We start from the raw sequence: 57,671 nt of genomic DNA on the forward strand, positions 1-57,671 counted from the left end.
TGGCCTGGCTGCATCGCCCGGCCACGCCGATGGAAGGCCGCCTGGTGCTGCTGGTCGACGACATCCTCGACGAAGGCCATACGCTCAAGGCCGTCATGAACTGGTGCGAGGACCAGGGCGCGCGCGAGATCCGCGTGGCGGTGCTGGCCGAGAAGGTGCACGACCGCTGCGTCGAGGGCGTCGAGGCCGATTACGTCGGCGTCGAGGTGCCGGATCGTTACGTCTTCGGCTATGGGATGGATTACAACGAGCAGGGGCGGAATTTGCCCGGGATCTATGCGCTGGGGGAGTAGGGGCTGACGCGCTCTTCAGGTTTCGGGCCGCGATTGACTAGCAGGGTGCGCGGGATTCGTTGAGGTTGCGGCTCGCGCAGGCAGAGGTCCGCGGGGCCAGTCATTTGAGTTGAGTCAGGTCCTTGCTGGGGCTTAATCAGATTCGCTTTTGAAGAGCGTTTCGCCTTCGGCGAGTTACTTTCTTTGTCTTGCCAAAGAAAGTAACCAAAGAAAGGCGTTTCCCCGACGGAGCAAACCTGCCAGCTGAATCGTCGCGGGGATTTTCCGACTCGCCATCCTGGCTCGGTCGGAAAACGGCGGCCATCCATGGCCGCCGCCCGTTGGGTCTGGAGACAGAAGTCCGGTTCGCCATCACCCCAGAGCGAAAAGCGAGTGCCACGGTCCCGATCTTGAACTGTTGTTGACCTAGTTCGTGCTCTTTGCCGTTGCCTTGGCTTTGGACTGGGGCTGGGACTGGGACTGGGACTTGGTTTTGGTTTTGGTCTTGGTCTTCACAGATGAAGAACTGTGACGAGATTTGGAGACCCGGAGGGCAGCGCGCATGGATGCGCGCTGTTTTTCGATCAGGGCATGGATGCCCTGTCGAAAAATCCCCGCAACAACGAAACCATTAGTTTGCTTCGTCGGGGAAGGCCCTTTTCTTTGGTTCGTTTCTTTTGGGCCAGCAAAAGAAATGAACTCGCCGAAGGCGAAACGCTTTGCTAGTCAGAGGCATCGCGACAGCGCACGCAGTTGGTCGCAAGCAACCACCGCAAGCAATCACCCCTTTGCGCCCACCCCACCCAAGCGATAGCGTGGCTCCCCATGCCAGCCGACACCCGCCCCCCCGCCATCGCCCTGATGGGTCCCACCGCGTCGGGCAAGACCGCGCTGGCCGTGGCGTGGGCCAGGCGGTTCGACGGGGAGATCGTCAGCGTCGATTCGGCGCTGGTTTACCGGGGCCTCGACATCGGTTCGGCCAAGCCCGATGCCGACGAACGCGGGGGCGTGCCGCACCACATGATCGATGTCCGCGACCCGTGGCAGGCCTGTTCGGCGGCGGAGTTCGCCAGCGAGGCCCGCGCCGCGGTCGACGGCATCCTCGCGCGCGGCCGCTTGCCCATCCTCGCCGGCGGTACCGGGCTGTACTTCCGCGCGCTGCTGCAGGGGCTGGCACCGATGCCCGACGCCGATCCCGAAATCCGCGCGGCGATCACCGCCGAGGCCGGGGCGCGCGGGTGGCCGGCATTGCATGCCGAGCTCGCGCGCGTGGACCCCGTCGCCGCGGCGCGCATCCACGCCACCGACCCGCAGCGCATCCAGCGCGCGCTGGAGGTCTACCGCCTGAGCGGTCGTCCGATCAGCCACTGGCAGCGGCACGCCGTGCCGGCGGACGCCTTCCCCTGTCGCGTCCTCAAGCATGTCGTCGCGCCGCTCGACCGCGCGGTGCTGCACGCGCGGATCGAACGCCGCTTCGACGCCATGCTCGCCGGCGGCTTCCTCGACGAGGTCCGCCGCCTGCGCGCGCTCCCGCAGCTCAAGGCACATCCGTCGCCGACGGAACTGCCTGCGATCCGCGCCGTCGGTTACCGCCAGGCGTGGGAGCACCTGGACGGCGCCGTGTCGCCAGAAGAATTCCGCGATCGCGCCATCTTCGCCACGCGCCAGCTCGCCAAGCGCCAGCTGACCTGGCTGCGCGGGCAGCTCGACGCGCGCTGGTTCGATCCCTCGACCGACGACGCGCGGCTGGACCGCGCCCTGGCGCTGTTCCTCGGCAATCCTGCCGGCTGAGCGGACGCGATGCGCAAAGCGCCACGGCCCGCACGCTCCCGGGCTGCCGCAGTTGTGTAAGATCGGGGCGTCGCCGCCGGGGAAGGGCGCGCGACGCGACGGGGTCCGTGCGAGGTCCGCCACCAAGGGCAATGCGCCCGCGGGGCAATTGGATCGCAGCGCATCGCCCGGGCCCGTCCTCCACCACAACAACAAACAAGTTGGGGAAACACCATGTCCAAGGGACAGTCCTTGCAGGATCCTTTCCTGAACGCGCTGCGGCGCGAGCGCGTGCCGGTCTCGATCTACCTGGTCAACGGCATCAAGTTGCAGGGCACGGTCGAGTCCTTCGACCAGTTCGTCATCCTGCTGCGCAACACCGTCAGCCAGATGGTCTACAAGCACGCGATCTCCACTGTGGTGCCCGCCCGCAACGTGCGCGTGGGGCCCGGCGGCGGCTACGTCCAGCCGACCGAGGGCGCCAGCGCCGGCAACGATGCCGACGGCGGCGACGCCGACGACGACGACCAGGACTAGGGGCCGGTAGCGAACCCCCCGGGCGAGACCCGCGCCGCGGGGCTTGCATTGCCGGGATTCGCCGCCATTTCAGGGGCCATGACCCGATCCCCGCTCCCCGCGCCAGGCGCCCGCGCCGGTGTTTGAACGTTCCCGCAAGGGCGAGAACGCCCTGTTGATCCAGCCGCACGCCGGTGGCCCGGTGGACGAGGGCGCGCTGGAGGAATTCTCCGACCTGGCGCGCTCGGCCGGCGCGGCCATCGCCACGGTGCTCACCGCGCGCATCGACAAGCCCAATGCCGCCACCCTGATCGGCAAGGGCAAGCTGGAGGAGGTCCGCGCTGCGGCGGACGCCACGGACGCCGACCTGATCCTGGTCAACCATCCGCTCTCGCCCAGCCAGGAACGCAACCTGGAGAAGGTGCTGGAGCGTCGCGTGGTCGACCGCACCGGCCTGATCCTGGACATCTTCTCGCAGCGCGCGCGCAGCCACGAAGGCAAGTTGCAGGTCGAGCTCGCCCAGCTGCGGCACATGGCCACGCGCCTGGTCCGCGGCTGGACCCACCTGGAGCGCCAGCGTGGTGGCGCCATCGGCCTGCGCGGCCCCGGCGAGACCCAGCTCGAGACCGACCGACGCCTGCTGCAGAAGCGCGTCGAGGCCCTGACCAAGCGCCTGGACAAGGTCGAGGTGCAACACGCCCAGCAGCGCCGCGCCCGCGTGCGCAGCGCGGTGCCGCGCGTCGCCCTGGTCGGCTATACCAACGCCGGCAAGTCGACCCTGTTCAACACGCTCACCGGCGCCGAGGCCTATGCCGACGACCGCCTGTTCGCCACCCTCGATCCCACCGTGCGCCGGCTTGAACTGGCGAGCGGGCCGATCGTGCTGGCCGATACGGTCGGCTTCGTGCGCGACCTGCCGCACGAACTCGTCGCCGCCTTCCGCTCCACGCTCAGCGAGGCGCGCGAAGCCGACCTGCTGCTGCACGTGATCGACGCCGCCGACCCGCAGCGCGCCGAACGCATCGAGCAGGTCGACGCCGTGCTGGCCGACATCGGCGCCGACGAGATCCCCCAGCTGCTGGTCTACAACAAGCTCGACCGCGTCGAAGGCGCCCAGCCGCGCCACGAGCAGCCCGGCGGCGACGACCCCGACGCCATTGCCCGCGAACGCGTCTGGATCTCCGCCCGCGACGGCACCGGCCTGGACCTGCTGCGCAATGTCCTGGCCACCCGGCTGGGCCTGCGCCGCGTGCAGGCCGAACTGCGCCTGCCGACATCGGCCGGCCGCCTGCGCGCGCGCTTGCACCAGCTCGACGCGGTGCGCGAGGAGTCGCAAGACGAGGACGGCTGGCGGATGGACATCGACCTCGCCCTCGCCGACGCCGCCCGCCTGGCCGCCCAGGACGACGGCGCCCCGATCCGCGCGTTGCTGCCGGAACCCGTGGACATCGACTGACCCGAGCCCCTCTCCCACGTGCGGGACAGGAGCCTCTCTCCATCGTGCGCGACACGAGCCCCTCTCCCGCGTGCGGGAGAGGGGTTGGGGTGAGGGCGCTTTCCGTCACGCACCCGCAAAGCCAACATCGACCCGCCACCGCAACCGGAGCGTTGCTTCCTGCGCCCGGGCCCCCACCTTGTAAACTGTGCGTCCGCCGTGCCCCCCGGGGCCCGCGACCCTCGCGTCAGATCCACCGCCCCCACTGGAGCAGGCATGGCCTGGAACATCCCCGGCAAGAAATCCAACGGCAACGGCTCCGGCCAGCCCCCGAAGAACCCCTGGCCGCCCCCGCGTCGTGACGGCGGGCGGCGTGGCGGCGGCGGTGGCGCCTTCGATGGCATCGCCGACACCCTGCGCAACCTCTTCGGCGGTGGCGGCGGCGGCCCGCTGCGCTGGATCGCGGTCCTGCTGGTGGTCTGGCTGGTGTTCAACGTCTTCGTGCTGATCGGCGAGCAGCAGCGCGGCGTGGTCCTGCGCTTCGGCCAGTACGCGCGCACCATGCAGCCGGGCCCGCACTTCAAGCTGCCCTGGCCGCTGGAGCGGGTGATCAAGGTCGACGCCACCAGCGTGCGCACCTTCAGCAACACCGTGCCGGTGCTGACCCGCGACGAGAACATCGTCATCGTCTCGTTCAACGTGCAGTACCGCGTCGGCGACCCCGAGCAGTTCCTGTTCGGCACCCGCGACGCCGACGAGGTGCTGCAGCAGACCGCCCTGTCCACCGTGCGCGAGCAGATCGGCCGCTCGACCCTGGACACCGCGCTCAACGCCCGCGGCCCGTTGTCGGTCGCCGCCAAGACCGCGCTGCAGGCCTCGCTGGAGGCCTATCGCACCGGCCTGGTGGTCACCGAGCTCAACCTGCAGGACGCGCGCCCGCCGGAGGAGGTCAAGCCGGCCTTCGACGACGTCAACAGCGCCCAGCAGACCAACGAGCGGCTGGTCAACGAGGCCCGTGCCTACGCGGCCAAGATCGTGCCCGAGGCCCGCGGCGCCGCCGCCCGCGCGCGCACCACCGCCGACGGCTACAAGGCCGCGTCGGTCGCCCGCGCCACCGGTGACGCCACCCGCTTCAACCTGCTGCTCGACGCCTACCGCAACGCGCCCGACGTCACCCGCAAGCGCCTGTGGCTGGAGACCGTCGAAGACGTGCTGGCCGAGAACCGCAAGGTCGTCGGTGGCGACGGCCGACAGCTGATCTACGTGCCCATGCAGGGCGGGCAGGGCGGCGCGATGCCCTCGCCGATGTTGACCCCCGAGGTGATGGGCGCGGTGCAGGCCACCGAGGACCCGGCCCCCGCCCGCAACACCCCGCGCCCGACCCGTGACGGAGCCCGCCGATGAGACTCAACCTGCTCGCCCCCCTGGTCGCCGTGGTGCTGGTCATCCTGCTCGGCTCGGTCTACGTCGTGCGCGAGGGCCAGACCGGCCTGGTGCTCAACCTCGGCCGCATCGCCCGCACCAACATCGGCCCCGGACTGCACTTCAAGATCCCGCTGATCGAGAGCGCGCGCGTGTTCGACAAGCGCTTCACCGCCAACGCCTTCTCGCCGGAGCGCTACCTGACCTCCGAGCGCAAGGACGTCAGCGTCGACTTCGTCGCCATCGGCTACATCGAGGACGTCACCGCGTTCTACCGCGCCACCGGCGGCGACGAGTCCCTGGCCACCGACCGCCTGGCGCCGATCATCAAGGATTCCCTGCGCAACGAGATCAACTCGCGCACGCTGACCAAGCTGGTCTCGGGCAACCGCAACGAGATGATCGAAGGGCAGCTGGCCGGCATCAACGAAGGCGCCTCGACCCTGGGCGTGCAGATCGTCGACATCCGCTTCAAGCAGATCGAGCTGCCCACCGACAGCGAGGTCATCAGCCAGGTCTACGACCGCATGCGCGCCGAGCGCCACCAGGTGGCCAGCCGGCTGCGCGCCGAGGGCGAGGAGCAGGCGCGGATCATCCGCGCCGAGGCCGACCGCGAGCAGACGGTGCTGATCGCCGAGGCCGAGCGCGACGCGCAGAAGCTGCGCGGCGAAGGCGACGCCGAGGCCGCGCGCATCTACGGCGACGCCGCCCAGCGCGACCCCGCGTTCTACGCCTTCCAGCGCAGCCTCGAGGCCTACCGCAAGACCTTCGCCGACGGCGACGCGGTGGTGGTGCTGGAGCGCAACGACCCCTTCCTGCAATACCTGCGCAGCGACCGTTGAGCAGGGCCGGGGGGTCCCGCGGGATGGGCGTGATGGCGGGGGCAGGGGCGTGAACGACCTCTGGGCCGCCCTGTGCCTGGTCGCCGTGCTCGAGGGCCTGTTCCTGTTCGCGGTGCCCGGCGCGTGGAAGCGCGCCGTGGCGCAAATGCTGGAGATGCCCGACCGCCAGGTCCGCGTGATCGGCGCCATCGTCCTCGGCCTGGGCCTGGTCTCGCTGTATTTCGTGCGCAGCTGAAGCCCGCCTGCGATCCGGTCGCGGCCACTGGCCGCGACCCCCCGAAACCCGGATAATGCACAAAAGCCGGATGGGCCCACCCGCACGCGGGGGGACCACCGGCTTTTTCCGTGACTGCGCCCCGGGCGCGCGCCACGGACGCCCACGGGCCCGGCAGCGGGTGCGGGGCGGCCCCCAACAACAACGCGGGAGTCGGTGATGGGTCAGTCAGTGGTGGTGCTTGGCGCGCAATGGGGCGACGAGGGCAAGGGCAAGATCGTCGACCTGCTGACGACCGACATCGGCGGCGTCGTCCGCTTCCAGGGCGGCCACAACGCCGGCCATACCCTGGTCATCAACGGCAAGAAGACCGTGCTGCACCTGATCCCGTCCGGCATCCTGCGCGAAGGCGCGCTGTGCCTGATCGGCAACGGCGTGGTCCTGCACCCCGGCGCCCTGCAGAAGGAAATCGGCGAGCTCGAGGCCACCGGCGTCGAGGTGCGTTCGCGGCTCAAGATCAGCCCGGCGACGCCGGTGATCATGCCGTACCACGTCGCCCTGGACCAGGCGCGCGAGAAGGCCGCCGGCGGCAAGGCCATCGGCACCACCGGGCGCGGCATCGGCCCGGCCTACGAGGACAAGGTCGCCCGCCGCGGCGTGCGCGTGGCCGACCTGTGCTACCCCAACGAGCTGGCCGAGAAGCTGCGCGGGGTGATGGAGTACCACAACTTCGTGCTGACCAAGTTCCTCGGCGGCGAGGCAGTCGACTACCAGCAGACCCTCGACGAGGCGTTGGCCTTCGGCGAATACATCGACCCGATGAAGTCCGACGTCGCCGGCATCCTCCATGAGCTGCGCAAGCAGGGCAAACGCGTGCTGTTCGAAGGCGCGCAGGGCTCCCTGCTCGACATCGACCACGGCACCTATCCCTACGTCACCTCCAGCAACACCACCATCGGCGGCGCCCTGGCCGGCGCCGGCGTGGGCGCGGACGCGATCGACTACGTGCTCGGCATCGCCAAGGCCTACGCCACCCGCGTCGGCGGCGGCCCGTTCCCCACCGAGCTGCACGACGACATCGGCCAGGCCCTGCGCGACAAGGGCCAGGAATACGGCGCCACCACCGGCCGCCCCCGCCGTTGCGGCTGGATGGACATCGTCGCGCTCAAGCGCGCCGTCGCCATCAACGGCATCTCCGGCCTGTGCATCACCAAGCTCGACGTGCTCGACGGCATGGACACGCTGAAGATCTGCATCGCCTACGAGTACCGCGGCAAGCGCACCGAATACGCGCCGCTGGACGCCGCCGGCTGGGACGAATGCACCCCCGTGTACCTGGAGTTCCCCGGCTGGGACGAGAACACGCACGGCATCACCGAGTGGGACAAACTCCCCGCCGCCGCCCGCGCCTACCTCCGCGCCCTCGAAGAACTCGCCGGCTGCCCCCTGGCCATCGTCAGCACCGGCCCCGACCGCGACGCCAACATCGTCCTGCGGGATCCCTGGGCCTGAAGCCTGAGTCTGTCGCTTGAACCCCTCTCCCGCTCGCGGGGTGAGGGCGCATGGCTTGCGCGCCACTGGCGCGCATGCGCCCGAACGCCTGCGCCGCTGGCGCAGGCCGGGGCGCGGAGCGGGGGCAGGGGTGAGGGCAGCCCGCACACCCGGAAGATGGCGCGCTGCCCCGCATCCCGCGCCAGCCCCCTCTCGACACCCTCCAAGCGCCACGCATCCCCCTTCCCACGACTCGCAACACCTCCCCAGCAACACGCAACCCCTCCACCGTGACACGCGACCCTCCGCCAGCGACACGAAAGTCCCCGCAACCCGCACGCGACACCTCCAGGGCGACAACCGACTCCCGGAAACCCCCACGCATGCCCCCGCGCACCCCACGCGAGTCCCCCACGACCCCATGCATGCCCCCGCCCCGGACTCCGGACAAACAAAAAGCCGCATCGCTGCGGCTTTCTGCTTAACGATTGGCGAAAAAAGCGGCATTCACCGCTTCGCCGCCGGCATGGGTGGCCCCGGCTCAGCCGCCAGCCCACCCCGCGCCGGCACCCATCACGCCGCGACCCGCGCCACCAGCCGCGGCCCCTTGGCGAAGCGCGAGCCCAGCTCCTTGCGCAGCGCCTCCAGGCCCTGGTTCTTGCCCGACACCTTGAGCAGGCCGTAGCCCTCCAGCGCCAGGCTCATCACGTCGCTGCCCAGCGCCGCCTCCGAATCCACCGCCCGCTCGGTCAGCCGCTGCAGCCGCAGCAGGCGCGGGCGCAGCCGGTCGATCGCCAGCAGGTCGGCCTGCCCCTCGGCCAGCTTCAGGCTGGCCGGCACGATCTGCGGGTTCTGCGCCAGCACCCCCAGCGTCTGCCGGCAGAACGCCTCGGACTTCTGCCCCATCCGCGCCATCCGCCGGCGCTCCACGCCATTCAATGCCACCAGCCCCGCCAACTGCGTTTCCAGCGCCGTCAGCGCCGCATCGATCGCCGTCAACTGCGCATCGCTCAGGGTCATCGACACCATGTTCTTGCTCACGTCATGCTCCATGCATGGATCGGCGGGGAAGCGCAGGCAGGCTGCCAGCGGGGTCCGCGCCGTGCCCGACCCTCGGGTCGGAGCGGGGGTACTTTGCCGGGTCAGGTAGGTGAACAGGCTCGGGAATCCGCGCGTCGCGATGTAGGAAAAATCCGATTCGAAGGCGGCGCGTGGCCGGCGGGTAATTTCCTGCCCGGTGACACCCGCATTCCGCGTCCAGTGCCGGTCTCCATCCCTGAGACGCTGCGGGGGTAGGGTGTGCTTGGAGGCTCCCATGCCCACCGAGCAACGCCGGTTCCACCCAGTCGACGAGACCTGCGACGGCCAGTGCACCCGGACCGCGATCGCGTTGTGCCTGGACTCGCCGGTCGCCTGGTCGATGACGCCCGCGCAGATCGCGGTGTTCCAGCAGCTCTGCAGCCTGCAGATCGAAGCCGGCGGCCCGCATTCCCTGTTGCCCAACGTCATCGCCGAACTGCTGGCCCTGGCCCGGCGCCCTTGGTGGGACGCGGGCGTGGCGGGCCTGCCCGACGAGCGACCCGCGCCCATGGCGTGACTGCGCGGACCCGTCGCGCACCGCCCCGGCGCCACATCAAACAAGACCATGCCCCCACGCGCCAGCCCATCCCGCCCGGTGGGCCGGCGCGCCGGGTGCCGACTATGATGACCAACCAGGGGGAACACCGATGACCGTACTGACCGACCGCGTCACCCGGGCCGTGGACTACGCCCGCATCGCCCACGCCGCCCAGGTGCGCAAGGGCAGCCAGATCCCGTACCTCTACCACCTGCTCGGCGTCGCCAGCCTGGTGCTGGAGTTCGGCGGCAATGAGGACCAGGCTATCGCCGGCCTGCTGCACGACGCCGTCGAGGATTGCGGCGCGGCCCATGAAGCCCTCATCCGCGCCCAGTTTGGTGACGCCGTCGCCGACATCGTCATGGATTGCACCGACGGCACCGCCGAGGGCAAGGCGAGCCACGCCGATGCCGAGGCCAAGCGGCGCGACTGGACGGCGCGCAAGCAGGCCTACCTAACGCACTTGGCCCAAGCCTCCAACGACACGCTGCTGGTCTCGGCCTCCGACAAGCTGCACAACGCGCGGGCCATCGTGCAGGACCTCGAGGACCCAAACGTGGGGCAGGCGGTGTTCGACCGATTCAAGGCTGGTCGCGACGGTACCCTTGGTTACTACGAGTCGCTGGTTCGCATCTTCCTCGCGCGCGGCGTGAAGGTGGCCCCGGTACTGGATGCAATGGTGAATCGGATGCATGAGCTCGCGGGCGCTGCCACCCGTCAACCGCTGGCGGCGACTTAGCAGCGCCGTGTTGCAGCGTCCGGTCAGTGATGTAATCCCACAAGCGCATACCTCGCCGGATGCGCCTGCAAGGGGAGGCATGACGTATTCTTTCCGGACGGCGCGGGCACCTTGGGGGCGGCCCGTGGCACAAGGAGGCGCATCGTGCAATTGACGCCGGAACAGCGGGCAAGGGAATGCATCGATTCGCTGCTGACTGCCGCAGGGTGGGCGGTCCAGTCGATGGACGATTTCAATCGCAATGCGGCCGAAGGGGTCGCCGTGCGCGAGTTCCACACCACCGCAGGCCCCTGCGACTACCTCCTGTTCGTGCGAGGGATGGCCTGCGGCGTCATTGAAGCGAAGAGGCTCGGCAAGACGCTGAGCGGCGTCGCCGAGCAGGCGTCGCGCTACCTGGCAGCGTTGCCGGACCACGTCAAGTGCTGGGATGGCGGTCTCCGGTTTGATTACGAATCCACAGGGGAGGAAACCTATTTCCGTGACAACGCCGATCCGACAGCCCGGTCACGGCGCGTGTTTGCCTTTCATCAGCCCGCCACGCTGCGATCTTGGCTGGAAGAGAACCCGACGTTCCGCGCGCGCTTGCGCCAGATGCCGCCGCTGGACCCAGCTGGCCTGCGCGATTGTCAGGTCGACGCCATCATCGGCCTGGAAGCCTCACTGGCCAAGGACAAACCCCGCGCGCTGATCCAGATGGCCACTGGTGCGGGCAAGACCTTCACTGCCTGCACCTTCAGTTGGCGGCTGCTCAAGCACGCCAGGGCCCGCCGCATCCTGTTTCTGGTCGACCGCAACAACCTCGGTGACCAGACCCTCAAGGAGTACCAGAACTACGATCCGCCTGGCTCCGGTCGCAAGTTCGTACAGACCTACATCGTCCAGCACCTGCACGGCAATCGCATCGACCCCGACGCCAAGGTGGTGATCACCACCATCCAGCGCCTCTACGCCATGCTGCGTGGCGAAGAATTGGACGAGTCGAACGAGGAGCGCTCTGCCTTCGAGACCTGGAGCAATGAGGATGGCGAACTGCGCCCCGTTGCCTATAACCCCGCCATTCCCATCGAGACCTTCGATGTCATCGTCACCGACGAGTGTCACCGATCGATCTATGGCCTGTGGCGACAGGTCCTGCAGTACTTTGACGCCCACCTGATCGGTCTCACCGCCACGCCCAGCAAGCACACGCTGGGATTCTTCAACAGCAACCTCGTCGCCGAGTATCCCTACGAGCAATCGGTCGTGGATGGCGTCAACGTAGGCTTTGAGGTCTTCCGTATCCGCACCCGCGTTGGCGACGAGGGTGGCGTAGTGGATGCCAATTTCCACGTGCCCGTACGCGACCGACGAACGCGTGCAATCCGCTACAAGCAAATCGATGAAGACCTGCCCTATACCCGGCAGGAGCTGGATAGCTCGGTCACGGTGCCGAACCAGATCCGCGCCGTGCTGCGCTGCTACAAGGACAATCTCTTCACCGAGCTGTTCCCCGGTCGCACCGGTCAGTGGGTGCCCAAGACCCTGATCTTCGCTAAGGACGACAACCACGCCGAGGAGATTGTGCACGCCGTGCGCGAGGTCTTCGACGCGGGCAATGACTTCGCGAAGAAGATCACCTACCAGACCAGCGAGAAGCCCAAGGAATTGATCGCTGCCTTCCGTGTCGACCCCTTCCCGCGCATCGCTGTCACCGTCGACATGATCGCTACCGGCACCGACATCAAGCCGGTCGAATGCCTGATCTTCATGCGCGACGTGAAGTCCGAAGGGTATTACGAGCAGATGAAGGGCCGCGGCGTGCGCAGCGTCAAGGACGCCGACCTCAGGCAGGTCACGCCCGACGCGCAGACCAAGACGCGCTTCGTGCTGATCGATGCCGTCGGCGTCACCGAGGGCAAGAAGAGCATCAGTCAGCCGCTGGAACGAAAGCGCACGCTGGCCTTCGACAAGCTCATCGACCAGATCGCCCAGGGTCGGCGCGACGAGGACGCCATCTCCAGCCTCGCCGCCCGCCTCGCGGCGCTGGACCGGCAGATCGACGACGAAGATCGCCAGCGCATCGCCAACGCGGCGCAGGGCACCTCGCTCAAGGCGCTGGCGAGCCGTCTGCTGAAGGCCATTAGCCCGGACATCATCGAGGCCGAGCTGATCGAGCGTCATGGCAGCGCCGAGGCTGCCACCCCCGAGCAAGTCAAAGCCGTAGAGACGGAACTACGGGACGACGCCTGCCAACCACTGGACAGCGCCGAGCTGCGCAACCTGATCAAGGCGATCAAGAAGAAGACCGACATCGTTATCGATGAGCTGACCACGGACGAAGTCACCACCGCTGGCTACGACCTCAAGCAGGCTGAAAAGCGCACCACGACCTTCCGCGAGTTCATCGAGGCGAACAAGAACGAGCTGCTGGCGCTACAAATCCTTTACAGCCAGCCTTACCCGAAGCGCCGCCTTACCTATCAGAGCATCAAGGAGCTGGCTTCAAGCTTGGCCGACCCACCGCACCACCTCACCACGGCGGATGTCTGGCAAGCCTACAAGCGGCTGGAGGCGTCGCTCGTGCGCGGCGCCCCCAGCGACAAGGTGCTCACCGATATCATTTCGCTGGTGCGCTTCGCCACCGGCCAGGCTGATGTGCTGGAGCCCTATGCGGCCCGCGTCGAGCAGAAATTCAACCTGTGGATCGGCCGCCAGAAGAAGGCGGGCCGCGACTTCAACGAGGATCAGATGAACTGGCTACGTGCCATCAAGGAATATCTCGCCGCCAATGTGGAGATCGGGCCCGCCGACCTAATGCGCGATCACCCGTTCACGGAGTGGGGTGGTGTGGTGGCTGCGCGCAAGCTGTTCGGGAATGAGTTGAACGGGATGTTGGATGATCTGACGGAGGCGCTGGCGGCATGACGGATGAACTGCCGCCCGGATGGGAGCTAGCGACCGTTGGTGATGTGGCTCATTTTGTCCGAGGCGTTACCTATTCGAAAGAACACGCAAAGAAGGCCCCGGCGCCAGGTTTGGTGGGCATACTGCGCGCGACCAACATCGGTGATGGATTGAACTTCGACGATCTTGTTTTCGTCCCCGAACGTTTCGTTTCCGATGAGCAGATAGTGCGCGATGGCGACGTTGTGCTCGCGATGTCGAGTGGCAGCAAGAGTGTTGTCGGCAAGGCCGCAATCGCCAGATCGCCCCAGCGTTGCGGTTTCGGTGCGTTCTGTGGGGTCATCCGCCCATCCCAGGCAATCGTTCCGTCGCTGCTCGCCTATTACTTCCAAACCAAGGCGTACCGCAATGCGGTTTCGGAAGTGTCGAAGGGCTCGAACATCAACAATCTGAAAGCGGGGCATATCCTGGAGCGTCCGCTGCCTATTCCGCCGGCAGGAGAACAGCAGCGCATCGCGTCCAAAATCGACGAACTCTTCAGCCGCATCGACGAAGGCGAGCGTGCGCTGGAGCGGGTTTCGATACTGGTGGAACGCTACCGCCAGGCCGTCCTCAAGGCCGCCGTCACCGGCGAACTCACGCGCGCGTGGCGCGAGAAGAACAAGGACACGCTGGAATCCGGCGTGGCCCTGCTCGCCCGCATCCTCACCGCCCGCCGCGAAGCCTGGGAAAAGGCCGAGCTGGAGAAGATGAAGGCCAAGGGCATAAAGCCTGCCAACGACAAGTGGAAGGAGAAGTACAAGGAACCAGCGGCGCCAGACACGGCGGGCCTGCCCGATTTGGCGCAAGGTTGGACGTGGGCTTCATTGGATCAGATTGCCGCCCCCGAGAAGTACGCAGTTACCGATGGTCCGTTTGGCTCGAACCTGAAAACGGAGCACTACACGGATAGCGGGCCGCGTGTAGTTCGACTTCAGAACATCAAGGACGGCGTCTTCTCCGATGTTCATGCGCATATCTCGCGCGCTCATTTCGACCGGCTAAAGAAGCATCATATCTTTGCTGGAGACCTGTTGATTTCGGCACTGGGCGAATCACTCCCAAGGGTCTGCTTGGTGCCTCCAGACCTTGGGCCAGCGATCGTGAAGGCCGACTGTGTCAGATTTAAGACTAGCCCTCTTGTGGTTTCTGAGTGCGTGATGGCCTTCCTGAACTCCCCGCCATCTCGCAAGAGAACCAAGACCATCATCCATGGCGTGGGGCGCCCTCGGCTCAACCTCAAGGAGATTCGTGCTCTTGTAGTCCCAGTCCCCCCAGAGGCTGAGCAGCAGGCCATTGTGGATCAGATCAGAACTCAAGTCGGATCAGTAGAACAACTTCTCGCAGAGACACTCAGGTTTGCGGCGCAGGTGGCGGCCGTTCGGCAATCGACATTGAGCCAAGCCTTCCGTGGACGACTAGTGTCACAAGATCCGGTCGACGAGCCTGCCTCGCTCCTCCTGGAGCGAATTGCCGCCGAACGCGGCGCAAACACCAGCGCGCCAAAGAGTGGCCGCAAGAAGAAGACCACAGCATGAGCAACGACTACAGCTCCCTCGTTTCCAAGGTTTGGAACTACGCCCACGTCCTGCGCGATCAAGGCATCAGCTACGGCGACTACGTCGAGCAGATCACCTTCCTGCTGTTCCTCAAGATGGACCAGGAGCGCAGCGACCTGCTGGGGGAGGCGTCCATCATTCCGGCCAAGTGGCGCTGGGATAGGCTGGCGCAGCTGTCGGGCGACGACTTGGAACTCCAGTACCGCCATGCGTTGGAGGCGTTGGCCAAGGAAAAGGGCCTGATCGGCACCATCTTCCGCAAGGCGCAGAACAAGCTGACCGATCCGTCCAAACTCAAGCGTGTGGTCTCGCTAATCGATGCGGAGACGTGGATCGGCATCGGCGTAGACGTGAAGGGCTCGATCTACGAAGGTCTGCTGGAGAAGAACGCCGCCGAGGTGAAGTCCGGCGCGGGCCAGTACTTCACGCCGCGCCCGCTGATCGACGCCATGGTCAAAGTCATCGACCCACGCATCGGCGAGACCGTGCACGACCCGGCCTGCGGTACCGGCGGCTTCCTGCTGTCAGCCTACGACCACATGAAGGTGCAGTCGCAGGATCGCGCCCAGCAGCGCAAGCTGCGTGAGCACTCGCTGAGCGGCACCGATATCGTCGACGAGGTCGTGCGCCTGTGCGGCATGAACCTCTATCTGCACGGCATCGGCAACGGTGAATCGCCGATCCGCTCCGGCGACGCGCTGGCCAACGACCCCGGCGAGCGCTACGACGTCATCCTGACCAACCCGCCCTTCGGCAAGAAGAGCAGCTACAAGGTCATCGGCGAAGACGGAGGGGTGAACACCGAACGCGAGGACTACGAGCGCGAAGACTTCAAGTTCACCACGGGCAACAAGCAGCTCAACTTCCTCCAGCACATCATGACGGTGATGGAGTCCACCGGCCGCGCCGGCGTCGTGCTGCCCGACAATGTGCTGTTCGAGGCCGGCAGTGCCGGCGAAGGCATCCGCAAGCGCCTGCTGGAGCAGTTCGACTTCCACACCCTGCTGCGCCTGCCCACCGGCATCTTCTACGCCCAAGGCGTGAAAGCGAACATCCTGTTCTTCGACAAGCATCCACCCCGCGCCGATGGCAAGCCCAACACCAAGGCGCTGTGGATCTATGACCTGCGCACCAACCAACACTTCACCCTGAAGAAGAGCCCTCTGAAGGCAGCCGACCTCGACGACTTCATCGCCTGCTACGCCGCTGGCAACCGCAGCAAGCGCCAGGAAACCGACCGCTTCAAACACTTCGACGTCGCGGATCTACTCAAGCGAGACAAGCTGAACCTAGACATCTTCTGGCTCAAGGACGACAGCCTCGACGACGTCGACAGCCTTCCTCCGCCCGATGTAATTGCGACGGAGATTGTCGATAACCTTCAGGCGGCGTTAGAGGCATTCCAGAGCGTGGCTGATGAACTGGCAGTTGAGCCGGAGGACAAATGATCAGGACGCTTCTGACCAACAGGAATAGCCACGGAGACTTTATTCGACACGCGTTGCTATCGGCGGGAGAGGCGGGCGAGCCCGTTTATATTGCCTCTGCATTTTTTACGGATCATGCGGTGCTGCGCGAGATAGCCTTTAAGAGCAAGCAGGTTCGTTTAGTAGTGCGCCTAGGTTTTCCAACTTCGCCAAAAGCTCTAAAGGAAGCGATGGACGACCGGAACGTGGATGTTCGTTTTTTCACTGACGCGACATTTCACCCCAAGCTGTACGTCTTCGGAAGCCGGGTAGCGTTCGTAGGTTCAGCAAACCTAACCGGGTCGGCCGTTCTATCCAACCAGGAAATCATGGTTGCGATTGATTGCGAGGACCATAGATTCATCGATCTTTCGACGCTTTTCGGCGAGTACTGGAGTCAGGCTTCCGTACTCGATCCGGAAGCGCTCGATAAGTACCGAGCTGTGTATGAAGCGCACAAAAAGTTGGATGACCAGGTGTCGCAGTTTGATCGCGCCGTAGGGGAGTCGCTGGGCAACGTAAGGTTTGAAAACATTGATCGGGGGAGAGTGTCAAAGTCCAAAGAGAACATCTTCGTCGAGGGGTACCGCAAGGTCTACCAAGAAACAGTGTCGGCGTTTCGTGCGATCCGCGAAGAATTCGAAGCAGATGGGAGAAGGAAGGTTGCAGAAGATCGACTGCCGCTCCGGTTGGAAATCGACTCATTTTTCAGCTTCGTCCGCGACCATATCGCTAAGGGGGAAACGTGGGCCGAGAGGCCCGTTGGGTGGAATGCTGACAGACAGGACGAGTTGAGGAAGGCCTTGGATCAGTGGCATGCGACTACTTGGCCCCACCTCGAAACCAGAATCGTAGAGACGAACTACCCGCGGCTATTGAAGGTCTTCGGGGCGCCGAAGACGATCAGGGAAGCTTCGGACGATGCGTTGTTCGACGCGCTCCTGACGCTTCATTCCTTCCACGATAGCCTTCGCTTTCATGCTGGGGGCATACCGGGCCTTCGGAAGGCATTTATTGGCGGTAACGACCCTAGAGTCGTGCGTGAGTGTCTCGCCTATCTCGTTCATGGAGAAGACGAGTTGGTGCAGCGGATGGCGAATGTGTTGTATGGCGCGGTTGAGAAGCCTAGTGCGTTCGGTCAGGCGAATGTGCAGGAACTAATCGGGTGGCACAACAGGGAAGATTTGCCCGTGATCAATGGAAGGACCACAAAGATTCTTCGTTATTTCGGCTTTGCTGTCAGGCAGCTGTAGACCACTCCCGAACGTAACAGGTTTAACTGAACCCAAGCCTCCACCAGCACAATGATGTACCGGCGAGAATGGTGTCAGGGACAATTTCCGAAGCGATGACGGTCGCGGTGCTGGAGCTGTTGGAGCGCGGCGGCGCGACGGTGGTGCAGCGCTGAGCCGAGTGACCCGTAACGGCGAGGGTTGCGCTGCTGACGAGGTTTACCCCCGGCAACACCTCGGGACCCGGCACTGACGTTGCGAAGGCGCCGGATTGTCGGGGGAGGAGGGCGTCTCCCTGCCGCGATGGCGCCATTGCAGCGCTTTCCCCGGGGACTTGAATCTGCCCTAGACTCGCCGATTCGGGCCGGGGGGGTGCGACGATGAGCAGGGACGTTCACGGGGCCGCGCAAGGTCCGCAGCCCGACACGCCGGACCCGGTCGAGATCGCCATGCGCGAGGTCAACGCCGGCGCGCCCGAAGACAGCCTGGCGGCGGCGGTGTTGCGCAGGCACGCGCGCCTGATAGACGCGCAGATCGCGGGCGAGCGGATGGGCCTGGCGCTCAAGGTCCTGACCGCGGCAGTCGGTCTCGTCTTCGCGGTTGCGCTGAAGAAAAAGGGGACGGAGGTAATTAACGTGGCGCGGCCCATTCGTGGCATTTCGCCCTTGGAGATGCCGAGCCCGACCACGTGAAAGCCACGTGAGGCCGTGCGCGAAGGCGACCTTAAACTTTCGCGTCTGACCCAGGGGATTCCAGACGCCATGACCGAAGTCGCCGCCGTCCACACCACCGAGCAGGACGCCGCCGCCGCGGCGCGCGACCTCGGGCAGCAGGTCACCCGGCAGCTCGACGGGGCGCCGGATGCGTTGATCCTGTTCGCGTCCTCGGCCTTCGATTTCTCGGTGCTGCTCGAAGGCCTGCAGGCCGCGTGCAGCCCGGTGTTGCTGGTCGGCTCGTCGTCGGCCGGCGAGTTCACCCACGGCACGGCGGGCACCGGCACGGCCAGCGCGCTGGCGATCCGTTCGCAGCACCTGAAGTTCTCGGTCGGCGTCGGCCACGGCATCAGCCGCGACGGGCGCGCGGCCGCGCGCGAACTGGTGTCCGGCTTCCAGGGCCTGGACGGCGAGCATCCCTACCGCGCGGCGCTGGTGATGAGCGATGCGCTGGCCGGCCACGCCGAGGCGCTGGTGGAGGAGCTGACCCTGCGCACCTCCGGCCGCTACGTGCTGGCCGGCGGCGGCGCCGGCGACGACGCGCGCTTCCTGCGCACCCACGTCTTCCATGGCACCCAGGCGCACACCGACGCCGCGGTGGCGCTGGAGATCCTCAGCGACAAGCCCATCGGCGTGGGCGTGGGCCACGGCTGGCAGCCGGCCAGCGCGCCGCTGCGCGCCACCGAGGTCGACGGCATGCGCCTGGTGGGACTCAACGGCCAGCCGGCGGTGGAGGCCTTCGAGGCGCACGCCCGCGAGCAAGGCCAGGCCTTCGACCACGCCGATCCCTTGCCGTACTTCCTGCACAACATCCTCGGCATCGATACCGGCGAGGGCTATCGCCTGCGGGTGCCGCTGGCGGTGCACGAGGACGGCAGCATCACCTGCGCGGCGGAGATCCCGGAACACGCGCGGGTGCACATCATGAGCAGCTCCAGCGAGTCGGCCGCGCTGGCGGCGGCGCGCGCCACCGAGAGCGCGGTCGCGGCGCTCGACGGCCATGCGCCCGGGGCGGCGATGTTCTTCGACTGCGTGGCCACGCGCCTGCGGCTGGGCGCGCAGTTCGAGTTCGAGCTCGACGAGGTGGTCGAGCGGCTGGGCGACGCGCAGATGGTGGGTTGCAACACCTACGGCCAGATCGCGCGCGCCGAGGGCCAGTTCAGCGGGTTCCACAACTGCACGGCGGTGGTGCTGGTGATCGCCCGCTGACATGGAGGCCACCGCGCCCGTGGATGCGAGCGCCGTCGCCTGGGCCTGCCGCCTGGCGCAGGAGACCGGGCGCGCGCAGGCGTTGGACGCGTTCGCGCGGGAAGCCGGTGCCGAGGGCGGGCTGTTGCTGGCGCGGGATGACGACACCGGGGTGATGTTGCCGGTGCGCGGCGTGCGCCAGACGCTGCCGCGCGGCGAGGGCTGGCGCGGCCTGCTGCAGGCGCTGCGCGACGCAGGCACGCGGCGCTGCGAGGTGGAGGACCTGGCCGGTGGCGGCACGCAACCGGTGCTGGCCCATTCCAACGGGGCGGTGGCCCTGGTGCTGGTCGGCGGCCAGCCCGACCCCGGTGCGTTGGCCCCGCTGGAACCGTTGTGGGAACTGGTTGCGGCCGCGGTGGCGGGCGAGCAGCGCGCGCGCGCGCTGGCCGGGGAATTGCGCACCGCGCGCAGCGAGATGCGCCAGTTCGCCGCCCAGGCCCAGACCCTGGACGAGACCCGGCTGAAGCTCGACGGCACGGTGCGGCAGCTGGGCGAACAGGCGCGCCGCGCCGAAGAGGCCGGGCGCGCCAAGGACGAATTCCTGGCCATGCTCGGCCACGAGCTGCGCAACCCCTTGTCGCCGATCGTGATGACCCTGGAAGTGCTGCGCATGCGCGGCGACTGGCGCCCGGAACTGGACGTGGTGAAGCGCCAGGTCCACCACATGCAGCGCCTGGTGGAGGACCTGCTGGACGTCTCGCGCATCGCGCGCGGCCAGCTCACCCTGGACAGCGCGTTGCTCGACCTGGGCGACGTGCTGGTGCTGGCGCGCGAGGCCGGCCCGCAGTGGTCGCGCAAGCAGCAGCGCCTGCGCTGGAAGGTGCCCGGTTCCGGCCTGCCCGTGCTGGGCGACCGTGCCCGCCTGGTGCAGGTGTTCACCAACCTGCTCGACAACGCCGCCAAGTACAGCGGCGAGGGCGCCGAGATCCGCGTGGAGGCCGAGGCCTTGCAGGACGCGGTGCGCGTGTCCATCCACGACCAGGGCATCGGCCTGGAACCGGAACAGCTGGAGCGGGTGTTCAACATGTTCGAGCAGGGCCACCGCACGCCGTCCGGCGGCACCGGCCTGGGCCTGGGATTGGCGATCGTGCGCAACCTGCTGCGCCAGCATGGCGGGCGGGTCTGGGCCGAGAGCGAGGGGCCGGGGAAGGGCAGCGTGTTCCGCGTGGAATTGCCACTTGCCCCGCGCATCGATGACGACGAAAAGTCCCAGGCGGAGTCCCGGCCCAAGCTCGCCGACGCCCCGGCGCGGGTGCTGGTGGTGGACGACAACGCCGACGCGCTGACCACCACGGCCCTGCTGCTGCGCATGAGCGGTTGCGCCGTGCTGAGCGTGCTCAGCGGGGAGGAAGCGCTGGCGCAGGCCCCCGCGTTCGCGCCCGACGTGGCGGTGCTGGACATCGGCATGCCCGGGATGGACGGGCTGACCCTGGCCCGCCGCCTGCGCGAGGACCTGGGACCGGAGGCGCCACCGCTGGTGGCATTGACCGGATTCGGCCAGCCGTCCGACCGCGAGCGCGCCGAGGCCGCGGGCTTCGATGCATTCCTGGTCAAGCCGGTGAATCCCGCGCACCTGCACGAGACCATCCGCAGCCTGACCGAAAGTGAGGGCGGCGACGGCGACGCGGCCGGGTCGGGCTGACCGGTCGCGCGATCCCCGCTCTCAGTCGCGGCACCTCAAATCTTTTCCTGGGCAGGAGCGTGCCGGCAAGCGTTGGCTGGTCGCTGCGGTCCGCTAGTCGGGCAGCGCCCTGATCGCCTCCACGTGCCGCGGCTCGATCAATCCGCCGGCGTGCAGGTTGTAGTGGACGTCGACCTCCAGGCCTGACTGGTCCAGCCAGTCCAGGAACCACCGCGACAGCGGCACCGATTCGGGCGGGGGCGGGGTGCCGGCATCGACGGCGTAGAGGAAGGCCGTGGTGTAGAGGAAGCGCTGCCGGGGCAGGTAGACGACGGTGAAGCCTTCGGCCTTGGGGTTGCCGGCGGGCAGTTCGATCAGGCGCACTTCCATGCGCTCGTCGGCGATGGTTTTCTCACCGCCGTAGACCTCGACCTTGGGCGTCGGGACCGGCGATCCGGCCAGTGTCGCCAGGCGATGGGGTGCGGCGAGGGCGTGGCGCGCGGCCTGCAGGACGGGTGCGGTGGCCACCAGCGTGGCGCCTTCGCGCACCAGCGGGCGCAGGCCCCCGATGTGGTCGCCGTGGTGGTGGGTCAGGACGAGGTAGCGCACCGGCTTGCCGGGCGCGGCCTGTGCGGCGGCGCGCAGCAGCTTCTCGCCGAGCGCGTCGACGCTGTCGCCGGGCGAGCCCCACAACGGCGGGATCTGCTGGATGTCGTGGAAGCCGGCGGGCGCGTCCACCACCAGCAGGAAGTCGTCGAATTCGATGATCGGGGTGCGGAAGCCCGGGCGCAGGCCCTGGACCATGTGCACGCCAGGCACGACCTGCTCGATGCGCGGCGGCCGCGTGCCGGCGGGAGGCAGGTCGGCGAGGCGGCGCAAGGTGTCCGGCGCAGCGCCGACGTTGGCGCCTTCCGGCGGCAGGAGCGCGGCGGAATCGGTGGCGAAGCGCACCTGCAGCGTCGCCTGCTTCAGTGGGCGCCCGTTGAGCCAGGCAGCGAACGAGGTGGGCACCTGCACCCCGTCGACCTGCCGATAGTCGCCCCAGCGATAGTCGACCTGGCTGTCGCCCAGCACCGGCATCGCGATGACGGCCGACGCCCCGCAGACCAGGTGCGTGCCGCGGTCGAGGTGCACGACCAGGCGCTGGCCGGCGGCGGTGGCGTAGTCGACGGACTCCGCGTCGCAGTCGCGGAAGCGTCGGGCGGGGGCCATGCGCAGCGTGGCGCGTTGCCGCGCGGCGTCGCGAAGCAACAGGTGCGGCAGGTAGCGGCGATAGCGGTCCTTGGCATCGTCGGTGAGGGTGAAGGGGAGGTGGCTGCCGTGGCCGGCGCGCAGGTCGACGAACAAGGGGCCGGCGTCGTGGATCTCGCGTAGCGACTGCCGCGAGCCGGCGTAGTTGTAGGCGTCGACGTCGTAGGCCACGGGGCCGTCGGCGGAGGCGATGCTGATGCGCTCGCGGATCGGCGTCCACTCCGTGGCCTCGAAGCGGCGGCCCTGCACGCGCGTGGCGAGGTCGTAGCGGCCGGTCAGCGTGACTTCGACCTGGCGCGCGAAAACGTCCTCGTGCGCGGCGCCATGCGCCGCCAGGGCACGCGCGACCAGGTCGGCGGCCTGTTGGAACCGGGCGACTTCCTCCGCGGCCCGCACCGCGGGCGTCGTTGCGACGGCAAGCAGGCTGGCGAGCGCGGCGGCGGCAGTCTTGCGATCCATCGTCGTTCTCCTTCCGGGCAATGGCGCGATGCCGCATGGCGCGGGCACACGGCACGGGCCAGTGCAACCGCATCCCTTGCGCCGCGAAAGTGCCGTAAGTCCCGCAGGTGGAACCAGGCAACGGAAGGAACCAGGATGCATGCGGAAGCCTTCACTTCTTCGTTCCGGTTACCCTCCGGATGATCGAGGACGCGATCGGTGCAACCGGCGTTGGCTCGCTTCGCGCATGTGGCTCCATTGCGACCTTGCAAGATCGACCGCATGACGAGGAATATTTCAGCGTCTGCCGCACCTGCGACCTTTCGCTGCTGCGAGGCATCCCTGTCAGTGGTGCATCCTGTTTGCTCGCGCGGGTGAGTCGCGGAAGCTAGCGTCCTGACTGGCCGCAACTTGCGGCCTCCCGCCCCATCCACTTCTGGAGTCGATCATGCGCGCAGCCCCCATCCCGGCCACCATCCTGTGGCTGGCCTGCCTGGCCCAAGCCGCGTGCACGCACGCGCCGCGCGCGGAAGTCGCCGCCGAAGCCGCGCAGGTCCCGGCCCCGACGCCACGCCTCGCGGTGGTGGTCGTCGTCGACCAGATGCGCGCCGACTACCTCACGCGCTATCGCCCCTATTTCACCGGCGGGTTCCAGCGGCTGTTGTCGGAAGGGCGCGACTTCCCGGACGCGTGGGTCGACCACGCCTATACCAACTCCCTGCCGGGGCACACCACGGTCCTGACGGGTGCCTATCCGCGCCGCCACGGCATCGTCGACAACATCTGGCGCGAGATCGGGCCGGCGGGCGTGGAACTGAAGTCGGCGTTCTCGGTAGTCGACCGACGCGACGGTGCGCCGTATGCACTCGATGCGGCCACCTTGCCCGAATGGGTCGTGGCGCAGGACCCGCGGGCGAAGTTCGCGGCGATCGGCTCCAACGATGCGCCGCGCGTGTATGCCGGTCAGCTGCGCGGCCCGGTGTTCTGGTATGCCCGCGACGGGCGGCCCTACATCACCAACGACAACTACGCGCCCGCAGTGCCGGACTGGGTGGTCGCGTTCAACGACGGCCGGGTGCGCGAGCTGGCCGGCACCGACTGGCGCTCGTCGATCCCGGCCGCCCTGGCCGCGCAGCTGCGGCCCGACGATTCGGCGTTCGAGAACGGCGACGGCCAGCGCGCCTTCCCCTACCTGGCGCCGGCGGATGCATCCAAGCGCCTGGCCTGGCTGACGGGGACGCCGGCGGCGGACCAGGCCACGCTCGAACTGGCCGCGCTCGCGACCGAGCGGCTGGAACTCGGCGCGGACGACATCCCCGACGTGCTGGCGATCTCGCTCAATTCGCTCGACGAGATCGGCCACGCCTACGGACCTTTCAGCCACGAGCAGACCGACGCGGTGTTGAAGCTGGACGTGGCGCTGGGACGGTTCATGGCGCGGCTGGACGAACTGGTCGGCGCGGGGCAGTGGGTCATGGCGCTCACCGCCGACCACGGCGTCAACACCACGCCGGAACAGCGACGCCTGGATGGCTCCGACGAAGGCGTGCGCGTCAGCCAGGAGACGGCGCGCGAACTGGCCGAGGCCGCGTATGCGGCGGCGGAGGGCATCGAGGATCCCGTGGCGCGGGCGGCGGCGGCGGCGCGCAGGATCGAACGGTTTCCCTTCATCGAGCGCGCCTACACCGAGCAGGAGGTCAGTGCGTTCGTCCCCGATCCCCGCACCCGCGAAGGCCTGCTGGCGCTGTCCTACCGGCCCGGGCGGATCCCCGAGCATCCTCTCTACATCCGCGACCTCGCCGTGGCGGCGCTGGGCGTGTACGTGTTGCCCAAGCAAGCGGTGATGATGGACTGGGGCACGGCCATCCATGGCTCGCCCTACGAGTACGACCGCCGCGTGCCCCTGGTGGTGTATGGCGCCTCGGTGGCACCCGGCACCAGCGCGCAGCGGGCGGCGACGGTCGACGTCGCGCCGACCCTCGCCGGCCTGATCGGCGTGCGGCCGCGCGATGCGGTCGACGGCAGGGACCTGCTCGAGGCGGACCCGGGCCCCTGAGCAGCCGCGACGCGTGGAGACGGCCGGGGCGCGGGAGGCATCGCGCAGCTGGCCATTCGCGTTCTGCGGCGTGTGCCAGACTCCCGTCGTCTTCCAAACGGGGCACGCCATGAAGTGCTGGGCCGCCGGTCTCGCCACGCTGCTGGTGGCCTGCACGACTGCACCCGCGGTCGTCCCTGTCGCCACGTCTGCGGTAGAAGTCGCGGCTGCATGCAAGCGGGAAGCCGTCGGGAGCGTCCTGGCTGACCGCCTGGCCGCGTTCCAGGCCACGAATCCCGCGCCCGGCTTCAGCGCGGCCGCCATCGTGCCCGGGCTCGGTGCGGAGCCGGTCGAGCGCGCGATCGGCCTGGCCGATCCCGACACGGTGCGCGCATTGCAACCTGCGGACCGCATGCTGGCCGGAAGCGTTGGAAAGACCTTCTATGCGGCGGCGGCCCTGAAGCTGACCGAGCAGGGCCGGCTGTCGCTGGACGCGCCGATCGCGCGCTACCTGCCGGGGCGGATCCCCAACGACGAGGCGGTGACGGTGCGGATGCTGTTGTCGCATCGCAGCGGGTATCCGCCTTACGACGGCGACTTCATGCAGGCGCTGATCGCCGAGCCCTTGCGCGTGCGGACCTTCGACGACTGGGCCGGGCCGGTACGGCGCGCCGACGCGCTGGGCGTGCCGGGTGCGGCGTTCGGGTACAGCGACATCAACTACGTGCTGCTGGCGCAGGTGATCACGGGGGCGGCAGGCGAACCGGCGGAGGCGGTGATCGACCGCGCGTTCCTGCAGCCATTGCGGTTGGCGCGCACGGTCGCGGCCGGCCAGCCGCGCATCGACGGATTGGTGCCGGGCTACGAGGGCGCGCGCCCCTTGTTCGGCGCGGACCGCGTGCTCGACAACGGCGCGTTGCGTTTCAATCCGCAGTTCGAGTCCGGGGGCGGCGGATATGCATCGACGGCCGGCGACATGGCGCGCTGGGTGCATGCGCTGCAGGCCGGGCGTGCATTGTCACCGGCGTCGTGGACGCTGATGTCGACGCCGACCGGCGGCAAGTCCGCGTCGCAGCAGTACGGCCTCGGCATCCACGTCGACCAGACACGGGCCGGGCTGGCTTACGGCCATAGTGGCTACATCCCCGGCTACCTGTCCTTCGTTCGCCATTACGCGGATTCGGGGATCACCCTGGCGTTGCAGACCAACGCCAGCGACGAGGCACGGCTGCCGGACGACCCCTTCCATCTGGTGGATGCCATCGCGGGGACCCTGGCGGTCGCCTGCGCAGCGCCCGCGGGCTGATCCGGATCACGGGCGGCCGGCGCACGTCGCATGACGGCGCGCGGGCTGGGTTCAGCGCCGACGCGCTCGCGCCATGCCCGGACCGAGGACGACGACCTTGCCGACGTGCCGGCCCGTGGCCAGGTGGGCGAAGGCGTCCGCCGCGTGCTCGAAGGCGAACACCCGGTCGATGGCCGGGCGCAGCCGGGCGAGGGCGACGAAGTCGCAGAGGCGTTCGGCCATCGCCCGGCTGCCCACCAGGACGCCGGCGAGGCGCTTGCCGACCAGGGCGAAGGCATCCACGGCGACATCGAAGCCGCCGGCCACGCCGCCGACCAGGGCGATGGTGCCGCCCAGGCGCGTGGCGGCGATCGAACGCGCGATGGTCCCGCTGCCGCCGGTCTCGACCACCAGGTCCACGCCCCGGCCTTCGTGATGGCGGCGCACCGCGTCGTCCCACGCCGGGACCTGCCTGTAGTGGACGGTGGCGTCGGCCCCCAGCGACCGGGCGCGTGCCAGCTTGGCGTCGTCCGAGGACACCAGGGTGACGTGCGCCCCGGCGGCCTTGGCCAGTTGCAGTGCCCAGATGGCCACGCCGCCGGTGCCCAGCACCAGCACGCGCTGGCCGGCGCGCAGGCCGCCGGTTTCGAACAGCGCATGCCAGGCGGTGAGCGCGGCGCAGGGCAGGGTGGCGGCCTCTTCGGGGCACAGGTGCGGGGGTACGGCGACCAGGGCTTGGGCGGGGACGACCAGTTCGCCCTGCAGCACGCCGTCGATGTTGCCGCCCAGCGCTTGCGCGACGTTGGGGGGCTGGGGCGCTCCGTCGATCCAGTCGGGGAAGAACATCGGCATGACCCGGTCGCCGATCCGGAAGCGGGTGACGGCGTCCCCGACCTCGACCACCTCGCCGGCGGCATCGGAGCAGGGCACGCGGAAGTCGCCCGTCCCCATCCTGCCGTCGGCGACCAGCAGGTCGCGATGGTTCAGGGCCACGGCCTCGACGCGCACGCGGACCGAATGCGCGTCGAGCCGGCGTGGCGAGCCCTCGCCCAGGGCGAGGGAGGCGATGCCGCCGCCCCGCCGGACGCGCCAGGCGGGCAAGGGCGCACCGATCGCGCTCATGCCGCGGCCCGCAACAGCCCTTCGGCCTGCAGGGCGGCCTGCACGGCCGGTCGGGCGGCGATCCGCTGCAGGTAGGCAGTGATCGCGGGGTAGCCCGCCATGTCGATCCTGAGCACCGCCGTCCAGCTGAGGATGGCGAAGGCATACGCATCGGCCGCGCTGAAGTCCTTGCCCAGCAGGTAATCCTGCCGGTCGAGATGCGACTCCAGGTCGTCGAAGCGCAGGCGCAACTTGCGCGTCGCCGCGACCACGGTCGAGCGCGCGGTCTCGGGGTGCCAGAGCGGCACGAAGCCCTTGTGCAGCTCGGTGGCGATGAAGGTCAGCCACTGGTGGAAGCGGACCCGCTGCATCGTGCCAGCCGGCGGCGCCAGGCCGGAGGCCGGACGCAGGTCCGCCAGGTAGGGAACCACCGCCGCGGTCTCGGTCAACAACGCATGGTCGTCGAGTTCCAGGGCCGGCACGTAGCCCCGCGGATTGATGTCGTAATAGTCGCTGCCGTCCGCCAGGCGGTGGGTCGTCAGGTCGACCTTGACCAGGTCGAGCGGGATGCCGGCCTCCCTGGCCACGATGTGGGGGGCGAGCGAGCAGGCGCCGGGGGCGAAATAAAGCTTCATCGTCTGGTTCTCCGGAATGAGGGTCAGCGGGACTCGGGACGCACGGCGTACTTGCCGTCGCCGAGGATCAGGTGCAGGACGGACGCGAACACGAGGAACAGGGGGTACTCCCAGCCGCCGTCGGGGTTGCTGAAGACCCAGCCCTTGCCGGCGTGGAACCAGAGCGCCCCCAGCAGGATGGGCAACAGCGCCAGCGACGCCCGGCGGCCGTGCAGGCCGAGCAGGATCAGGGTGCCGCCGAGGGTTTCGGCGAGGATCAGGGGCAGTGCGAGCGCGGAGGGCAGGCCGATCGAGGCCAGCCAGGCCGCTGAGCCAGCGATGCCGTAGGTCATCAGCTTCAGGACCAGGCCGTGCGCCAGCCACATCAGCCCCAGCATCAGGCGCAGCAGCAGGGTGGCGGCGTTGCGGGGCTCGGGCAGGTGCCAGTGGGGAAGAACGTCGGGGGTCAGCATGGGTGCAGTCCTCGTTGGCGAGGTCTGCACTCTAGGATCGGCTGATCTGCAGCGGAAGTTGGAATTCGAGCATAATCGATATGCGAATCTGCAAAGGGGTGCCAACCATGGCCAAGCCGATCCACTGGGACGACCTCCAGTACTTCCTGGCGGTCTGCGAGCACGGCTCGCTCGGCGCGGCGGCGCGGGCGCTCGGCGTGAACCATTCCACGGTGCTGCGGCGCATCGGCAGCCTGGAGGCCACGTTGGGCGTCCGCCTGTTCGACCGGCTGCCGGCCGGGTACACCCTCACCGCCCAGGGCCACGCGCTGGCCTCGGAGATGTCCGGTGTCCCCGAGCAGGTCGACGCGGCGCAACGGCGCGTGGTCGGCGGCGACCTGGAACTCAAGGGCAGCATCCGCCTGACGGCGCCCGACGTCGTGATGCAGAGCATGTTGTTGCCGGCGCTGGCGCGGTTCCGGCGCATGCATCCGCAGCTGGAACTGGAGCTGGTGGTCAACAGTTCGCTGCTCAACCTGACGCGGCGCGAGGCCGATGTCGCGGTGCGCGGATCCAACGAACCGCCACCGACCCTGGTCGGGCGGCGCGTAGGCAAGGTCCGCGTGGGCCTGTATGCGTCCCGCGATTACCTGGACTCGCTGGGCCCGTCGCCGTCGGAGGCCGACTACCAGTGGGTCTGCCTGGACGAAACCTACGCCCACATGGCGTCGGCGAAATGGGTGCGCGAGCATGTCCCCCCGGAGCGCATCGCCTTGAAGGTGAACCACTTGCCGACGCTCGCCGACGCGGTGGCAGCCGGGCTGGGCGTGGGCTGGTTGCTGTGCCCCCTGGGTGAAACGCGCAAGGACCTGGTCTGCCTGCGCGAACCGCTCCCGGAAATGGACACGCAGGTCTGGGTGCTGACCCACCGGGACCTGCGCCGGGTCGCGAGGATCCGGGCACTGACCGACCTGCTGTACGAACACCTGAGCCAGGATCCCCGGCTGGTGCATGCCTGACCAAGGGCACGCAGGCAGACAAGGCGCGGATCGCTGGCGGTTGCGAGCAGGTTGCCGTGCACGCGTGGTGGCCCGCTCCGGTTTCCTTGTCCGCGCGTCGGCTCAACCCCCGTCGCCTGGCTTGCGATCCAGCGGGTGGAATCTACGCCTGCGGGCCAGAAAAGCGTGGGGAGCAATCCCTGCAAGTCACCGCACGTACCGCATCGCCACGTCGCAGCGTTCATAGCGCGCGCCGTATTGCGCCATGATCCCGGCGTCATGCCGGAAGCCGTGCTTCTCGTAGAGGTGGATGGCGGCGGCGCATTTCGAATTGGTCAGCAGGTACAGCGGATCGGCGCCCAGCGACCTGGCGCGCTCGATCACCGCGGCCAGGAGGCATTCGCCGGCTTTCCTGCCGCGGGCCGTTTCGCGCACGCCCATCTTGGTCAGCTCGTAGCTGGTGGGGCCGGTCTTCTGCAGGGCGCAGGTGCCGACGATGCCCAGCCCTTCGGCCTCGACGAACAGGATCCGCCCGCCCGGGTCGATGATGCGCGCGCGCGGTTGCTCCAGGACGTCGCGGTCGGTGTCCTCGAGCCGGAACATCGCGTTGATCCACTCGACATTGATGTCGTGGAAATGCGCGGCGAGGTCGTCGCGGAATTCGTGGATGGCGAGGCCGTGGGTCACGGGGCACCAGGGTGCAGGGCGGGTGTGGAACATGATCGCGCCTGCGCGACGGATTGTCTCGACCGCGTCAACCACGGCGGCGCACGTGTGCTGCACGGCTGCCTTGCCGCGTGGCGAGTGCGCGAAAAAAGACGCGCGTCCCGTTCACGCCGCCTGCCCGCCGCCCCTGTGATCATGGGCAACACCTTCCCATAATGGTGTTGCCGATGACTTCGATCCCACGCGCTCCCCTCGCTCAGGCGTTGGCCTGTCTCCTGCTTCCCGCCGCGCTCGCGTTCGCAAGCGGGCCGGCCGACGCGCAGTCCTCGGGTGCGTCCGGCGCCAAGGCGCAAGAAGACGAGGGCAGTGCGGCCAGGGCAGATGCCGCGGGCAGCACCGCGGCCCAGGATGCCTCCGGATCCGCGAGCTCCGCCGAGGGCGAAGACGATGCTGCAACGTCGGACAGCGACGCATCGGGCGGGAGTGCGTCGGGCACCGAGGCATCGAACGCCAACGCGAACCGCAATGCTGGCGCGGATGCCAATGGCAACAGCAACAGCAACAGCAACGCAAGCAAGGACGCCTCAGCCTCCACCGACCTCGGCGAGGTCGGCGACACCCTGCGCGCGCAAATCCTCCTGGAGCGCGCGCACTTTTCGCCGGGCGTGATCGACGGCCTGATGGGCGGCAACACGCGCCGCGCGCTGCAGGCGTACCAGTCGGCGAAAGGCCTGCCGGTCACCGGCGAGGTGGATTCGGAAACGCTGTCCTCGCTGGGCGGCGCGGACGCCGCGGTGCTCACGCGCCACACGCTGACCGCCGACGACGTGGCCGGGCCGTTCGCCGACACGCCCGAAGGTCCGGAGGCGATGAGCCAGGCCGAGGCGCTGCCGTTCGAATCGGTCGAGGAAAAGGTCGCCGAACGCTTCCACGTCACGCCGGGCTGGCTGCGCGAGCGCAACCCGGACGTCGAGCTGGTGGCCGGGTCGACGATCGTCGTGCCGAAGCTCGACGGCGCCACGGACCTGCCCAAGCCCGCGCGCGTGGTCGTGGATGAGTCCGACAAATCGCTGCTGCTCGAGGACGAGTCGGGCAAGGTGATCGCGCACTTCCCGGTCACCACGGGCAGTGCGCAGTTCCCGCTGCCCATCGGCGAATGGAAGGTGCTTGGCGTCGCCACCGACCCGGTGTGGCACTTCGATCCCGAGCTGATCGCCGGCACCGACGCGGATGCGAAGGAGGCGGAGATCCCGCCCGGCCCGAACAATCCCGTCGGCGTGGTCTGGATCGACCTGAGCAAGGAGCACTACGGCATCCACGGCACGCCCGAGCCGACCAAGATCGGCAAGACCGCGTCCAATGGCTGCATCCGCATGACCAACTGGAGCGCCATGGCGCTGGCCAAGGTCGTGGGGCCCGGCACGCCGGTGGTCATGCGCCACTGACGCCCGGCACCGCCGGCAACGCACCCCGCGACGCATGGGGATGCGTCATGCGATGCTCCGATCCGGTCGAAGGCCGGATGACGCATGCGCTACGTCGGACGCTTGCAGCAGTGGAATGACGACAAGGGCTATGGGTTCGTGGTCCCGCACGAGGGCGGGGCCCGGGCCTTCGTGCATGTCCGGTCGTTCGAGGTCCCGGGACGGCGGCCAGCCGATGGCGACCTGGTGTCCTACGAGGCGCGTGCCGATGCCAAGGGCCGGTTGGCGGCCACGCGTGTGCGATTCGCCGGCCAACGCGTCCCGACGCGGGCCAGGGGTCCGGATCGCGCTCGGCGGCGCGCCGCCAGGCTGCCACGCGCCGGCATCGGGCTGGCCATGCTGGCAACGACCACCTCGGCGATGTTGCTCGGCGTGTTGCCTACGGCCTTGGGGCTCGCCTGGCTGGGAATGAGTGCCGTGTCCTTCTTCGCCTATGGCCTGGACAAGGCCGCGGCCGGGCGCCGGGGCGTGTCGCGTATCCCGGAGGCGACCCTGCACCTGATGGACCTGCTGGGCGGTTGGCCCGGTGCGCTGGTGGCCCAACAACTGGCGCGGCACAAGACGGTGAAGGCGTCGTTCCAGGCCGTGTTCTGGCTCACGGTCGCGGCCAACCTGGGGCTAGCCGCGTGGGCTTGGCATGGCGGTATGGCGGAGGCGATCTCGCGCGGACTGGCCGGCTGAGGCGGCAGCGCCGCCGCCTGCCTGCCAGGGGCTCCCTGCAGACCGGATCCCACCGGCTCAAGTCGGGTGGAATGCAGCCAAAGCCCGGCGGACGTCGCCGGGCCCTGTGAACCCACGCGGTGGCCAGCCGGCCACCAAGCGCACAGCCACGGCGGGCATGGGCTGCGCGCAGCTGGATCGTCCTGCCGGCCCCGCGACTGACTCAGGCCAGCATCCGCACCTTCTTCTCCCGCTCCCACTGCCGCGTCTTCGCCGCGGCGATGAAGCCCTTGGAATCGTCGGCACCGACCACGCCGGCGTCCTTGCCGATGCCGGCGGCCTTGAGCACGGCCTGGGCGCCGGCGTCGGCGGCGATCGCCTTGAGATGGCCATAGGCGTCGCGGACCCAGTCGACGGCCGCGGCTTCCTTCGCCAGCATCTTGCCGGCCTCGTCGGACAGCACGAGCGCGACCGCATCGAACAGCACCGAAGGCGTACCCGCGAGCTGGCCGTCGGCCGGCAGCTGCTTGCCGTCGTCGAGCTTCGCGCCGCCCAGCTTGGGGGCGACGATCTTGACCATCGCGCCGGCGGCTTCGGCGGCCTTGCGCAGCGTCTTGACGGCGGCGGCATCGGAGCCGTCGTGGACCAGGATGCCGACGCTGCGGCCGTGCAAGGTGTCCTTCATCTTGCCGATGATCTGCAGCGCCGGCGACTTCGGCCGATCCTCGGTGGGCACGGCAGCCGCCGGGGCGGGCGGCAGTTTGGTCATGCCGAGGCCGTCGGCGACGCGCCGGGCGAAGTCCTCGTCGATGTGGCGCATGTGGCCGACGATGGCTTCGCGGACGTGCGCGGTCTCGACCTTGGACAGCTCGAACACCAGCGCCGAGGCCATGTGCGCCTGCTCGGGCGCGGTCTGGCTGCGATAGAACTGCCGCGCCTGGCTGTAGTGGTCGGCGAAGCTCTCGGGGCGGATGCGGCCCTTGGCGGCGTCGTCGCCGTCCTGCGCCGCGACCCGCTCGGCGAAGCTGCGGAAGCCGGCGGGCGTGGCGCGCGCCGAGGTCGGGTCCAGCGAGCTCGGCTCGTAGTTCACCCGGCCCTTGGGCACCTGCATCTGCATCTGGCCATCGCGCTGCTGGTTGGCGAACGGGCACTTGGGCGCGTTGATCGGCAGCTGGTGGAAGTTGGGCGTGCCGAGCCGCGACAGCTGGGTATCGAGGTAGGAGAACAGGCGCCCGGCGAGCAGCGGGTCGTTGCTGAAATCGATGCCCGGCACCAGGTGCGAGGGGCAGAACGCGACCTGCTCGGTCTCGGCGAAGAAGTTGTCCGGCCAGCGGTCGAGCACCATCGTGCCGATCACCGTCAGCGGCACCAGCTCCTCGGGGATGAGCTTGGTGGCATCGAGGTGGTCGAACGGGAAGGCGTCGGCTTCCTCCTGCGTGAACAGCTGCACCGCCAGCTCCCACTCCGGGAAGGCGCCGGCCTGGATGGACTCGAACAGGTCGCGACGGTGGAAGTCGTTGTCGGCGCACTGCAGCTTGACCGCCTCGTCCCACACGGTGGACTGCAGGCCCAGTTTTGGCCGCCAATGGAACTTGACGAAGGTGCTCTCGCCCTTGGCATTGATGAGGCGGAAGCTGTGGATGCCGAAGCCCTCCATCATCCGCAGCGAGCGCGGCAGCGTGCGGTCGCTCATCGCCCACATCACCATGTGCATCGCTTCCGGGGTCAGCGAGATGAAGTCCCAGAAGGTGTCGTGCGCGGTGCCGGCCTGCGGGTAGCCGCGGTCGGGCTCCATCTTCACCGCGTGCACCAGGTCCGGGAACTTCATCGCATCCTGGATGAAGAACACCGGGATGTTGTTGCCGACCAGGTCCCAGTTGCCTTCCCTGGTGTAGAGCTTGACCGCGAAGCCGCGCACGTCGCGCGGGGTGTCAACCGAGCCGGCGCCACCGGCCACGGTGGAGAAGCGGGTGAACACCGGGGTCTTTTCGCCGACCTCGGTGAGGACCTTCGCTGTGGTGTACTGCTTCAGCGACTTCGTCAGCTGGAAATAGCCGTGCGCCGCGGAGCCGCGGGCATGGACGATGCGCTCGGGGATGCGCTCGTGGTCGAAGTGGGTGATCTTCTCGCGGAGGATGAAGTCCTCCAGCAAGGTCGGCCCGCGTGGCGTGGCCTTCAGGGAATTCTGGTTGTCCGACAGCGGCACGCCCTGGTTGGTGGTCAGGGTGGCATGGCGGCCTTCCACCATTTGCTGGACTTCGTCGCCGTTGCCTCGCTGGCCGTCCGGACCGCTGCTGCGGCGTGCGCTGGGCTTGGACGTTGAGGAGGACTTGCCGGGACGGGCGGATGGCTGGGCTTTGGTCGGCTTCTTCGCCATGACGGATTTCCTGGGGGCTGGGGAGACGCCAAAGGTGCCGTCCCCCGCGTGACGTTCGTGCCACGGACGCTCGGGGCAAGACGGAACCAGCGGTCGGCGCCAGGTCTATTCCCGGCCGGATGCGATGTCTCGCAGCAGGGCCTGCAGCTGGCCGATGTCCACCGGCTTGGCCAGGTGGTGGTCGAAGCCGGCTTCGGTGCTGCGGGCGATGTCGTGGGTGTCGCTCCAGCCGGTGACCGCGACCAGCACGGGGTTGCCGTAGCGTGCTTCGCCACGGATGCGGCGGGCGACGGTGTAGCCGTCCATCTCGGGCATGCCGATGTCGAGCAGGATCACGTCGGGCTCGAATGCCTCGGTCGCGGCCAGCGCCTCGGCGCCGCCATGGGCGACGCGGGGCACCAGGCCCAGGCTCTGCAGCACCAGGCCCAGGGTCTGCGCGGCATCGACGTTGTCGTCCACGGCGAGCACCCGCAAGCCCCGGGTGCCTGGCGGGGTGGGGATCGGCTCCTGTGCGGATTCCGACGGGGGGTCTGCCTCGGCACCGCTGGCCAATGGCAGCCGCACGGTGAACGTGGCGCCCTGGTCCTCGCCGTCGCTGGCGGCTTCCACGCGGCCGCCGTGCAGCTCGACCAGGGTCCGCACCAGTGCCAGTCCGATCCCGAGCCCTTCGGTAAAGCCATTGGCCGACTCGCGCGGGCCCTGTGCGAACAGGTCGAACACCCGGGGGAGGAGGTCCGGGGCGATGCCGGCGCCGTCGTCGCGGATCTCCACCACCGCCTCATTGCGTTCTCGACGCATGGTCACGGCGATGTGGCCGTTCTCGCTGCCGAACTTGGCCGCGTTGTTGAGCAGGTTGCCGAAGACCTGGGCGATGCGCACGGCGTCGAGGTGGACGGGCAAGGGCTCGTCCGGCCAGTCCACGTCCAGCGAGAGGCCGCCGGCCTCGATGCCGGGCATGGCGATCTCGATGGCCGAGCGCAAGGCGTCGCGCAGGTCGCCGGGCCCCCGGTGCAGCATGATCCTGCCGCGCGACAGGCGCGAGGCCTCGAGCAGGTCGTCGACCAGGCGCACCATGTGGTCCACCTGGCGCCGCATCACGCCCCGCAGCTGCTGCCGGCGCGCGGGGTCGCTGTCGTCGGCGTCGAGCACGTGCAGCGCGTTGCGGATCGGTGCCAACGGATTGCGCAGTTCGTGCGCGAGCATGGCGAGGAACTCGTCCTTCTGTTGCACCGCCCGCACCTGCTGGTCGCGCGCCGCCTCCAGCTGCTGCATCTGCTCCTGGACCTCGTACTGCCGGCGGCGGGCGCGCAGGGCGGCGTCGACCGTGCTGACCAGGGCGGCGACGTGGAGCGGCCGTTCCAGGAGCGTCACGTTGCGCAGCAGGGCGAGTGCGTCGCCGACTTCCAGCGAGTCCGATCCACCACGCGTCAGCAGGAGCACCGGCAGGTCCGACCAGCGGGGTTGCGACTGCAGCGCCCCGGCCAGGGCGGTGTGCCCGCCGTGGGCGCCGAGGCATTCCTCGGAGACCAGCACCGCGCCGGCACCCCGCTCGACCTCGGCCATGAGCTGCGCGGCGGCCGGGCAGGCGCGCGCGCTGATGCCGCTGCGTGCCAGCAGTTCACGGGTCAGGTCGGCGTCGCGGGCGGTGGCCAGCAACAGGACGACCTGGTGGCGCGGATCCGGCGGGGCGGTGGAGGTCACTGCGCCGCCGGGTTGGGCGCCTGGGGATCTGCATGGATCCCCGCACCCGGGGCGCAGCCGTCTTCCTGGGGTACGCCGGTGAGGACGCCACGGAACTGCCGCAGGGGTTCGCCGATGTCCAGGCCCTGATCGGTGATGCGCAGCTCGCGGATGGTGCGCTCGTGGGCCCCGGTGCGGCGCTTGAGCACCGAGATCGCCTGGCGCACTTCGCCGCGGGCCTCGAAGTAGCGGAACAGGATGACGGTGTCGGCCAGGTAGCTGATGTCCAGCGTGGTGGACATCTGGCCGATGAGGCCTTGCTGCGCATTGATCAGGATGGTGACCACGCCGAGCTGGCCGAGATAGGAAAGTAGCTCGTGCAACTGGATCATCACGAAATGCTCTTCCGGCATCGCATTGAAGTAGCCGCTGAGGCTGTCGATCACCACGATGCTCGCCTTGTCGCGCTCCACCGCGTTGCGGATCGCCTCGATGAATTCGCCGGGGGAGAGTTCGGCGGGATCGATGGGCTGCACGGCGACCATGCCGGACTCGATGCAGCCGTCGATGTCCAGGCCCATGCCACGCGAGCGGGTGACCAGGGCGCGGGGACTCTCGTCGAACAGGAACATCGCCGAGCGCTCGCCGCGTTGGGCCGCAGCCACGACGTAGTGCGCCGCAAGCGACGATTTCCCGGTGCCCGCCGCGCCGACCAGCAGGGTGCTGGTGCCGCGGTCCAGGCCCCCGCCGAGCAGCGTGTCCAGAGGCGCCAGGCCGCTGCTCATCGGGACGTTTTCGCCATCGCGGCGGAAGTGCGCGGCGATCAGGCGCGGGAAGACCCGAACGCCGCCGGTCTCGATGATGTAGTCGTGGTTGCCGCTGCGGAACGCACGACCGCGGAACTTGGTCACGCGCAGCCGGCGGCGGTCGCCGCCGTACTCGGGACGCATCTGGTCGAGTTCGAGCGAGCCGTGGACGATGGTGTGCACCGGCAGGCCGTGTTCCACGCCCTGGCGGTCGTCGAGCATGAGCACGGTGGTGCCGCGGCCGGAGAAATACTGCTTGAGCGCCATCACCTGGCGGCGGAACCGCAACATGCTGCCGGCGAGCAGGCGGATCTCAGCCAGCGAGTCGAACACCACGCGCCGGGGCTGCAGCCGCTCGACCTCCTGCAGGATGCGGCCGGTGGTCTGGGCCAGCTCGACCTCGGAGGGATGGAACATCGTGTACTGGGATTGCGGGTCGAGCTGGTCGCCGGCGGGCAGCAGTTCGTGGATGTGGATGCCGTCCAGCGTCCAGCCGTGGGCCTGCGCGGCCTCGCGCAGTTCCGCTTCGGTTTCCGAGAGGGTCACGTACAGGACGGTCTCGCCCTTGGCCACGCCGTCGAGCAGGAACTGCATCGCCATCGTGGTCTTGCCCGACCCGGGGATGCCTTCGATCAGGTACAGGCGGTTGGCGGTGTAACCGCCGTTGAGGACGGTATCGAGGCCCGGAACGCCGCTGCTGATGGTCTCGGGGGCGATGGCGGCTGGGCGGTCGTGCTGGTCGGACATTTGCGTCTTGCCCCATGGGCGTCGCCGGAGCCCGGCACCACCGGCGATGTGACCACACCGTTGGTCATGATCGCGTTCACGCCGTGACGACGTGGCCCCGATGGAACCGGGGTCGGGAGCGGTGACTTTGCGGCGGGACCGGGATGACGTTCTCCGCGATCCGCAGGGCTCGCCGTCCGGCGCTGACATGCCGTTGGTGGGGGTGCACCGTCCCCGGGCAGGAGCCGAGCGTTGCGCCATGCAGCGTCGCCCCGGTGCATTGCATGGGCAATGGAACATGACGCGGCCGGGTGCAGGTCAGCTGCTGCCTGCCGCGCATCGGCTGGAGTAAGCTGGACCCTTCGAGGGGACAGCGGCGACGACGATGTCCAGCGAGGAGACGGCCCAAGGGGAGCAGCCGCGTCCGACGGTATTCCTGAGCTATTCGCGCGCCGACCAGGCGTGGGCGCGGATGTTGGCGCAGGCGCTGGAGGAGGCCGGGCTGCAGGTCTGGTGGGATGCCTTGATCGAGGGCGGGGCCGCCTTCGCCAAGTCGATCGAAGCCGCGCTGGCGGCCAGCGATGCGGTGATCGTGCTGTGGTCGCGCCACTCGGTCGCGTCCGACTGGGTGCTGGACGAAGCCGCGCACGGGCGCGACCAGAAAAAGCTCGTACCCCTGTCGATCGACGGCACCGAGCCGCCGCTTGGATTCCGCCAGTACCAGTCGATCGGCCTGGAATGCGCCAAGGACACCGTCGACGAGGCCTGCCTGCAGGCCGTGCTGCGCGCCGTGCTGCCGCTGGCCGGGCGAGAGGCGTCGCCGCGGCCGCGAATCCTGCCCACGCCCCAAACGCCGCCCCGGTGGCGCATGTCGCGTCGCGGCCTGCTGCTCGGCGGCGGCGTGGTGGCCGCCGCGGGTGCCGCGGGCGTGCTGGGGTGGCAACGCAACTGGTTCGGGACCGGGCCGGCGCGGGATGGCAGCGTGGCGGTCCTGCCGTTCAAGAACCTCAGTGGCGACGAGAAGAAAGCGTATTTCTCCGACGGCCTGTCCGACGAGCTGCGCGCGGCGCTGGCGCGCAACCCCAAGCTCAAGGTGATGGCGGAGGCCTCCTCCAGCCAGTTCCGCGACGGCGATGTGGGTGCCGTGGCGATCGCCTCGCAGCTGGGGGTGGGGTTCCTGCTCGACGGTAGCGTGCGCTGGGCCGGCGAGACGGTCCGGGTGGCGGCCGACCTGGTCGACGGACGCACCGGCTTCAGTCGCTGGACGCAGGTTTTCGAACGTCGCATCGACGACGTGTTCGCGATCCAGAGCGAGATCGCCAGGGTGGTGGAACTCGCGCTGGCCGTGGAGGTCACGCCCGAGACGGCCGAGGAGCGGCGCGCGGCGTCCGGCGGCACCACCGACATCGAGGCCTTCGACGCCTTCCTGCAGGGCCACGCGCTGTACGCCCGGAGCAGCGACGAGGCGACCGACCGCGAGGCGCTGGCGCTGTTCGATGCCGCCCTCGTGCACGACCCGGGCTATGCGGCGGCGCATGTGGCGCGCGCGCTCACCCTGACCACCCTGGGCAACCAGTACGACAGCGTGGCGCGCCGCGACGGCATGTACGACCAGGCGGTGGCCGCCGCGAAGCGGGCCATCGAACTGGCGCCCAACTATGCCTCTGCGTATTCGATCCTGGGCTTCGTGCTGTTCCAGGGTCGCCTGGATGCCCGCGCGGCGCTGGCGCCGTTCCGGGTCTCGAGCACCCTCGCTCCCGGCGAGGCGACGGTGCAGGCGCGCTGGGCGCAGTATTGCGCGCGGACCGGACGCGAACGCGAAGCGTCCGACGCCATCGACCGGGCGTTGTCGCTGGACCGGCTCAATGCCCAGATCCATCGCGCGGCGGGCACCATCCATTACGCGGCGCGGCGGTTCAAGCCATCGATCCCGCCGATGCGCAAGGCGCTGGAGATGAACCCGAAGATGTCGGTCGCGCATGCGGCCATCGGCGACGCCCTGGTGAACCTTGGCCAGCTGGCGCCCGCCCGCGCCGAATACGAAGCCGAGCCGATCGCCGATTTCCGGTTGACCGGCCTGGCCATCGTCGAGCATCGCAGCGGGAACCACGATGGCGCGCGTGCCCTCCTCAAGCGACTGGTCGACGAGATCGGCGACATCGTGCTCTACCAGCAGGCACAGGTGCTGGCGCAACTGGGCGAGGTCGACACGGCGATCGACCGGCTGCGCAAGGCGCGCCTGGCCCGGGATGCGGGCCTGGTCTACGCGCGCAACGACCCGTTCCTGGATCCGCTGCGCAAGGATCCGCGGATGGGGGCGTTGCTCGCGGAGCTTGGCTTCAACGGCTGATCGTTGCGGCGGGGCGGTGCGGGAACAGGCCGGACCGCCTCGGCCCGGCCGGTTGTGGGGGGGCTGGCCCGATGCAAGAATGCGATGCGGCTCACAAATCGCGGGCCCGCGGATGTGCGGCAGGGGGATTGCGTTCCATCACTCAAGAGGGGAATTGTCATGAAGCATACGAAGCTGGCGTTGTTGGTCGTCGTGCTGTGCGGTGGGCTGTTGTCTGCCTGTGACAGGCAAACCGCGCCTCCTGCGGAAGCGGCACCCGATCCGGTCGCGGCCACACCCGAACCGATGGACGCCGGGACCGACGAAGGCACCCCCGGGACCCACGCCGAGGATGGCGACAGCCCGCATACCGGCGGCGACCGAGTCGGGACGGGCACTGGTGGCATCGAGGAAGAGGACGACACCCCGCACACCGGCGGCGACCGCGTCGGCACCGGTGGCGGGAACCAGGAAGGCCACTGAAGGACGCACCGGCGTGATGCCCTGACGGCTGGCGATCTGTCGATCGCCAGCCGCTCGGAGTCGGGATGGCGTGGCCCGCGCGCGGCGGCGCGGGGACTTCGGGCGAAACCCCGGACGCGCCTCGCGGCCCGGCTCAAGGCAGGCTGTTGCGCCCGGCCGGCAGCGCCATCGCCTGGCTGATCCATTGCGCGTACTGGTCGATGCGCGTGTAGACCCCGGGCCTGCCGTCGCCAGCGCAACGGCGCTTGCCCCAGCTGACGATGCCGACCAGGGTCGGGCTGCCGTTGGTCAGCACCACCGGGCCACCGCTGTCGCCGCGGCAGGTGGATTGCGCCGGATTCGAGGCGCAGAACACCTGGCCCTTGATCTTCTTCGGGCCGTAGCCGGGGCGTTGCTGGCAGACCGGGTTGGGCATGACCTGCAGGTCGACCCGCAGCATCACCGCATTGATCGCATCCGCATTCGCGCTGCCGGTCACGCCCCAGCCGGTGGCCGACACCGGCACGCCCGGCGGCAGGGGCCGCTGGTTGACCGCGATCTGCTTGATCGGGTTCGCGATGGGCGCCGTGGACTGGCCCTCCGGCACGATGCGGATCAGGGCGATGTCGTTGGCGTACATGTTGGGCGGGCGATCGACGTCGTTGCTCTCGGCGTTGTACTGCGAGTGCCGGACGATGCGGTCGATGCGGTAGGTCCTGCCGCCGGGCCGGGAAATGTCCTGCACGCCCAGGCGTACCTTGAAGCCGAGGTCGACCATCTGCTGGTCGATGCAATGCGCGGCGGTCAGCACCCACTCGGGGGCGATCAGGGCACCGCCGCAATAGTGCTGGCGCTGCCACGCCGGGCGGGTGTCGTTGGGCTTGGCGGGCGCGGCCGGATACAGGATCTGCGCCTGCCATGGCACCGACAGCGCCGAGACCGGGCGCCCGCCGAAGGCATAGACGGTGTCGTCGTCGTCGCCAGGCTGTCGTGGCGGGCTGGGCTTGCCGGATGACGGGCCCGGACCGCGGGGCATGGCCCGGGTGGTGCGCACGGTCGTCATGCCGCCGATGCCGACCGAGTCCCCGTCGGACTCCTCGTCGATGACCTCCCAGATCTCCTCGTCCTCGTCGAACAGGCTGTCGTCGATGGGGATGGCGTCGTCGGAGGCGTCGTCGTCCTCGAGGGAATAGCCGCTGGCCCAGCTGTCGTCCTCGAAGTCTTCGAGTGCGTCCTCGTCGTCGTCGACTTCGTCCCCGGCGACCTCGTCGTCGTCGACTTCGTCCCCCGCGTCCTCGTCGTCGACCTCGGCATCGTCGGCGAGGTCGACTCGTTCGTCGTCGTCGAGTTCGATGCCGTCGTCCTCCTCCTCGACGAACTCCCCGGGGTCGTCCGCCTCGTCTTCCTGGGCGCCGACGGCAGCCAGCGACTGTGCGAGCGGCAGTGCCGGGGTTGCGTGCGGCCAACCCAACAGGGCCGCCATGCAAGCCACGGCCAACAGGCGGGTGGTGGCGTGCGTCGTAATGCGCATGGACGTGCTCCCCGGCAAGGATCGCCCGATTGGGCACCCTCGCACGGGTCGAGTCAAGCTTGCAGGCGACTCGCGTCGAAGTCCCGGGCGATTGCGTGCGACACGCGCGGCGTCAACGGATTGCGCCGTCGAAACCGGTCATTCGCGGGCGATCATTCCGCCTCGAGCTTGCGATGCATTCGCTGGTAATCCTTGCGGTATTTCGTCGCGAGCTGGTTCTTCTGCGTCTCCGAAAGCACTTTCCCCGAGACCTGGAAGAACTTCTTTTCTTCCTCGCGCAGGTGGTGGTGGACTTCCTCGGACAACTTGCGCGCGGTCTTGATCCAGGCGTCGCCGGCCGGGTCCAGGCCTTGCAGGTCTTCCACCAACTCATCGATCTCGTGGTGTTCGTGCAGGGCGTGGCGCGCCGAGGACAGCCCCATGTCGTCCATCAGCATCGGCGCGTAGAGGTAGCGTTCCTCCGCGGCCTCGTGGGCTTCGAGCTCGATCCGCGTCGCGGTGAACAGGTCGATGCGTTCGCGGGTGCCGGGCTTGCTGCGCAGCAGCTTGCGCAGCAGGCTCCGCTGGAGTTCATGGCTTTCTCGCAGGGCGTCGTAGAGGGTTTCCGACATGGAGCATCCTTTCGATAGCGGCTGGATGGGCGCGCGCGGAGGGCGACCACCCCAAAGGATAGCGACCGGGGGTGAACGTCATGCGCAGGCGGGCGTGCCGGCTTCAATGCCGAGCCGTCGTCACGGCGACGTGCGCGCGTGGCGACGATAGTGTCGCCCCCTGACTGACCGGAATGCCCGATGTCCCGTTCGCGACGCACGACCGATACCACAAGCCAGCTGGCCGCCCTGTCATGGCGTGCCCCTTACGTGGCGACGCAGCGACTGATGCGGATGGCCGGTCCCGTCCAGAGCGCCGCCGACCGGCGCGAGCTGGCTCGGATGGGCACGGAGAAGCTCTCGGCGATGCAGGAAGGGTGGATGGCGATGGCCATGCAGGTGATCGCCCTGCAGCAGCACGCGTGGTCCTCGCTGATGCAGGCTGCCTGGTCGCCTTGGTTTTCCGCATCGATGCCGTCGTGGCCGCAGGCGTTGGCCGATGCCGATGCGGTCGTGGCGGCGGGCCTGCGGCCGGCGACGCGGCAGGTCGCGGCCAACGCGCGCAGGCTGTCGCGTCGGCGCTGAGTGGAGCCGCGGCATGGACCTGAAGAGCGGCTATCCGTTCTGGGCGGTGCGCAATGGACTCATGAATGCGTTCCCGCCGCTGGCCTCGGATCGGCGCTGCGACGTGGCGGTGGTCGGCGGCGGCATCACCGGCGCGCTGATCGCGGACGAACTGGCCGCGCACGGGCATGACGTCGTGGTGCTCGAGCAGCGCGACGTCGCGTGGGGCAGCACCTCGGCCAGCACGGCGTTGCTGCAGTACGAGATCGACACGCCGATGGTCGACCTGGCCTCGCGCTACGGCGAAGCCGATGCCGTGCTGGCGTACCGGGCATGCGCCGATGCCATTCCCATGCTCCGGGCGCGCGCGGCCGACCTGTACGCGGTGGACTGCGCAGCGATGCAGAGCCTCTACTACGCCAGCAAGCACAGGCACGTTGGCGCCATGGAGGATGAGTTCGCCTCGCGCCGCAAGCATGGCTTCGAGGTGGAATGGTTGCCGCGCGAGGCGGTGCGCGACCGCTTCGGCTTCGATGCGCCCGCGGCGATCCTCAGCGACCAGGCCGCCAGCCTCGACCCCTACCGGATGGCCTATCGCCTGCTGATGGCGCTGGAGAAGGCGGGTGCCGGCGTGTTCGACCGCACGCGCGTGGAGCACGTCGCCACCACGCCGCGTGGCGTCGAGCTGCGCACCGACGCCGGCCACCTGGTCCGCGCGAAACACGTGGTGATGGCCGCAGGCTACGCCACCCGGCAATGGCTGGAGGCCGATGTCGCGCGCAACCGGAGCAGCTACGCCTTCGTCACCGACCCCATCGACGCGAGCGTGCTGGGCGCGCTGGCCACGACCCTGCTGTGGGAAACCGCGCGTCCCTACCTCTACCTGCGCGCCACCACGGACTCGCGGCTGATGGTCGGCGGCGAGGACGACGCGGTGGACATCCCCGCCAAGCGCGACGCGCGCGTGGAAAAAAAGGCGGGCAGGCTGGCGGACAAGGTGCGTGGGATGTTCCCGGAGCTTCCCGTGCAGCCCGTGTTCTCGTGGGCCGGCACGTTCGCCGAAACCGAGGATGGCCTGCCGTACTTCGGGCCGCACGACAGCACCGGGCCGCGTGTGCACTTCGCCATGGCCTATGGCGGCAACGGGATCACCTACTCGATGATCGGCGCCGGCTTGCTGCGGGCCGGGATCGAGCGGCGCAAGCACCCGTTGCAGCGGCTGTTCTCCTTTTCGCGCACGGCGTGACCGGGGCAGCGCACCCGTCGCCGCGTCGACCGCCCCGCATGGGGACCGGAATTCGCTGGCGGGGTGCGCGCGTGGGCGCGGTTTCCGGGTCCCGGGCCATCGGGTAAGGTAATCGACGATCCCGCCCGGAGCCGTTCGCCCGCCGGATGCCCGAACCCGTACCCATGCCACCGGCCACGCCCGAACCGGTGAAGGATTCCGACTTCCGCCTACTCGTGGAGGCGGTGGCCGATTACGGCATCTTCATGCTCGATCCCGAGGGATGCGTGCGCACCTGGAACCGCGGCCTGGAGCGGCTGAAGGGTTACACCGCCGATGAGATCATCGGACGGCATTTCTCCGTGTTCTATCCCGAGGCCAGGCGCGCCGAGCGCTGGCCCCAGCAGGAGCTGGAGTTCGCCCTGCGCGACGGCAGCTTCGAGGACGAAGGCTGGCGCGTGCGCAAGGACGGCACGCATTTCTGGGCCAACGTCGTCATCACGGCGCTCCGGGGGGAGGACGGACGGCACCGCGGGTTTGCCAAGGTCACGCGCGACCTGACCGAGCGGCGCGTGCAGGAGGAACTGCTGCGCCAGAGCGAGGAGCGCTTCCGGCTGATGGTGGAGGGCGTGCGTGACTACGCGATCTTCATGCTCGATCCCGACGGCCGCATCGCCAGCTGGAACCTGGGTGCGCAGATCACCAAGGGGTACACGGCGGAGGAGGTGATCGGGCGGCACTTCTCGATCTTCTACCCGAAGGACAAGCGCGACGCGCGCTGGCCGGAGCACGAGCTCGAATGCGCGGTGCGCGACGGGCGCTTCGAGGACGTGGGCTGGCGCTTGCGCAAGGACGGGACGCGCTTCTGGGCCAACGTGGTGATCACGGCATTGTTCGACGAGAAGGGCCGCCATCGCGGCTTCTGCAAGGTCACGCGCGACCTGACCGAGGCGCGCCGGATCGATGCGCTGGAAGAGCACAGCCGGCAGCTCACCCAGTTCCTCGCCGTGCTCGGCCACGAACTGCGCAATCCGCTGGCGCCCATCGTCACCACGGTGGAGATGATGCGGATGGCACCGGCCGCCGGAGATCCCGCCGATCCCTTCGTCGGCGCGCGCGAGATCCTGGCGCGGCAGGTGGGGCAGCTGTGCCGGCTGGTGGACGACCTGCTGGACGTCGGCCGCATCGCCAGCGGCAAGATCCACATCGAGCACGAGCCCGTGCTGCTGCAGGACGTCGTGGACCAGGCCGTCGAGGCGACCGCGCCTCACGTGGAGGCCGGCCGGCATGTCCTGGAGGTCGACCTGCCCGAGCACCCGCTCCGGGTCGACGGCGACCGGGCGCGCCTGGTCCAGGTCGTGAGCAACCTGCTGCACAACGCCACGAAGTTCAGCCCGCCCGGGGGTCGCATCCGCGTGTGGCTGGCGCGCGCCGGCGGCAACGCGGAGCTGGGCGTGGCCGACAACGGTCCCGGCATCCCGCCGGAGGACTTGCAGTACATCTTCCGCCTGTTCGCGCAGGCCGGTGGCGACATGTCGCAGCGCACGCACGATGGCCTGGGCGTCGGCCTGAGCCTGGTCCATCGGCTGGTCAGCGACCACGGCGGGCAGGTGAGTGCGTTTTCCACCGGCAAACCTGGGGAGGGCGCGGAGTTCATCGTCAGCCTGCCCCTGGTCGGGGAGGACTGAACCGCCCGTCCGGCAGGTACGCGCCGCGGGCGTCCTCGCGCGGTACGCGCCGCACGCCCGCGCTTATGCGGCCGTCGGGCGCACCTTGCCGCGCGACTGCTTGATCCGGTACATGGCGGCATCGGCGCGCGCCAGCACGGCGTCGGCGTCGAGTTCGCCCAGTTCGGTGACGACAATGCCGACGCTGGCGCCGGGATAGTCCAGGGCCCCGCCATCGGCCAGGGGAATCTGCACTTGCGAGCGCGCCGTCAGCAGCTCCTGGAATTCGGCGGCGTGGCGTTCGGCCCCTTCGGCCGGCGCCGGGGCGACGACTACGAATTCGTCGCCGCCGTAGCGAGCCACCAGGTCCCCTGCGCGCAGCGTTTCCGCCAGGCCCTTGCCGACGGCCACCAGCAGCGCGTCGCCGGTGTCGTGGCCGTGCGTGTCGTTGACCGCCTTGAAGCCGTCCAGGTCGATGAAGGCCACCAACAGGCGCTGCGCTTCGCGCTGGCGCCTCGCCAGCATGCGCGAGAGCTCGAGCTCCAGCGCGCGGCGGTTGGGCAGGCTGGTCAGCGGATCCATCAGCGTCTGCGTGGCCAACCGCGCGTTGGCCTCGCGCAACCGCCGGGTCAGCGTTTCGCGCTCCACGTACTGGCTGACGAGGTGGCCGAACAGTTCAAGGACGCGGTCGGTGTCCGGCCGCATCGGCGTGCGCGTCGCGCCGGCGGCGCACAGGGTGCCGAACAGTTGGCCGTCGGCGAGATGGACCGGTGCGATGGCGAACGTCGCGATGCCGAGCTCGCGCGCGGCTTCCTCGTCCGGCCAGGTCGTGGCCACGTCCTCGGCGTAGGCCACGCCATCGGCGAGCGCACGCCGGCACAGGCTGTCCGCCCAGGGCACGGTCAGCCCCTCCGGGATCCGCAGGCTGCCGGTGTTGAGCGCGAATTCGATGCGCTGGATGTCGGCGTCCTCGTCGACGGTGGTGAAATACGCCGACTCCAGGCTGGTGACGGTCGACAGCAGTTCGAGCAGGGGGCGGATGCGCGCCTCGAACGCCGGCGCGCTGGCCAGCGCCCGCTCCAGGTCGGCGAGCAAGGGGTGGAGCGGGATGTCGGTCTCCTGCATGGTGCGGCATTGTGCCACCGGCCTTGCGCGCGGGCGGACCGGAGGTGCATCCGGTCCTTGTATCCACGGTAGCGCGTCGCCGCGGGTGCGACGACGGCGGGCGACGCTGGGCGCGGAAGCTTGCCATCGGGCGCGGCCACCACGCCCGGTACCCGGCACGCACCGGAGGCGACAACTTGGAAGCAACCCGACCCGCAGCGAACCGCGCCCCCAACGGCCATCGGTTGCAGGAAACGACCCGGGCAGGGCGAGGGTGCGCGGCATGAACCGGCCGCCTGGCGCGGCAGGCCGTTGCCATCTTTACGTGTTCCCCTTCACCTGGGAGGACTACGGCAAGCTGGGCTTCTCGCGCGATCCGCTGGCGCGCCTGCAGGCCTTGCACCACCGCTGGTACGACTGCTTCGACCTCGACCGGGGCGCGCTGGTGGCCACGGAAACCGAGCGCGACGCGCGCGACCTGGAATTGCGGTTGCGCCACGCCCTGCGCGTGTACAACGCGCCGGCGCCGCTGACCATCCGGCCACAGGGGGCCGGGCACACCGAGTGGTACCGGGGGGCCGAAGCGGCGCTGATGGCGGAGGTCGAAGCCCTGCGCCGGGAGGGCTACGTGGTCCACGCGCCGTTGCGGCCCTGGTTGCGGCAGGCCCTGGTGGCGCGTGGCGAGCTGCTCTACGACTGGACGCTGGCGCAGTTGCCCCTGGGGGCCTGGCGGGACTTCGATCCGGACGATGCGGCGCAGGTGCTCGTGCGGGACGTGCTCGACGGCTACCGCGCGCTGGATATCCCGTTGGCGCCCCTGCTGGCGCCGGAGGTGCTGGCCTGGCATGGGCGGTGCGACCGGGTAGCGCACGGGGACCGGCGTTGACCGCCGGTGCCGCAAGGGGCCGGGATCGGATCAGCTTTTAAAGGCAGCGGCAAGCCATTGATCGCCCGGCAGTCTTGGCTGGTGAGAATGCGGTGGGCTTGAATGGCATGAAGAAAGCGCTTGCCTGCGCCCGCGAAGGTAAATAGATTTTTACCATGTCTCCCGATACCCACGACGACCTGACCCCCCGCCAGCGGGCGGTGCTCGACTTCATCCAGGCCCATGCCGCAGCCGAGGGCCTGCCGCCGACGCTGCAGCAGATCGCCGACGCCTTCGGCTTCCGCCAGGCCTGCGCCGCGCACAAGCACGTGCGCCGCTTGCAGGACGCCGGCTACCTGTCGGTGCGGCCGCACGAAGCGCGTGGCATCCGCCTGGGGGCATCGGGCGGTGGCGCCCGGCCCACGCGGCTGTCGCTGCCGATCCTGGGGCGCGTGGCGGCGGGCGTGCCGATCGGCGCCGATGCCGGCGTCGAGCGCCACGTGATGCTCGACCGCACCCTGTTTTCCCTGCGCCCCGATTACCTGCTGCGCGTGCACGGCGACTCGATGCGCGACGACGGCATCTTCGATGGCGACCTGGTGGCGGTGAAGCGCAGCCGCGACGCCAGCAACGGGCAGGTGGTGGTGGCGCGGCTGGAAGGCGAGATCACCATCAAGCGCTTCGAGCAGACCCGCACGGGCATCCGCCTGCTGCCGCGCAATCCCGACTACGCGCCCATCCTGGTGCCGCCGGGCAGCGACTTCGCCATCGAAGGCCTGTATTGCGGGCTGGTGCGGCAGCAATGACGGCGGCCGCGACCCCCCTGGCGCCCGCTGCCGAGGTCAGCCTCGACGCGATGCTGTCGGCGCAGACGGTCTGGCGTGCCGGGCGGTTGCCGGTGGCGGCGTCGGGCGGCGAACCTACCGGCCATGCCGGGCTTGATGCCTTGCTGCCGCAGGCGGGCTGGCCGCGCGGCGCGCTGACCGAATTGCTGCTGCCGGCCGACGGCGTCGGCGAACTGGCGATCGTGTTGCCGACCCTGGCGAGGCTGACGTCGGCAGGCGGCATCGTCGCGCTGGTCGCGCCGCCCTACCTGCCGTATGCGCCGGCCTGGCAGGCCGCCGGCGTCGACCTGCGCCACCTGCACGTCATCGAGGCCGATGCGCGTGGCGCGGCCTGGGCCCTCGAGCAATGCCTGCGCAGCGCCGCCTGCGCCGCGGTGCTGGGTTGGCCGCGCCACGTCGACGGCCCGGGGCTGCGCCGCCTGCAGGTGGCGGCCGACAGCGGCGATTGCCTGGGTTTCGTGTTCCGCGACGCCAGGCATGCGGTCAATCCGTCGCCGGCGGCCTTGCGCCTGGAATACGGCGGCGGCGCCTGGCACGTGCGCAAGTGCCGCGGCGCGCGTGCGCCGTCGCAGGGCTTCGCGTGTCCGGCTGCGCGCCTGGCCGCGCCCGTGCATTGAGGGCGCGCCGTGCTCTGGGCCTGCATCGTGCTGCCGCAGCTGGCGCTGGACGCCGTCCTCCGCCGTTGCCCCGACCCTTCGCGGCCGCTGGCCCTGGTGGAGGGTCCGCCGCAACTGCGTAGCCTGCGCGCGGTCAACGCCGCGGCCGCGGCCGCCGGGCTGGCGGCCGGGATGCGCCTGCCGGCGGCGCATGCGCTGCTGCCGGACGTGGTGCTGGTCGAGCACGACCCGGCCGCCGAGGAACGCTGGCAACGCTTCCTGGCCGCATGGGCGTACCGGCACAGTTCCCTGGTCAGTGCCCAGTGGCCGGGTGCGATCGTGCTCGAGGCGCGGGCCAGTTTCCGCCTGCTGGGGCCCTGGCCGGTGTTCGAGGCGCGCTTGCGCAGCGAACTCGATGCACTCGGGTTCCGGCATCGCATCGCGCTCGCGCCCACCCCGCGCGCGGCCCGGGTCTTCGCGGGTTTGCGCGACGGGTTCGCGGTGACGCACGCCGCCGCGATGCACGAGGCGCTGGCGCGGGTCCCGGTGCGCCGCGCGGTGCTGCCCGACGACGCTGGCGCACGGCTGCACCGCATGGGCGTGCGCACCCTCGGCGTGCTGCGCGCGTTGCCGCGCGACGGCCTGCGCCGGCGGTTCGGGGTCGAGCTGCTGGCGCACCTCGATCGGTTGCATGGCGACGTCGACGACCCGCTGCAGGTCTATGCGCCGCCCGACCGGTTCGATGCGCGCGTCGAACTGGGCCACGAAGTGGAGAGCCACCAGGCCTTGCTGTTCCCGCTGCGCCGGCTGGTGGGCGACCTGGCGACCTACCTGTCCATCCGCGACGGTGGCGTGCAGCGTTTCCTGCTGCGCCTGGAGCACGAGCAGGGCCACCACGACGTGCCGGTGGGCCTGCTGGCCGCCGAGCGCGACGCCGGCATGTTATTCGAACTGGCGCGCGGACGCCTGCAGCAGGCGGCCATCGACCGGCCGGTGGTGGCGCTGCGGCTGCTGGCGCGGGAACTGCCGCCGTTCGTGCCGGCGTCGCGCGACCTGTTCGATCCCCGTCCGGCGCAGGCCGTGCCCTGGCCGCAGCTGCGCGAGCGCCTGCGCGCGCGCCTGGGCGACGGCGCGGTGCATCGCCTCGCGGCCACCGGCGACCCGCGCCCGGAGCACGGCTGGCGCATGGCCGGCGTGGACGAGGATGCGGCCTGCGTCCAGCCCGCGCCGCCGCGTCCGCCGCGTCCGGCTTGGCTGCTGCCGCGCCCCATGCCGCTGCGCGGTCCGGATCCGCGCATCGTGTCGGGGCCCGAGCGCCTGGAGAGCGGCTGGTGGGACGGCGGCGACACGCGCCGCGACTACTACGTGGTCGAGACCGCGCAGGGCCAGCAGGCCTGGGTCTTCGCGCCGCCGGGCGAACGGGGCGCCTGGATGCTGCATGGGTGGTTCGCGTGAGCTGGGACGATGCCGTCGCCGGCGTCGACAGCGCCACCCCCGGCGGCCGCGCGCCGCGTGCGTGGGAGGCGGCCGCGCGGATGCGCGCCGCCAACGACGACCGATTGGCCACGGATGGCTTGCCCGCCTACGCCGAGCTGCATTGCGTGTCGGATTTCAGCTTCCTGCGCGGCGCGGCGAGCGCCGAGGACTTGTTCGTGCGCGCGCAGCGCTGCGGCTACGAGGCGCTGGCGATCACCGACGAGTGCTCGTTGTCGGGCATCGTGCGCGCACTGGAGGCCTCGCGCGCCACCGGCGTGCGGCTGGTGGTCGGCAGCGAGTTCCGCCTGCAGGACGGGTTGCGCCTGTTGCTGCTGGTGGAGACGCTGCCGGGCTACACGCGGCTGTGCCGGCTGATCACCGATGCGCGCCGGGCCGCGGCGAAAGGCGAGTACCGGTTGTCGCGGACCGACGTGGCGCGGGCCTTCGCCGGCGTCGAGGATCCCGGCCTGTTCGCGCTGTGGCTGCCGGGACGCGAGCCGGCCGCGGAGGAGGGGGCCTGGCTGGCCGGCGTGTTCGGCGTCCGCGCCCACCTCGCGGTCGAACTGCATCGCGAGCAGGACGATGCCGCGCGCCTGGCCGCGCTGGAGTCGCTGTCGCGGCGGCTGGGGATGGTGGCGGTCGCGGCCGGCGACGTGCACATGGCCGTGCGCCGCCAGCGCGTGCTGCAGGACACCATCACCGCGATCCGCCATCGCACGCCGCTGGCCCGGTGCGGCGCGCACCTGTTCCGCAACGGCGAGCGCCACCTGCGCAGCCGCCGCGCGCTGGGCAACATCTATCCCCATGCGCTGCTGCAGGCCGCGGTGGCACTGGCGCGGCGCTGCACCTTCTCGCTCGACGAGGTCGGCTACCGCTATCCGGCCGAGCTGGTGCCCGAGGGCGAGACGCCCACGTCGCACCTGCGCAACCTCACCCTGGCGGGCATGGCGCGGCGCTGGCCCGGCGGCGTGCCTGCGGCGATCGCCGCGCAGGTGGAGAAGGAGCTTGTGCTGATCGCCGAGCTGGGCTACGAGGCCTTCTTCCTGACGGTCGAGGACATCGTCCGCTTCGCCGAGTCGCGGGGCATCCTGTGCCAGGGCCGCGGCTCCTCGGCCAACTCCGCGGTCTGCTACGCGCTGGGCATCACCGCGGTGAACCCGGCCGAGAGCCGACTGCTGATGGCGCGTTTCCTGTCGAAGGAACGCGACGAGCCGCCGGACATCGACGTGGACTTCGAACACGAGCGGCGCGAGGAAGTGCTGCAGTACGTCTATGCCAAGTACGGCCGCGACCGCGCCGCGCTGGCCGCCACCGTGATCCGTTACCGCGGCAAGAGCGCGGTGCGCGACGTGGCCACCGCCTTCGGCCTGCCGCCGGACCAGGTCGCGCTGCTGGCCGGATGCCAGGGCTGGGGCAATGCCGGCACGCCCATGGCGCAGCGCTTGCAGGAGGCGGGGTTCGATCCCGGCAATCCCCTGATCGCCCGGGTCGTGGCCCTCGCGGGGATGCTGGAAGGCCACCCGCGCCACCTGTCGCAGCACGTGGGGGGTTTCGTGATCTCCGATGCGCCACTGTCGACCGTGGTGCCGGTGGAGAACGCGGCGATGGACGACCGCACCATCATCCAGTGGGACAAGGACGACCTTGAGACGATGAAGCTGCTCAAGGTCGACTGCCTGGCGCTGGGCATGCTGACCTGCCTGCGCAAGGCGCTGGACCTGGTGCGCAGGCACCGCGGCCGCGACCTGGAGGTCGCCACCATCCCCTCCGGCGACGCCGACACCTTCGCCATGATCCAGGCCGCCGACACCGTGGGCGTGTTCCAGATCGAGTCGCGGGCGCAGATGAGCATGCTTCCGCGGCTCAAGCCGGCCTGCTTCTACGACCTGGTTGTCGAAGTGGCGATCGTGCGCCCGGGGCCGATCCAGGGCGGGATGGTGCATCCCTACCTGCAGCGGCGGATGGGACGCGAGGCGGTGAGCTATCCGTCGCCGGAGATGGAAGCGATCCTGGGACCCACCCTGGGCGTGCCGCTGTTCCAGGAACAGGTGATGGAACTGGTGATGCACGCCGCCGACTACAGCGACGGCGAGGCCGACCAGCTGCGGCGTTCGATGGCGGCCTGGCGCACGGGTGGCGACATGGAGCCGCACCGGTTGCGGGTGCGCGAGCGCATGACCGCCAAGGGCTACGCGCCGGACTTCATCGAGCAGATCTTCGAGCAGATCAAGGGCTTCGGCTCCTACGGCTTCCCGCAGAGCCACGCCGCCTCGTTCGCGAAGCTGGTCTACGCCAGCTGCTGGCTCAAGCGGCACGAGCCGGCGGCGTTCGCCTGCGCGCTGCTGAACTCGCAGCCGATGGGCTTCTATTCCCCCAGCCAGATCGTGCAGGACGCGCGGCGCGGCCATGGCGCGCGGGCGGCCGTCGAGGTGTTGCCGGTCGACGTGGTGCACAGCGACCGCGACAGCCTCCTGGTCGAGGTCGTCGCTGTCGACGGCATGCCCCGGCAGCCTGCGATCCGCCTGGGCCTGCGCGAGGTGCGCGGGCTGGCGGGCGAGGCCGCCGACGCCATCGTCGCGGCGCGCGCACGGCGGCCGTTCCGGGACATCGCCGACCTGTGTCTGCGCGCCGGCCTCGACGAGAAGGCGCGCAGTGCCCTGGCCGAGGCGGGTGCCTTGCAGGGCCTGTCCCGCCATCGCAACGAGGCCCGCTGGATCGTGGCCGGGACCGAACGCCAGCGGCCCCTGTTGCCGGGCAGTCCGGACGAAACGCAGGTCGACCTGCCGGCACCGGGGCTGGGCGAGGAGGTTGCCTCCGATTACCGCGCGCTGGGGATGACGCTGCGGGCGCATCCGCTGTCGCTGCTGCGCGCGCAACTGCGGTCGCGCCGCCTGCTGGGTTCGTCCGAACTGCGCGAGGTCCGGCATGGCCGCCACGTGCGCACCGCCGGCCTGGTGACCCAGCGCCAGCGCCCGGCGACGGCCAAGGGCACCATCTTCGTCACGCTCGAGGACGAGCACGGCATGGTCAACGTCATCGTCTGGGCGGACCTGGCCGCGCGGCGCCGCCAGGCGTTGCTGGGATCGCGGCTGCTGGAAGTCTCCGGCCGCTGGGAGCAGGTCGATGGCGTCGCGCACCTGGTCGCACGCGACCTGCAGGACCTGAGCAGCCTGCTCGGCGGGCTGGCGCCGGCGTCTCGGGATTTCCGGTGAGCGCGCGCCCCGCCGCCATGGGCCTGTTCGATGCCTCGCCGTGGCAGGTGATCGACGATGCCGAAGGGGGGGTGCGTTACTGGCCCGGGTTCGCGGCCTTACGCGACGTGGACCAGTGGTTCGCCGCATTGCTCGCGAACGCCGGCTGGGAAGCGCACCGGCGGCAGATGTACGACCGCGTGGTCGATGTCCCGCGCCTGACCGCGACCTATCGCGTCGACCAGCTGCCCGACGACCTCCCGCTCGCCGGCATGCTCGCGCAGGTACAGGCCATCATCCCGGCGCCGTTCAACTCGGTCGGACTCAACCTCTACCGGGACGGCCGCGACAGCGTCGCGATGCACAACGACAAGCTGCACCACCTCGCACCGGGCCAGCCGATCGCACTGGTCTCTCTGGGCGCGTCGCGACGCATGCTGCTGCGTCCCAAGCGCGACCCGCGTGACCCAGGCGCCGCGCGGGCGAACGCGATCCGGATCGAACTGGAGCACGGCAGCCTGCTGGCGATGAGCCATGCCTCCCAGCGCACGCACGAACACGGGATTCCCAAGACCGCAGGCTGCGCGGAGCCGCGCATGAGCGTCGTGTTCCGCGTGCGGCCCGCGCCGCGATGATCCCTTCTGGCGGAAGGCTTTACGCCGTTGCCACGGCCGCCGGGTAGCATCGTCCCGGCCATCCCCCGCCAGACGAGGTGCGAGATGTCAGACGAAACCGCCAAGACCCCGGCCGACCACGTCGCCGACACGCTGTCGCAGCTCAAGGAAATGCGGCATTACTCGAAGAACAACGTCGAGATGCTGACCACGGAGTGGCTGCTGTTCGACGGCGAGCTGTCCAAGCTCAAGCAGACGAAGAAGATCGAGGGGCTGATGGAGCTGCAGGGGCAGTTCCACGACGCCGTGGAATCGGTGATCTCCGACCTGGAAGACGTACTGCTCGAGCTGCGACCCAAGCCGGAGGAGTGATCCACCCATCCGCGGGGCTGGGCTCCCGGCGGAACTGCGCCGAGGCCTGCGTGCCGGTGGAACGGCTCAGGATCGGAGGGATCGTGCGGCCGCCTTCAGCCCGGCGCGAGCCTTCTCGGCGGCCACCGCGGACTCGCAGGCCGGGGACTTCTTCCAGGCTTCGTACTGCTCGTCCAGCAGGGCGCGCTCGTCGCCGGAGAACAGCTTGCGCGCCATCTTGAACATGGTCTTCTCCTCTTCCCTGGCGTGGTGGTCGACGAATTCGGCGAACACCTTGGCGCGCCCGGCGAACTGCGGCGTATCGATGCCGGCGGCATGCAGGTCCGGGAGCACGGTGTGCTCCACGGCGCGGTGCTCCTGCACCGCCTCGGCGTGGGCCTGCAGGCCGTCCCGGTCGGCGCGCTCCTTGAACGCGGGATAGAAGACCAGTTCCTCCCACTTCGCGTGGGGCAGCAGTGTCGCTTCGATCTGGTCCAGCAGCCTGGCGCGCGTCTTTTCGGCGCGGTCGGTGGTTTTCTTCAGCTCCTCGAACAGGGTCCGTACTTCTTCGTGCTCGGAGGCCAGGGTCTTGAGGATGTCGCGTGCCATCGCAGTGCCGCTCCATTGGTCGGGGGAGACGACCTTGCGGCACGATCCATCAAGCGGACGTGAGCGGTTCGCTGGAGGCAGGCGCGAATCCAGGCGGCCGCCCGCATCGGCGGGCCGGGCGCCAGGCGCGAAGGCGTCAGACCACGTCCGGCTCGCTGAACGCCTCGATCTCGCCCTCGAACTCGCCGATCGGGATGCAACTGCAGAACACGTTCTTGTCGCCGTGCACGTTGTCCACCCGCGCCACCGGCGGCCAGTACTTCTGCTGGCGCAGCACGTCGAGCGGGAAGGCGGCGAGCTCGCGCGGATAGGCATGCGTCCATTCGCTGGCCGAGACCATGGCCGCGGTATGCGGGGCGTGCTTGAGCGGATTGTCCTCGCGGTCGAGCTTGCCGTCCTCGATGGCGCGGATCTCGTCGCGGATCTGGATCATGGCATCGCAGAATCGGTCGAGCTCGTGCAGCGATTCGGACTCGGTCGGTTCGACCATCAGCGTGCCCGCGACCGGGAAGCTGAGCGTCGGCGCATGGAAGCCGAAGTCGATCAGGCGCTTGGCCACGTCCTCGGCGCCAATGCCGGTGGCGTCCTTGATGCCGCGCAAGTCCAGGATGCACTCGTGGGCGACCAGGTCGTTGCGGCCGGTGTACAGCGTGTCGTAGTGCTCGGCGAGCCTGCGCGAGATGTAGTTCGCATTGAGCAGGGCGACCTGGGTCGCCTTGCGCAGGCCCTCCCGACCCATCAGGGTGATGTACATCCAGCTGATGGGGAGGATGCTGGCGGAGCCGAAGCTCGCGGCCGACACCATCCCGACCTCGCCATCGCCGCCGAGCACGCGCGGCAGGAACGGGGCCAGGTGCGACTTGACCGCGCAGGGCCCCACGCCGGGACCACCGCCGCCGTGCGGGATGCAAAAGGTCTTGTGCAGGTTGAGGTGGGAGACGTCCGAACCCCATTTGCCCGGCTTGGCCACGCCGACCAGCGCATTGAGGTTGGCGCCATCGGTATAGACCTGCCCGCCGTGGGCGTGCACGGCCTCGCAGATGGCGACGACGTCTTCCTCGAACACGCCGTGCGTGGAGGGGTAGGTGAGCATGATCGCCGCCAGGCGGTCGCTGAATTTCGCCGCCTTCTCACGGATGTCCTCGACGTCGACGTTGCCGTTCTTGTCGCACTTGGTGACGACCACGGTCATGCCGCACATCTGCGCCGACGCGGGGTTGGTGCCGTGGGCGGACTCGGGGATCAGGCAGATATCGCGGTGGCCCTCGCCCCGCGAGCGATGGTAGGCACGGATCGCCAGCAGCCCGGCGAACTCGCCCTGCGCGCCGGAGTTCGGCTGCAGGCTGACCGCGTCGTAGCCCGTGATCTCCACCAGCATCGCCTCGAGGCCGTCGATCAGTTCCTTGTAGCCCCGTGCCTGCGCGGCGGGTGCGAGCGGATGGATGTTGGCGAACTCCGGCCAGGTCACCGGGATCATCTCCGCGGTGCCGTTGAGCTTCATGGTGCACGAGCCCAGCGGGATCATGGTGCGATCCAGGGCAAGGTCCTTGTCGGCGAGCTGGCGCATGTAGCGCAGCAGCTCGTGCTCGCTGTGGTGGGTGTTGAACACCGGGTGGCGGAGGAAGTCGCCCCGGCGCAGCAGGTCCGGCGGCAATGCGTCCGGCGTGTCGGCGTCCAGCGCATCGATGTCGGCGATTTCCGCGCCGAACAGGCCCGCGAGCTGGACCACGTCGTGGCGGGTCGTGGTCTCGTCCAGGCTGATGCCGACGCTGCCGGCGTCGATGGCGCGCAGGTTGATGCCCGCATCGTCGGCACGCGCGTGCAGCTCCGCGGCGTCGATGCCGGTGACGTGCAGGGTGTCGAAGAAGGTGTCGCCGACGGCGATCCCGGCCTGGCGCAACGCGGCGGCCAGGAGCGCCGCGAGGCGATGGGTGCGGCGGGCGATGCGGACCAGGCCTTCAGGCCCGTGGTACACGGCGTACATGCCGGCCAAGACCGC

General features: G+C 69.3%; 47 protein-coding genes and 1 pseudogene (2 of these 48 running past the window's edge). 34 read left to right on the forward strand and 14 right to left on the reverse strand.

Annotated features, from left to right (window positions below; genetic code table 11):
* The 8 genes from ABD970_RS06905 to ABD970_RS06940 all read left to right on the forward strand — a co-directional run.
* A protein-coding gene (locus tag ABD970_RS06905) for a hypoxanthine-guanine phosphoribosyltransferase (RefSeq protein WP_345294777.1) crosses the window boundary here: on the forward strand, positions 1–293 show its 3' portion. 265 nt of this gene lie to the left of the window's left edge; only the last 293 of its 558 coding nucleotides appear in the window; its start codon lies beyond the left edge, outside the window; it ends in the stop codon at positions 291–293.
* Positions 294–1,097: 804 nt separating this feature from the next.
* Positions 1,098–2,063: a tRNA (adenosine(37)-N6)-dimethylallyltransferase MiaA gene (gene miaA, locus ABD970_RS06910; protein ID WP_345294778.1), complete on the forward strand. Its 966-nt coding sequence runs from the start codon at positions 1,098–1,100 to the stop codon at positions 2,061–2,063.
* Between the two features lie 213 nt (positions 2,064–2,276).
* Positions 2,277–2,579, forward strand: coding sequence for an RNA chaperone Hfq (gene hfq / locus ABD970_RS06915; RefSeq protein WP_345294779.1), 303 nt, complete (start codon positions 2,277–2,279; stop codon positions 2,577–2,579).
* Positions 2,580–2,697: 118 nt separating this feature from the next.
* Positions 2,698–4,014 carry a ribosome rescue GTPase HflX gene (gene hflX / locus ABD970_RS06920; protein WP_345294780.1) on the forward strand — a complete coding sequence of 439 codons (1,317 nt, stop codon included), beginning with the start codon at positions 2,698–2,700 and terminating at the stop codon, positions 4,012–4,014.
* A gap of 255 nt (positions 4,015–4,269) precedes the next feature.
* Positions 4,270–5,397 (forward strand): FtsH protease activity modulator HflK, encoded by a 1,128-nt coding sequence (hflK, locus tag ABD970_RS06925; RefSeq protein WP_345294781.1) that lies wholly within the window; start codon positions 4,270–4,272, stop codon positions 5,395–5,397.
* Complete coding sequence (gene hflC, locus ABD970_RS06930; protein ID WP_345294782.1) at positions 5,394–6,257, forward strand: protease modulator HflC; 864 nt, start codon at positions 5,394–5,396, stop codon at positions 6,255–6,257. The genes hflK and hflC overlap by 4 nt, the downstream gene beginning before the upstream one ends.
* 49 nt (positions 6,258–6,306) lie before the next feature.
* Positions 6,307–6,492, forward strand: coding sequence for a DUF2065 domain-containing protein (locus ABD970_RS06935; protein WP_345294783.1), 186 nt, complete (start codon positions 6,307–6,309; stop codon positions 6,490–6,492).
* A 198-nt stretch (positions 6,493–6,690) separates the two neighbouring features.
* On the forward strand, positions 6,691–7,983 hold the full coding sequence (locus tag ABD970_RS06940) for an adenylosuccinate synthase (RefSeq protein WP_345294784.1): 1,293 nt from the start codon (positions 6,691–6,693) through the stop codon (positions 7,981–7,983).
* A 552-nt stretch (positions 7,984–8,535) separates the two neighbouring features.
* Here the strand turns inward: ABD970_RS06940 and ABD970_RS06945 are convergent.
* Positions 8,536–9,003: a hypothetical protein gene (locus tag ABD970_RS06945; RefSeq protein WP_345294785.1), complete on the reverse strand. Its 468-nt coding sequence runs from the start codon at positions 9,001–9,003 to the stop codon at positions 8,536–8,538.
* 274 nt (positions 9,004–9,277) lie between these two features.
* Here ABD970_RS06945 and ABD970_RS06950 point away from each other — a divergent pair, with 274 nt between their 5' ends.
* From ABD970_RS06950 to ABD970_RS06990, 9 genes are all read left to right on the forward strand, one after another.
* Positions 9,278–9,559: a hypothetical protein gene (locus ABD970_RS06950; protein WP_345294786.1), complete on the forward strand. Its 282-nt coding sequence runs from the start codon at positions 9,278–9,280 to the stop codon at positions 9,557–9,559.
* Between the two features lie 130 nt (positions 9,560–9,689).
* Complete coding sequence (locus tag ABD970_RS06955; RefSeq protein WP_345294787.1) at positions 9,690–10,319, forward strand: HD domain-containing protein; 630 nt, start codon at positions 9,690–9,692, stop codon at positions 10,317–10,319.
* Between the two features lie 144 nt (positions 10,320–10,463).
* Positions 10,464–13,223 (forward strand): type I restriction endonuclease subunit R, encoded by a 2,760-nt coding sequence (locus ABD970_RS06960; RefSeq protein ID WP_345294788.1) that lies wholly within the window; start codon positions 10,464–10,466, stop codon positions 13,221–13,223.
* Entirely contained in the window at positions 13,220–14,779 is a 1,560-nt protein-coding gene (locus tag ABD970_RS06965; protein ID WP_345294789.1) for a restriction endonuclease subunit S, read from the forward strand. Before ABD970_RS06960 ends, ABD970_RS06965 begins: the two co-directional genes overlap by 4 nt.
* Complete coding sequence (locus ABD970_RS06970) at positions 14,776–16,248, forward strand: type I restriction-modification system subunit M (RefSeq protein ID WP_345294790.1); 1,473 nt, start codon at positions 14,776–14,778, stop codon at positions 16,246–16,248. Before ABD970_RS06965 ends, ABD970_RS06970 begins: the two co-directional genes overlap by 4 nt.
* On the forward strand, positions 16,245–17,519 hold the full coding sequence (locus ABD970_RS06975) for a phospholipase D family protein (protein ID WP_345294791.1): 1,275 nt from the start codon (positions 16,245–16,247) through the stop codon (positions 17,517–17,519). The genes ABD970_RS06970 and ABD970_RS06975 overlap by 4 nt, the downstream gene beginning before the upstream one ends.
* Before the next feature lie 359 nt (positions 17,520–17,878).
* On the forward strand, positions 17,879–18,190 hold the full coding sequence (locus ABD970_RS06980) for a hypothetical protein (RefSeq protein ID WP_345294792.1): 312 nt from the start codon (positions 17,879–17,881) through the stop codon (positions 18,188–18,190).
* A 69-nt stretch (positions 18,191–18,259) separates the two neighbouring features.
* A complete protein-coding gene (locus tag ABD970_RS06985) occupies positions 18,260–19,420 on the forward strand; it encodes an FIST signal transduction protein (RefSeq protein WP_345294793.1) in 1,161 nt (386 codons plus the stop codon).
* A 1-nt stretch (position 19,421) separates the two neighbouring features.
* Positions 19,422–21,101 (forward strand): hybrid sensor histidine kinase/response regulator, encoded by a 1,680-nt coding sequence (locus ABD970_RS06990; protein ID WP_345294794.1) that lies wholly within the window; start codon positions 19,422–19,424, stop codon positions 21,099–21,101.
* Positions 21,102–21,194: 93 nt separating this feature from the next.
* Here the strand turns inward: ABD970_RS06990 and ABD970_RS06995 are convergent, their stop codons facing one another.
* The gene (locus ABD970_RS06995) at positions 21,195–22,790 is read right to left on the reverse strand and encodes an MBL fold metallo-hydrolase (protein ID WP_345294795.1); all 1,596 of its coding nucleotides are present in this window, start codon (positions 22,788–22,790) and stop codon (positions 21,195–21,197) included.
* A gap of 427 nt (positions 22,791–23,217) precedes the next feature.
* On the opposite strand from ABD970_RS06995, the gene ABD970_RS07000 reads away from it, so the two are divergent.
* Both ABD970_RS07000 and ABD970_RS07005 read left to right on the forward strand, forming a co-directional pair.
* Positions 23,218–24,825: an alkaline phosphatase family protein gene (locus ABD970_RS07000; protein ID WP_345294796.1), complete on the forward strand. Its 1,608-nt coding sequence runs from the start codon at positions 23,218–23,220 to the stop codon at positions 24,823–24,825.
* 109 nt (positions 24,826–24,934) lie between these two features.
* Complete coding sequence (locus tag ABD970_RS07005) at positions 24,935–26,110, forward strand: serine hydrolase domain-containing protein (RefSeq protein ID WP_345294797.1); 1,176 nt, start codon at positions 24,935–24,937, stop codon at positions 26,108–26,110.
* A 51-nt stretch (positions 26,111–26,161) separates the two neighbouring features.
* Here the strand turns inward: ABD970_RS07005 and ABD970_RS07010 are convergent, their stop codons facing one another.
* The 3 genes from ABD970_RS07010 to ABD970_RS07020 are packed head-to-tail and all read right to left on the reverse strand — an operon-like array spanning position 26,162 to position 28,277.
* On the reverse strand, positions 26,162–27,211 hold the full coding sequence (locus ABD970_RS07010) for a zinc-dependent alcohol dehydrogenase family protein (protein WP_345294798.1): 1,050 nt from the start codon (positions 27,209–27,211) through the stop codon (positions 26,162–26,164).
* Entirely contained in the window at positions 27,208–27,825 is a 618-nt protein-coding gene (gene gstA / locus ABD970_RS07015) for a glutathione transferase GstA (protein ID WP_345294799.1), read from the reverse strand. The genes ABD970_RS07010 and gstA overlap by 4 nt, the downstream gene beginning before the upstream one ends.
* A 23-nt stretch (positions 27,826–27,848) precedes the next feature.
* Positions 27,849–28,277: a DoxX family membrane protein gene (locus tag ABD970_RS07020; RefSeq protein ID WP_345294800.1), complete on the reverse strand. Its 429-nt coding sequence runs from the start codon at positions 28,275–28,277 to the stop codon at positions 27,849–27,851.
* A gap of 107 nt (positions 28,278–28,384) precedes the next feature.
* Between ABD970_RS07020 and ABD970_RS07025 the strand changes: the two genes are divergently transcribed.
* Complete coding sequence (locus ABD970_RS07025) at positions 28,385–29,275, forward strand: LysR family transcriptional regulator (protein WP_345294801.1); 891 nt, start codon at positions 28,385–28,387, stop codon at positions 29,273–29,275.
* Between the two features lie 186 nt (positions 29,276–29,461).
* On the opposite strand, the gene ABD970_RS07030 is transcribed toward ABD970_RS07025, so the two are convergent.
* Positions 29,462–29,974 carry a GNAT family N-acetyltransferase gene (locus ABD970_RS07030; protein WP_345294802.1) on the reverse strand — a complete coding sequence of 171 codons (513 nt, stop codon included), beginning with the start codon at positions 29,972–29,974 and terminating at the stop codon, positions 29,462–29,464.
* Between the two features lie 173 nt (positions 29,975–30,147).
* Between ABD970_RS07030 and ABD970_RS07035 the strand changes: the two genes are divergently transcribed.
* Positions 30,148–31,365, forward strand: a complete 1,218-nt coding sequence (locus ABD970_RS07035) for a L,D-transpeptidase family protein (RefSeq protein WP_345294803.1) — start codon at positions 30,148–30,150, stop codon at positions 31,363–31,365.
* An 84-nt stretch (positions 31,366–31,449) separates the two neighbouring features.
* The gene (locus ABD970_RS07040; RefSeq protein ID WP_345294804.1) at positions 31,450–32,085 is read left to right on the forward strand and encodes a DUF1294 domain-containing protein; all 636 of its coding nucleotides are present in this window, start codon (positions 31,450–31,452) and stop codon (positions 32,083–32,085) included.
* Positions 32,086–32,287: 202 nt separating this feature from the next.
* Here the strand turns inward: ABD970_RS07040 and ABD970_RS07045 are convergent.
* The 3 genes and pseudogenes from ABD970_RS07045 to ABD970_RS07055 form a co-directional block, all read right to left on the reverse strand.
* Positions 32,288–34,342: pseudogene (locus tag ABD970_RS07045) on the reverse strand (catalase); the annotation flags it as partial.
* A gap of 204 nt (positions 34,343–34,546) precedes the next feature.
* Positions 34,547–36,142: an ATP-binding response regulator gene (locus ABD970_RS07050; protein WP_345294805.1), complete on the reverse strand. Its 1,596-nt coding sequence runs from the start codon at positions 36,140–36,142 to the stop codon at positions 34,547–34,549.
* The gene (locus tag ABD970_RS07055) at positions 36,139–37,674 is read right to left on the reverse strand and encodes an ATPase domain-containing protein (protein ID WP_345294806.1); all 1,536 of its coding nucleotides are present in this window, start codon (positions 37,672–37,674) and stop codon (positions 36,139–36,141) included. Before ABD970_RS07055 ends, ABD970_RS07050 begins: the two co-directional genes overlap by 4 nt.
* Before the next feature lie 364 nt (positions 37,675–38,038).
* Here ABD970_RS07055 and ABD970_RS07060 point away from each other — a divergent pair, with 364 nt between their 5' ends.
* Together ABD970_RS07060 and ABD970_RS07065 are read left to right on the forward strand one after the other, a co-directional pair.
* Complete coding sequence (locus tag ABD970_RS07060) at positions 38,039–40,003, forward strand: TIR domain-containing protein (protein WP_345294807.1); 1,965 nt, start codon at positions 38,039–38,041, stop codon at positions 40,001–40,003.
* Between the two features lie 159 nt (positions 40,004–40,162).
* Positions 40,163–40,465, forward strand: coding sequence for a hypothetical protein (locus tag ABD970_RS07065; RefSeq protein WP_345294808.1), 303 nt, complete (start codon positions 40,163–40,165; stop codon positions 40,463–40,465).
* A gap of 133 nt (positions 40,466–40,598) precedes the next feature.
* Here the strand turns inward: ABD970_RS07065 and ABD970_RS07070 are convergent, their stop codons facing one another.
* Positions 40,599–41,975, reverse strand: a complete 1,377-nt coding sequence (locus ABD970_RS07070) for a serine protease (RefSeq protein ID WP_345294809.1) — start codon at positions 41,973–41,975, stop codon at positions 40,599–40,601.
* Positions 41,976–42,127: 152 nt separating this feature from the next.
* Positions 42,128–42,586 (reverse strand): hemerythrin domain-containing protein, encoded by a 459-nt coding sequence (locus ABD970_RS07075; protein ID WP_345294810.1) that lies wholly within the window; start codon positions 42,584–42,586, stop codon positions 42,128–42,130.
* A gap of 180 nt (positions 42,587–42,766) precedes the next feature.
* On the opposite strand from ABD970_RS07075, the gene ABD970_RS07080 reads away from it, so the two are divergent.
* From ABD970_RS07080 to ABD970_RS07090, 3 genes are all read left to right on the forward strand, one after another.
* A complete protein-coding gene (locus ABD970_RS07080) occupies positions 42,767–43,150 on the forward strand; it encodes a hypothetical protein (RefSeq protein ID WP_345294811.1) in 384 nt (127 codons plus the stop codon).
* 13 nt (positions 43,151–43,163) lie between these two features.
* Positions 43,164–44,375, forward strand: a complete 1,212-nt coding sequence (locus ABD970_RS07085) for an NAD(P)/FAD-dependent oxidoreductase (protein WP_345294812.1) — start codon at positions 43,164–43,166, stop codon at positions 44,373–44,375.
* Positions 44,376–44,539: 164 nt separating this feature from the next.
* Positions 44,540–46,042, forward strand: coding sequence for a sensor histidine kinase (locus ABD970_RS07090; protein ID WP_345294813.1), 1,503 nt, complete (start codon positions 44,540–44,542; stop codon positions 46,040–46,042).
* A gap of 63 nt (positions 46,043–46,105) precedes the next feature.
* Here ABD970_RS07090 and ABD970_RS07095 read toward each other — a convergent pair whose 3' ends face one another.
* Positions 46,106–47,146 carry a GGDEF domain-containing protein gene (locus ABD970_RS07095; RefSeq protein WP_345294814.1) on the reverse strand — a complete coding sequence of 347 codons (1,041 nt, stop codon included), beginning with the start codon at positions 47,144–47,146 and terminating at the stop codon, positions 46,106–46,108.
* A gap of 262 nt (positions 47,147–47,408) precedes the next feature.
* Here ABD970_RS07095 and ABD970_RS07100 point away from each other — a divergent pair, with 262 nt between their 5' ends.
* From ABD970_RS07100 to ABD970_RS07130, 7 genes are all read left to right on the forward strand, one after another.
* Positions 47,409–48,011: a GIY-YIG nuclease family protein gene (locus ABD970_RS07100; protein WP_345294815.1), complete on the forward strand. Its 603-nt coding sequence runs from the start codon at positions 47,409–47,411 to the stop codon at positions 48,009–48,011.
* Positions 48,012–48,166: 155 nt separating this feature from the next.
* Complete coding sequence (gene lexA / locus ABD970_RS07105; RefSeq protein ID WP_345294816.1) at positions 48,167–48,796, forward strand: transcriptional repressor LexA; 630 nt, start codon at positions 48,167–48,169, stop codon at positions 48,794–48,796.
* Positions 48,793–49,452: a translesion DNA synthesis-associated protein ImuA gene (gene imuA / locus ABD970_RS07110; protein ID WP_345294817.1), complete on the forward strand. Its 660-nt coding sequence runs from the start codon at positions 48,793–48,795 to the stop codon at positions 49,450–49,452. Before lexA ends, imuA begins: the two co-directional genes overlap by 4 nt.
* A gap of 9 nt (positions 49,453–49,461) precedes the next feature.
* On the forward strand, positions 49,462–50,886 hold the full coding sequence (locus tag ABD970_RS07115) for a Y-family DNA polymerase (protein WP_345294818.1): 1,425 nt from the start codon (positions 49,462–49,464) through the stop codon (positions 50,884–50,886).
* Positions 50,883–54,119: an error-prone DNA polymerase gene (locus ABD970_RS07120; RefSeq protein WP_345294819.1), complete on the forward strand. Its 3,237-nt coding sequence runs from the start codon at positions 50,883–50,885 to the stop codon at positions 54,117–54,119. The genes ABD970_RS07115 and ABD970_RS07120 overlap by 4 nt, the downstream gene beginning before the upstream one ends.
* 17 nt (positions 54,120–54,136) lie before the next feature.
* On the forward strand, positions 54,137–54,733 hold the full coding sequence (locus ABD970_RS07125) for an alpha-ketoglutarate-dependent dioxygenase AlkB family protein (RefSeq protein ID WP_345295668.1): 597 nt from the start codon (positions 54,137–54,139) through the stop codon (positions 54,731–54,733).
* An 84-nt stretch (positions 54,734–54,817) separates the two neighbouring features.
* Positions 54,818–55,084, forward strand: coding sequence for a hypothetical protein (locus ABD970_RS07130; RefSeq protein ID WP_345294820.1), 267 nt, complete (start codon positions 54,818–54,820; stop codon positions 55,082–55,084).
* Between the two features lie 66 nt (positions 55,085–55,150).
* On the opposite strand, the gene ABD970_RS07135 is transcribed toward ABD970_RS07130, so the two are convergent.
* Positions 55,151–55,672 carry a hemerythrin domain-containing protein gene (locus ABD970_RS07135; RefSeq protein WP_345294821.1) on the reverse strand — a complete coding sequence of 174 codons (522 nt, stop codon included), beginning with the start codon at positions 55,670–55,672 and terminating at the stop codon, positions 55,151–55,153.
* A gap of 136 nt (positions 55,673–55,808) precedes the next feature.
* Positions 55,809–57,671 carry the 3' portion of an aminomethyl-transferring glycine dehydrogenase gene (gene gcvP, locus ABD970_RS07140; protein WP_345294822.1) on the reverse strand. 1,038 nt of this gene lie beyond the right edge of the window, so only the last 1,863 of its 2,901 coding nucleotides appear in the window; its start codon lies beyond the right edge, outside the window; it ends in the stop codon at positions 55,809–55,811.

Source organism: Luteimonas vadosa, from assembly GCF_039543545.1.
GTDB lineage: Bacteria > Pseudomonadota > Gammaproteobacteria > Xanthomonadales > Xanthomonadaceae > Luteimonas > Luteimonas vadosa.

What these genes read in the sequence shown, in the direction of transcription:
- ABD970_RS07010 (WP_345294798.1), bottom strand. Translation starts at nt 27,211, where the DNA reads ATGAGCGCGATCGGTGCGCCCTTGCCCGCCTGGCGCGTCCGGCGGGGC.
- ABD970_RS07075 (WP_345294810.1), bottom strand. Translation starts at nt 42,586, where the DNA reads ATGTCGGAAACCCTCTACGACGCCCTGCGAGAAAGCCATGAACTCCAG.
- ABD970_RS07055 (WP_345294806.1), bottom strand. Translation starts at nt 37,674, where the DNA reads ATGTCCGACCAGCACGACCGCCCAGCCGCCATCGCCCCCGAGACCATC.
- ABD970_RS07025 (WP_345294801.1), top strand. Translation starts at nt 28,385, where the DNA reads ATGGCCAAGCCGATCCACTGGGACGACCTCCAGTACTTCCTGGCGGTC.
- ABD970_RS07085 (WP_345294812.1), top strand. Translation starts at nt 43,164, where the DNA reads ATGGACCTGAAGAGCGGCTATCCGTTCTGGGCGGTGCGCAATGGACTC.
- ABD970_RS06955 (WP_345294787.1), top strand. Translation starts at nt 9,690, where the DNA reads ATGACCGTACTGACCGACCGCGTCACCCGGGCCGTGGACTACGCCCGC.
- imuA (WP_345294817.1), top strand. Translation starts at nt 48,793, where the DNA reads ATGACGGCGGCCGCGACCCCCCTGGCGCCCGCTGCCGAGGTCAGCCTC.
- ABD970_RS07125 (WP_345295668.1), top strand. Translation starts at nt 54,137, where the DNA reads ATGGGCCTGTTCGATGCCTCGCCGTGGCAGGTGATCGACGATGCCGAA.
- ABD970_RS07020 (WP_345294800.1), bottom strand. Translation starts at nt 28,277, where the DNA reads ATGCTGACCCCCGACGTTCTTCCCCACTGGCACCTGCCCGAGCCCCGC.
- ABD970_RS06950 (WP_345294786.1), top strand. Translation starts at nt 9,278, where the DNA reads ATGCCCACCGAGCAACGCCGGTTCCACCCAGTCGACGAGACCTGCGAC.
- ABD970_RS06965 (WP_345294789.1), top strand. Translation starts at nt 13,220, where the DNA reads ATGACGGATGAACTGCCGCCCGGATGGGAGCTAGCGACCGTTGGTGAT.
- ABD970_RS07030 (WP_345294802.1), bottom strand. Translation starts at nt 29,974, where the DNA reads ATGTTCCACACCCGCCCTGCACCCTGGTGCCCCGTGACCCACGGCCTC.
- ABD970_RS07000 (WP_345294796.1), top strand. Translation starts at nt 23,218, where the DNA reads ATGCGCGCAGCCCCCATCCCGGCCACCATCCTGTGGCTGGCCTGCCTG.
- ABD970_RS06980 (WP_345294792.1), top strand. Translation starts at nt 17,879, where the DNA reads ATGAGCAGGGACGTTCACGGGGCCGCGCAAGGTCCGCAGCCCGACACG.
- lexA (WP_345294816.1), top strand. Translation starts at nt 48,167, where the DNA reads ATGTCTCCCGATACCCACGACGACCTGACCCCCCGCCAGCGGGCGGTG.
- hflK (WP_345294781.1), top strand. Translation starts at nt 4,270, where the DNA reads ATGGCCTGGAACATCCCCGGCAAGAAATCCAACGGCAACGGCTCCGGC.
- ABD970_RS06990 (WP_345294794.1), top strand. Translation starts at nt 19,422, where the DNA reads ATGGAGGCCACCGCGCCCGTGGATGCGAGCGCCGTCGCCTGGGCCTGC.
- ABD970_RS07060 (WP_345294807.1), top strand. Translation starts at nt 38,039, where the DNA reads ATGTCCAGCGAGGAGACGGCCCAAGGGGAGCAGCCGCGTCCGACGGTA.
- ABD970_RS06985 (WP_345294793.1), top strand. Translation starts at nt 18,260, where the DNA reads ATGACCGAAGTCGCCGCCGTCCACACCACCGAGCAGGACGCCGCCGCC.
- ABD970_RS07040 (WP_345294804.1), top strand. Translation starts at nt 31,450, where the DNA reads ATGCGCTACGTCGGACGCTTGCAGCAGTGGAATGACGACAAGGGCTAT.
- ABD970_RS07080 (WP_345294811.1), top strand. Translation starts at nt 42,767, where the DNA reads ATGTCCCGTTCGCGACGCACGACCGATACCACAAGCCAGCTGGCCGCC.
- ABD970_RS07035 (WP_345294803.1), top strand. Translation starts at nt 30,148, where the DNA reads ATGACTTCGATCCCACGCGCTCCCCTCGCTCAGGCGTTGGCCTGTCTC.
- ABD970_RS06975 (WP_345294791.1), top strand. Translation starts at nt 16,245, where the DNA reads ATGATCAGGACGCTTCTGACCAACAGGAATAGCCACGGAGACTTTATT.
- gstA (WP_345294799.1), bottom strand. Translation starts at nt 27,825, where the DNA reads ATGAAGCTTTATTTCGCCCCCGGCGCCTGCTCGCTCGCCCCCCACATC.
- miaA (WP_345294778.1), top strand. Translation starts at nt 1,098, where the DNA reads ATGCCAGCCGACACCCGCCCCCCCGCCATCGCCCTGATGGGTCCCACC.
- ABD970_RS07070 (WP_345294809.1), bottom strand. Translation starts at nt 41,975, where the DNA reads ATGCGCATTACGACGCACGCCACCACCCGCCTGTTGGCCGTGGCTTGC.
- ABD970_RS06940 (WP_345294784.1), top strand. Translation starts at nt 6,691, where the DNA reads ATGGGTCAGTCAGTGGTGGTGCTTGGCGCGCAATGGGGCGACGAGGGC.
- hfq (WP_345294779.1), top strand. Translation starts at nt 2,277, where the DNA reads ATGTCCAAGGGACAGTCCTTGCAGGATCCTTTCCTGAACGCGCTGCGG.
- hflC (WP_345294782.1), top strand. Translation starts at nt 5,394, where the DNA reads ATGAGACTCAACCTGCTCGCCCCCCTGGTCGCCGTGGTGCTGGTCATC.
- ABD970_RS07130 (WP_345294820.1), top strand. Translation starts at nt 54,818, where the DNA reads ATGTCAGACGAAACCGCCAAGACCCCGGCCGACCACGTCGCCGACACG.
- ABD970_RS07095 (WP_345294814.1), bottom strand. Translation starts at nt 47,146, where the DNA reads ATGCAGGAGACCGACATCCCGCTCCACCCCTTGCTCGCCGACCTGGAG.
- ABD970_RS07100 (WP_345294815.1), top strand. Translation starts at nt 47,409, where the DNA reads ATGAACCGGCCGCCTGGCGCGGCAGGCCGTTGCCATCTTTACGTGTTC.
- ABD970_RS07005 (WP_345294797.1), top strand. Translation starts at nt 24,935, where the DNA reads ATGAAGTGCTGGGCCGCCGGTCTCGCCACGCTGCTGGTGGCCTGCACG.
- ABD970_RS06995 (WP_345294795.1), bottom strand. Translation starts at nt 22,790, where the DNA reads ATGGATCGCAAGACTGCCGCCGCCGCGCTCGCCAGCCTGCTTGCCGTC.
- ABD970_RS06970 (WP_345294790.1), top strand. Translation starts at nt 14,776, where the DNA reads ATGAGCAACGACTACAGCTCCCTCGTTTCCAAGGTTTGGAACTACGCC.
- ABD970_RS07135 (WP_345294821.1), bottom strand. Translation starts at nt 55,672, where the DNA reads ATGGCACGCGACATCCTCAAGACCCTGGCCTCCGAGCACGAAGAAGTA.
- ABD970_RS07065 (WP_345294808.1), top strand. Translation starts at nt 40,163, where the DNA reads ATGAAGCATACGAAGCTGGCGTTGTTGGTCGTCGTGCTGTGCGGTGGG.
- ABD970_RS07090 (WP_345294813.1), top strand. Translation starts at nt 44,540, where the DNA reads ATGCCACCGGCCACGCCCGAACCGGTGAAGGATTCCGACTTCCGCCTA.